The sequence below is a fragment of the Luteimonas terrae genome (assembly GCF_031457535.1).
GTDB classification, from domain to species: Bacteria; Pseudomonadota; Gammaproteobacteria; order Xanthomonadales; family Xanthomonadaceae; genus Luteimonas; species Luteimonas terrae_A.
Map to the genome: position 1 here is coordinate 114,647 of NZ_JAVDWO010000008.1, position 57,671 is coordinate 172,317.

At 68.5% G+C, this 57,671-nt stretch carries 40 protein-coding genes (2 of these 40 running past the window's edge); 26 read left to right on the forward strand and 14 right to left on the reverse strand.

Going from position 1 to position 57,671, the window contains the following annotated elements:
• Positions 1-2,440 carry the 5' portion of a DNA polymerase I gene (gene polA / locus J2W68_RS11090; RefSeq protein ID WP_310235790.1) on the reverse strand. The gene continues 305 nt to the left of window position 1, outside the view, so the window shows 2,440 of its 2,745 coding nt (coding positions 1-2,440); the start codon lies at positions 2,438-2,440; its stop codon lies beyond the left edge, outside the window.
• Between the two features lie 220 nt (positions 2,441-2,660).
• On the opposite strand from polA, the gene J2W68_RS11095 reads away from it, so the two are divergent.
• The 4 genes from J2W68_RS11095 to J2W68_RS11110 all read left to right on the forward strand — a co-directional run bounded on the left by J2W68_RS11095 (position 2,661) and on the right by J2W68_RS11110 (position 6,554).
• Positions 2,661-3,443, forward strand: coding sequence for a DUF3667 domain-containing protein (locus J2W68_RS11095; protein WP_310235793.1), 783 nt, complete (start codon positions 2,661-2,663; stop codon positions 3,441-3,443).
• 24 nt (positions 3,444-3,467) lie between these two features.
• Positions 3,468-5,132, forward strand: a complete 1,665-nt coding sequence (locus tag J2W68_RS11100; RefSeq protein WP_310235796.1) for a TPM domain-containing protein — start codon at positions 3,468-3,470, stop codon at positions 5,130-5,132.
• Positions 5,133-5,203: 71 nt separating this feature from the next.
• Complete coding sequence (locus J2W68_RS11105; protein ID WP_310235798.1) at positions 5,204-5,500, forward strand: DUF2782 domain-containing protein; 297 nt, start codon at positions 5,204-5,206, stop codon at positions 5,498-5,500.
• Between the two features lie 4 nt (positions 5,501-5,504).
• Positions 5,505-6,554: an oxidoreductase gene (locus J2W68_RS11110; protein WP_310235800.1), complete on the forward strand. Its 1,050-nt coding sequence runs from the start codon at positions 5,505-5,507 to the stop codon at positions 6,552-6,554.
• A 241-nt stretch (positions 6,555-6,795) separates the two neighbouring features.
• On the opposite strand, the gene J2W68_RS11115 is transcribed toward J2W68_RS11110, so the two are convergent.
• The gene (locus J2W68_RS11115) at positions 6,796-8,883 is read right to left on the reverse strand and encodes a S46 family peptidase (protein WP_310235803.1); all 2,088 of its coding nucleotides are present in this window, start codon (positions 8,881-8,883) and stop codon (positions 6,796-6,798) included.
• Between the two features lie 181 nt (positions 8,884-9,064).
• Between J2W68_RS11115 and J2W68_RS11120 the strand changes: the two genes are divergently transcribed.
• Positions 9,065-9,310, forward strand: a complete 246-nt coding sequence (locus J2W68_RS11120) for a hypothetical protein (protein ID WP_310235805.1) — start codon at positions 9,065-9,067, stop codon at positions 9,308-9,310.
• A gap of 99 nt (positions 9,311-9,409) precedes the next feature.
• On the forward strand, positions 9,410-9,589 hold the full coding sequence (locus tag J2W68_RS11125; protein WP_310148588.1) for a hypothetical protein: 180 nt from the start codon (positions 9,410-9,412) through the stop codon (positions 9,587-9,589).
• A 16-nt stretch (positions 9,590-9,605) separates the two neighbouring features.
• On the opposite strand, the gene uvrD is transcribed toward J2W68_RS11125, so the two are convergent.
• The 4 genes from uvrD to J2W68_RS11145 all read right to left on the reverse strand — a co-directional run bounded on the left by uvrD (position 9,606) and on the right by J2W68_RS11145 (position 18,250).
• Complete coding sequence (gene uvrD, locus J2W68_RS11130; RefSeq protein ID WP_310235808.1) at positions 9,606-11,783, reverse strand: DNA helicase II; 2,178 nt, start codon at positions 11,781-11,783, stop codon at positions 9,606-9,608.
• 42 nt (positions 11,784-11,825) lie between these two features.
• The gene (locus tag J2W68_RS11135; RefSeq protein ID WP_310235810.1) at positions 11,826-15,110 is read right to left on the reverse strand and encodes an EAL domain-containing protein; all 3,285 of its coding nucleotides are present in this window, start codon (positions 15,108-15,110) and stop codon (positions 11,826-11,828) included.
• A 187-nt stretch (positions 15,111-15,297) separates the two neighbouring features.
• A complete protein-coding gene (locus J2W68_RS11140) occupies positions 15,298-15,495 on the reverse strand; it encodes a hypothetical protein (RefSeq protein ID WP_310235812.1) in 198 nt (65 codons plus the stop codon).
• 397 nt (positions 15,496-15,892) lie between these two features.
• The gene (locus tag J2W68_RS11145) at positions 15,893-18,250 is read right to left on the reverse strand and encodes a GH92 family glycosyl hydrolase (RefSeq protein ID WP_310235814.1); all 2,358 of its coding nucleotides are present in this window, start codon (positions 18,248-18,250) and stop codon (positions 15,893-15,895) included.
• Between the two features lie 102 nt (positions 18,251-18,352).
• Between J2W68_RS11145 and J2W68_RS11150 the strand changes: the two genes are divergently transcribed.
• The 9 genes from J2W68_RS11150 to J2W68_RS11190 all read left to right on the forward strand — a co-directional run bounded on the left by J2W68_RS11150 (position 18,353) and on the right by J2W68_RS11190 (position 31,084).
• A complete protein-coding gene (locus tag J2W68_RS11150) occupies positions 18,353-19,465 on the forward strand; it encodes a LacI family DNA-binding transcriptional regulator (RefSeq protein ID WP_430539713.1) in 1,113 nt (370 codons plus the stop codon).
• Entirely contained in the window at positions 19,462-20,772 is a 1,311-nt protein-coding gene (locus J2W68_RS11155; protein ID WP_310235819.1) for a sugar MFS transporter, read from the forward strand. Before J2W68_RS11150 ends, J2W68_RS11155 begins: the two co-directional genes overlap by 4 nt.
• The gene (locus tag J2W68_RS11160) at positions 20,772-21,770 is read left to right on the forward strand and encodes a carbohydrate kinase family protein (protein WP_310235821.1); all 999 of its coding nucleotides are present in this window, start codon (positions 20,772-20,774) and stop codon (positions 21,768-21,770) included. Before J2W68_RS11155 ends, J2W68_RS11160 begins: the two co-directional genes overlap by 1 nt.
• Positions 21,767-23,065: an AGE family epimerase/isomerase gene (locus tag J2W68_RS11165; protein WP_310235823.1), complete on the forward strand. Its 1,299-nt coding sequence runs from the start codon at positions 21,767-21,769 to the stop codon at positions 23,063-23,065. The genes J2W68_RS11160 and J2W68_RS11165 overlap by 4 nt, the downstream gene beginning before the upstream one ends.
• Positions 23,062-24,516, forward strand: a complete 1,455-nt coding sequence (locus J2W68_RS11170) for a glycoside hydrolase family 47 protein (RefSeq protein WP_310235827.1) — start codon at positions 23,062-23,064, stop codon at positions 24,514-24,516. Before J2W68_RS11165 ends, J2W68_RS11170 begins: the two co-directional genes overlap by 4 nt.
• A gap of 198 nt (positions 24,517-24,714) precedes the next feature.
• The gene (locus tag J2W68_RS11175) at positions 24,715-27,753 is read left to right on the forward strand and encodes a TonB-dependent receptor (protein WP_310235830.1); all 3,039 of its coding nucleotides are present in this window, start codon (positions 24,715-24,717) and stop codon (positions 27,751-27,753) included.
• A 101-nt stretch (positions 27,754-27,854) separates the two neighbouring features.
• A complete protein-coding gene (locus J2W68_RS11180; RefSeq protein WP_310235833.1) occupies positions 27,855-28,556 on the forward strand; it encodes a SapC family protein in 702 nt (233 codons plus the stop codon).
• Complete coding sequence (locus J2W68_RS11185; RefSeq protein ID WP_310235835.1) at positions 28,543-29,562, forward strand: cupin-like domain-containing protein; 1,020 nt, start codon at positions 28,543-28,545, stop codon at positions 29,560-29,562. The genes J2W68_RS11180 and J2W68_RS11185 overlap by 14 nt, the downstream gene beginning before the upstream one ends.
• A gap of 10 nt (positions 29,563-29,572) precedes the next feature.
• On the forward strand, positions 29,573-31,084 hold the full coding sequence (locus J2W68_RS11190; RefSeq protein WP_430539714.1) for a tryptophan halogenase family protein: 1,512 nt from the start codon (positions 29,573-29,575) through the stop codon (positions 31,082-31,084).
• A gap of 30 nt (positions 31,085-31,114) precedes the next feature.
• On the opposite strand, the gene J2W68_RS11195 is transcribed toward J2W68_RS11190, so the two are convergent.
• A complete protein-coding gene (locus J2W68_RS11195) occupies positions 31,115-32,122 on the reverse strand; it encodes a LacI family DNA-binding transcriptional regulator (protein ID WP_310235839.1) in 1,008 nt (335 codons plus the stop codon).
• Between the two features lie 215 nt (positions 32,123-32,337).
• Between J2W68_RS11195 and J2W68_RS11200 the strand changes: the two genes are divergently transcribed.
• The 6 genes from J2W68_RS11200 (at position 32,338) to J2W68_RS11225 (ending at position 41,152) form a co-directional block, all read left to right on the forward strand.
• A complete protein-coding gene (locus J2W68_RS11200) occupies positions 32,338-34,935 on the forward strand; it encodes a glycoside hydrolase family 3 protein (protein ID WP_310235841.1) in 2,598 nt (865 codons plus the stop codon).
• Between the two features lie 377 nt (positions 34,936-35,312).
• A complete protein-coding gene (locus J2W68_RS11205) occupies positions 35,313-36,008 on the forward strand; it encodes a glutathione binding-like protein (RefSeq protein WP_310235843.1) in 696 nt (231 codons plus the stop codon).
• Positions 36,009-36,090: 82 nt separating this feature from the next.
• A complete protein-coding gene (locus tag J2W68_RS11210; protein WP_310235845.1) occupies positions 36,091-36,435 on the forward strand; it encodes a hypothetical protein in 345 nt (114 codons plus the stop codon).
• Positions 36,436-36,498: 63 nt separating this feature from the next.
• Positions 36,499-38,766, forward strand: a complete 2,268-nt coding sequence (locus tag J2W68_RS11215) for a S9 family peptidase (protein ID WP_310235848.1) — start codon at positions 36,499-36,501, stop codon at positions 38,764-38,766.
• A 23-nt stretch (positions 38,767-38,789) separates the two neighbouring features.
• A complete protein-coding gene (locus tag J2W68_RS11220) occupies positions 38,790-39,287 on the forward strand; it encodes a cytochrome c oxidase assembly factor Coa1 family protein (protein WP_310235850.1) in 498 nt (165 codons plus the stop codon).
• Positions 39,288-39,355: 68 nt separating this feature from the next.
• Positions 39,356-41,152: a DUF885 domain-containing protein gene (locus J2W68_RS11225; RefSeq protein WP_310235853.1), complete on the forward strand. Its 1,797-nt coding sequence runs from the start codon at positions 39,356-39,358 to the stop codon at positions 41,150-41,152.
• A 21-nt stretch (positions 41,153-41,173) separates the two neighbouring features.
• On the opposite strand, the gene J2W68_RS11230 is transcribed toward J2W68_RS11225, so the two are convergent.
• Both J2W68_RS11230 and J2W68_RS11235 read right to left on the reverse strand, forming a co-directional pair.
• Positions 41,174-46,894 (reverse strand): alpha-2-macroglobulin family protein, encoded by a 5,721-nt coding sequence (locus tag J2W68_RS11230; RefSeq protein ID WP_310235855.1) that lies wholly within the window; start codon positions 46,892-46,894, stop codon positions 41,174-41,176.
• A gap of 74 nt (positions 46,895-46,968) precedes the next feature.
• On the reverse strand, positions 46,969-47,673 hold the full coding sequence (locus tag J2W68_RS11235; RefSeq protein WP_310235857.1) for a YdcF family protein: 705 nt from the start codon (positions 47,671-47,673) through the stop codon (positions 46,969-46,971).
• A 131-nt stretch (positions 47,674-47,804) separates the two neighbouring features.
• Here J2W68_RS11235 and J2W68_RS11240 point away from each other — a divergent pair, with 131 nt between their 5' ends.
• From J2W68_RS11240 to J2W68_RS11255, 4 genes are read left to right on the forward strand one after another with little or no spacing between them, the layout of a single operon-like run.
• The gene (locus J2W68_RS11240) at positions 47,805-49,004 is read left to right on the forward strand and encodes a beta-ketoacyl-[acyl-carrier-protein] synthase family protein (protein WP_310236012.1); all 1,200 of its coding nucleotides are present in this window, start codon (positions 47,805-47,807) and stop codon (positions 49,002-49,004) included.
• The gene (locus J2W68_RS11245) at positions 49,001-49,813 is read left to right on the forward strand and encodes a beta-ketoacyl synthase chain length factor (protein ID WP_310235859.1); all 813 of its coding nucleotides are present in this window, start codon (positions 49,001-49,003) and stop codon (positions 49,811-49,813) included. Before J2W68_RS11240 ends, J2W68_RS11245 begins: the two co-directional genes overlap by 4 nt.
• Positions 49,806-50,633: a glycosyltransferase family 2 protein gene (locus J2W68_RS11250; RefSeq protein WP_310235861.1), complete on the forward strand. Its 828-nt coding sequence runs from the start codon at positions 49,806-49,808 to the stop codon at positions 50,631-50,633. Before J2W68_RS11245 ends, J2W68_RS11250 begins: the two co-directional genes overlap by 8 nt.
• Positions 50,633-52,288, forward strand: a complete 1,656-nt coding sequence (locus J2W68_RS11255; protein ID WP_310235864.1) for an NAD(P)/FAD-dependent oxidoreductase — start codon at positions 50,633-50,635, stop codon at positions 52,286-52,288. Before J2W68_RS11250 ends, J2W68_RS11255 begins: the two co-directional genes overlap by 1 nt.
• Before the next feature lie 70 nt (positions 52,289-52,358).
• On the opposite strand, the gene J2W68_RS11260 is transcribed toward J2W68_RS11255, so the two are convergent.
• From J2W68_RS11260 to fabG, 3 genes are all read right to left on the reverse strand, one after another.
• Complete coding sequence (locus J2W68_RS11260) at positions 52,359-52,841, reverse strand: hypothetical protein (protein ID WP_310235865.1); 483 nt, start codon at positions 52,839-52,841, stop codon at positions 52,359-52,361.
• A gap of 129 nt (positions 52,842-52,970) precedes the next feature.
• The gene (locus J2W68_RS11265) at positions 52,971-53,465 is read right to left on the reverse strand and encodes a hypothetical protein (protein WP_310235867.1); all 495 of its coding nucleotides are present in this window, start codon (positions 53,463-53,465) and stop codon (positions 52,971-52,973) included.
• 33 nt (positions 53,466-53,498) lie between these two features.
• Positions 53,499-54,245, reverse strand: coding sequence for a 3-oxoacyl-ACP reductase FabG (gene fabG / locus J2W68_RS11270; protein WP_310235870.1), 747 nt, complete (start codon positions 54,243-54,245; stop codon positions 53,499-53,501).
• Between the two features lie 121 nt (positions 54,246-54,366).
• On the opposite strand from fabG, the gene J2W68_RS11275 reads away from it, so the two are divergent.
• On the forward strand, positions 54,367-54,882 hold the full coding sequence (locus tag J2W68_RS11275; protein ID WP_310235873.1) for a GNAT family N-acetyltransferase: 516 nt from the start codon (positions 54,367-54,369) through the stop codon (positions 54,880-54,882).
• On the opposite strand, the gene J2W68_RS11280 is transcribed toward J2W68_RS11275, so the two are convergent.
• Together J2W68_RS11280 and J2W68_RS11285 are read right to left on the reverse strand one after the other, a co-directional pair.
• A complete protein-coding gene (locus J2W68_RS11280) occupies positions 54,845-55,321 on the reverse strand; it encodes a phosphotransferase (RefSeq protein ID WP_310235876.1) in 477 nt (158 codons plus the stop codon). The two genes, J2W68_RS11275 and J2W68_RS11280, sit on opposite strands and share 38 nt — an antisense overlap.
• Positions 55,318-57,671, reverse strand: partial view of an MMPL family transporter gene (locus tag J2W68_RS11285; protein WP_310235879.1) — the 3' portion only. The gene runs 52 nt beyond the window's last position; only the last 2,354 of its 2,406 coding nucleotides appear in the window; its start codon lies beyond the right edge, outside the window; its stop codon occupies positions 55,318-55,320. Before J2W68_RS11285 ends, J2W68_RS11280 begins: the two co-directional genes overlap by 4 nt.

The window sequence follows — 57,671 nt, forward strand, 5'->3', positions numbered from 1 at the left end:
TGAAGTCCAGGGTCAGGCGCCGGCCGAAGACCGTCTCGACATGGCCCGTCGCCCGCGCCTGCTCGCGCGTGCGGTCCATGAAGTCGCGCACGCCCGGATACCGCGAGAAGTACAGCGCGATGTAGTCCTGCGCTTCGCCGCGACCGATGCCGAGGTTGCGCGCCAGACCGAAGGCGCTCATGCCGTACATCAGGCCGAAGTTGATCGCCTTCGCCGCACGGCGCTCGTTGCCGCTGACCTCGTCCAGCGGCCGACCGAAGACTTCGGCGGCGGTCGCCCGGTGGATGTCGACGCCAGATTCGAACGCACGTACCAGGCCCGGATCCCCGGACAGGTGGGCCATGATCCGCAGCTCGATCTGCGAATAGTCGCAGGCGATCAACTTACGGCCCGGCGGCGCGACGAAGGCGCGACGGATGCGGCGGCCGTCGTCGGTGCGGATCGGAATGTTCTGCAGGTTGGGATCGGACGACGACAGACGCCCGGTCGCCGCGCCCGCCTGGTGGTAGCTGGTGTGCACCCGGCCGGTGTCGGCGTTGATCATTTCCGGCAGCTTGTCGGTATAGGTGCTGCGCAGCTTGTTCAGCCCGCGGTATTCGAGGATCACGCGCGGGAGTTCGTGCTGGTCGGCGATGGCTTCCAGCGCCTCTTCGTTGGTGCTGGGCTGGCCCTTGGGCGTCTTGACCAGCGCCGGCAACTTCAATTCGTCGAACAGCAGCGCGCACAACTGCTTGGGCGAATCGAGATTGAACGTGCGTCCGGCGAGCTCGGTTGCTTTCTGCTGCGCGGCGAGCATGCGCTTCGACAGATCCGCGCTCTGCCGGCGCAGTTCGTCGGCATCGACACGTACGCCATTGGCCTCGATGCGCGCGAGCACCGGCACCAGCGGCATCTCGATGTCGGTGTAGACCCGCGCCAAGCCTGCATCTGCCTCGATCCGCGGCTTCATGACCCGATGCAGCCGCAGGGTGATGTCCGCATCTTCTGCCGCGTACTTCGACGCATCGTCGATGGCGACCTGCGAGAACGAGATCTGCTTGGCGCCCTTGCCGGCGACATCCTCGAACTTGATCGTGTCCATGCCCAGATGGCGTTTGGCCAGCGAGTCGAGATCATGGCGGGCGATGCCGGCATCGAGCACGAAGCTTTCCAGCAGCGTGTCGTCGGCGTAGCCGCGGACCTCGATGCCGTGCCGGCGCAACACGTGGATGTCGTACTTGCCGTGCTGGCCGAGCTTGCGCTTGGCCGGGTCCTCCAGCACGCCACGCAATGCATCGAGCACCTGCGCGCGGTCGAGCTGCGCTGGCGCGCCGGGATAGTCGTGGCCGACGGGAATGTAGGCTGCGCGGCCGGGCTCGATCGCGAAGCTCAGGCCCACAAGGCCTGAACGCATCGCATCGAGGGCATCGGTTTCGGTGTCGAAGGCGAATTCCTCGGCCGCCTGCAGCTGCGAGACCCAGGCGTCGAGCCGCTCGCGGGTCAGCACGGTTTCGTACTCGCCGGGCACCGACAACGCAGGATCCAGCGTCGATGGCGGCGCAGGGATCGCGATCGCGGCAGCGGTGGCCGGCGCCGTGCCCGCATCACCGGCGGCGGCGTCGAGATCCTTCAGCGCCTGGCCGAAGCCGTAACGCGTGTACAGCACGCGCAGGGCGTCGACCGCACGCGGCCGCAGGATCAGCGTTTCCGGCCCGCCATCGAGCGCGACATCGGTCTTGATCGTCGCCAGGTCGCGGCTGAGCGGCAGCTGGTGCAGCGCCTCGCGCAGGTTCTCGCCGATCTTGCCCTTGATGTTGCCGGCGTTCGCGATCACGCCGTCGAGCGATTCGTACTCCGTCAGCCATTTGGCCGCGGTCTTGGGTCCGCACTTGGGCACGCCGGGAATGTTGTCGATGCTGTCGCCCATCAGCGCGAGCAGGTCGACGATCTGGTCGGCGCGCACGCCGAACTTGTCGCGCACGGCGTCGTCGCTGTCCATGCGGCTGCCGCTCATCGTGTTGACCAGGGTCACGCGCGGGCGCACCAGCTGGGCGAAATCCTTGTCGCCGGTGGAGATCGTCACCTCGATACCGGCGTCGGCCGCCTGCAGCGCCAGCGTGCCGATGACGTCGTCGGCCTCGACCCCGGCCACGCGCAGGATCGGGAAGCCCAGCGCCTCGACGATCGTGCACATCGGCTCGACCTGCGCACGCAGTTCGTCGGGCATCGGCGGGCGATTGGCCTTGTACTGGTCGTAGAGATCGTCGCGGAAGGTCCTGCCAGGTGCATCGACGACGAACGCGGCGAAGTCCGGCGCCTCCTTTAGCGTCGCGCGCAGCATGTTGACGATGCCGAACAGCGCGCCGGTGGGTTCACCGTCGGCATTGGTCAGCGGCGGCAGCGCGTGGAACGCGCGATACAGGTACGAGGACCCGTCGATCAGGATGAGGCGTTTCGTCATCCGGGAATTCTAAGGGGTCCATCGTTCGGGCCGCGTGCGAGCCGGGCCGCCTCGGATGCGGTTGCGCGGCGCGACGGGCCGCGTCCGACCGCACTGACAGAATCCGAACACTGCGTCGCGATAATCCGCCCATACGGGGAGTCTGTATGCGCATGTCCTGCCAGGGCTGGTCGAATCGCCGGTGTCACGCCATCCGCGGCTTTGCTGCGGGGTCTGGCCGATGACGCGTCCGGATGGCGACCCGCCCGCGACCGACTGGACTGCAAGCGCCGTCTGTCGCAACTGCGGCGCAGCGTGGCGCGAGGGGCCCTACTGCAGCCAGTGCGGCCAGAAGGCAGCGCAACGCCTGCAACTGGGCGACCTGCGCCGGGAGACCTGGGAGAAATGGCGGCTGTTCGAACTCTCGGTCGCGCGCACCGCAGGCCGTCTGCTGCTGCGGCCGGGCACCGTAGCCCGCGAGTACGTCGCAGGCGCCCGCGTGCGCCACGTGCATCCGCTCAAGCTGCTGCTGGTCTGCGTTGCCCTGCTGGTGCTGGTACTCAATGCGACCGGTTTTCTGCGGGTGGGCGGCGCCGACTATCGCGATGCGATGGCGATGATGCAGCGCTACGCGAACTGGAGCTTCACCCTGGGCTTCTTCGCAGTGGTCGCCAGCACGGTGCTGGTGTTCGGGCGCCGCCGTTACAACCTCGTCGAGCACATGGTGCTGGCCGCCTACGCTTCGGCGGTAATCATCATCCTGAATCTGTTGAACCAGCTGCCGCTGCTGGCGATGCGCGACCCCGCGCTGGTACTGCCCTGGCGCGAGGCCGCCAAGTGGTACATGTACGCGGTCAAGGCCGTGGTGCTGGCCTTGGCCTTCCGGCAGTTCTTCGAACTCGATCTGCGCCGCGACGGGTGGCGCCTGGCGCTCGCGCTGGTGGTGTTCATTGCGATCGACTGGCTGCTGCGACGCGCCTACGCCCATCTCATCGTTGCGATCGTGCTCGCGCGAACGCCCTGACTCCACGCTGCCAAAGGAATGCCCATGTCCCGACGTCTGCTGCCCCGTTCGCTCCGTCCGTTGCCGGCGGTGTTGCCGCTGGCCCTGCTGCTGGCCGCCTGTGGCGATCATGACGTCACGCAAGCTGCATCTGCCGCCTCCGGGAGCGCCGACACGCCCAATCGCGCGGAACTGGTCGAGCAGCTCGCCTCGACGCTGCAGGCCTGCTCCTACGACGGCCGTCCGGAACTGCTCGATCCGGCGACGTTGACCGGGGCCGCGCCGGCCGACTGTCGCTCGATGGTCGAACAGGTGATGGGCTTCACCGGCCTGCCGCAGAACTTCGTCGTGACCGAAGGCCCGGTTGCGAATGCGGCGGCGGTGATCCTGTTCGACGAACAGAAGATTCCGCAGCGCGTGATCGCGTTCAACCGCAACTTCCTCGGCGAGGTGCGCGCGGCAACGAACGACAATCCCTGGGCGCCGGTGAGCATCATGGCGCACGAGATCGGCCACCACCTGTCGGGCCACACGATCACCGGGACCGGCAGCCAGCCGCCGATCGAACTCGAAGCCGACAAGTTCAGCGGCTTCGTGCTGCAGCGCATGGGCGCAAGCCTCGCCGATGCGCGAAGCGCGATGACGTCGCTGGGCGCCGATCACGTGACCGCGACCCACCCGGCGCGCAACGACCGCCTGGCGGCGATCGGCGACGGCTGGATGGAAGCCTGCAGCCAGGCAGGCCGTGCGGATTGCCAGGGCGGCACCGGCACCGGCACCGCGCCGCCGCAGGCACCGCCCGCGACACGCAACGTCGCCGTCAGGCTGCCTACGCCGTCGGCGCAGACGATTCCCTTCAAGTACGGGCGTTTCGTCGTTGACGAAACCGGCCGGCTCGATCCGGAGCTGCTGAAGACGCTCGAGAGCGCGTTGTACGCGCTCGCCCAGAAACAGGGCATCGAACTGGCCCTGCTGGTCGTCGACGATCTCCACGGCATGAGCGTCCAGGACTACGCGTGGGCGATGCTGCGGCAATTGCGGATCGGCAAACTCGACCTCGGCAACGGCGGCATCTTCGTCGTCGCACCCAACCAGGGCACCTCCGCGGTGGCCTATGCGCCAGGCGTCGCGAAGCAATTGGAATTCGGCGATCCACCGAAGCAGTTCGACAGCTGGATCGCCGATGTGTGGCAGCGCGACTGCCAGGACGCCGACGGCTGCGGCATCTTCACCCGCAGCCTGCTCAACATCGTCGAGTCGCAGGTGCGGGTGCTGACCAGCAGCGGACGCACCTTCCAGATCCGGTTCAACAATATCCAGGAGATTCTCGACTTCACCGCCGCGCGCCAGGCCGAGCGTACGGCCGGCCGCCCCTGGGACGATGCGCGCGACCAGACGATCGGTTCGCTGGTGCGCTTCAGCGCGACGGTCAAGGATCTTCAGCCCGCGCCGGCGCAGTTCAAGGTCAACGAGGCCATCGTCAAGGACGATCGCTGGCGGGCGATTACCGTGGAGACCGAGGACGGCAACGAGGTCACGCTGTACATGCAGCCGCAGACCGAACAGCTGATGCCCGGTGGCCGGCTCGAATCGGGCAAGCGCTACACCTTCGTCGGCGAACTCACGACCGCAGGGCAGTTCCACAGTGGCGCCGGGGTGCAGCAGGGCAACGCGCAGCTGTGGCTCTTCAGCTACGACCCCCTGCAGTAGATCGCCTGTCGCGCGCACGGCGGCTCCACGCCGCGCGCGCATACTGGGCCTCCATCTGCAGGAGAACCGCCATGTCCGCCTTCCGCCACACCGCGCTTGCGCTCGCATTGATCGGTCTGTCCGCCTGCGCGAGCACCGGCACCTCCGGCATGCCGGACGGCATCCCCGCCGATGCCGAGCAGGTGACCCGCACCGAGTCCAACGGCGACCAGATCACCGAGTACCGCATCGCCGGCCAGCTGCGCGCGGTGCAGGTGGTGCCCTCGCGCGGTCCGGCGTATTTCCTCTACGACCGCGACGGCGACGGCAGCATCGATGGCGACCGCGACAACGTGCCGCAGACCTACTTCAAGCTGTTCGGCTGGTAAGTCCGTGGGTGAGGGCTTGCGGGTCGCGGTGGTCGGCTACGGCCTCGCCGGCCGCGTATTCCACGCGCCACTGATCAAAGCGACGCCGGGACTGACGCTGCACACGGTGGTGTCGAGCGATGCGGGCAAGGTCCATGCGGATCTGCCCGATGTGCGCGTGCTGGCCGATCCGCGGACCGCGTTCGATGATCCGGTGATCGATCTGGTCGTCATCGCCACGCCCAATGACACGCATGCAGCGCTCGCCATCGCGGCGCTGCAAGCCGGGCACCATGTCGTGGTCGACAAGCCGTTCGCGATCGATCTCGCCGAAGCCCAGGCCGTCGCGGTGGCGGCCCATGCGTGCGGCCGCTTGCTCAGCGTGTTCCACAACCGTCGCTGGGATGCCGATTTTCTGGCGCTTCGTACGTTGATCGAGGCCGGCACGCTTGGCGAGATCGCCGAGGTCCATTCGCATTTCGACCGGTTCCGTCCGAGCGTGCCCGACCGCTGGCGTGAACGCGCGGGGACAGGCGCCGGGCTGTGGCTGGACTTGGGCCCGCATCTGGTCGACCAGGCCCTGCAGTTGTTCGGGCTGCCGGATGCGGTGCAGGCCGATATCGCGATCCAGCGCGCCAGCGCCGAGGTCGACGATTTCTTCCACGTCGTGTTGCGCTACCCGCGGCTGCGCGTCGTGCTGCATGCCGGCGCGCTGGTACCGGGCGCGGGTTTGCGGTTCGCCGTGCACGGCGCGCGTGGCAGCTGGTTCAAGCATGGCCTGGATCCGCAGGAAGCTGCGTTGCGTGCGGGCGGGATTCCGGGGGCGGCAGGTTGGGGCGTGGATCCCGCGCCCGGCCAGCTGCTGCGTGTGGCGGCAGACGGCACGGTGCGCGATGCGCCTCCACCGTCGCCTGCCGGCGATTACCGCGCGTTCTATGCCGGCATGCGCGATGCAATCCGCGACGTCGCGCCGCTGCCCGTGACGGCCGATGAGGCACTCGATGTGATGCGCGTGCTGCAGGCCGGGATCGACAGCGCCGCGAGTGGCAGCGTGGTGGTGCCGCACCGTTCGTAGGCGGCTGGCTGCGCGCGACACGTCATCGCCCACAGGCTGCTCTCGTCCAGCATCCCGGGGGCACGGTTGATTGATCAACGACGCACGACCAACTGCGTAGGCGCGCGCTTGCGCGCGATCGGGTCTAGTCGGTAGCGCCACATCGCGCGCGAGCGCGCTCCTACAGAAGTCATTGGACGGCACATAGGAAAGGCGCCCCGAATCCGGGGCGCCGTTCGTGTGACGCATCCACCAAACGCGTTTACTTCTGCAGCAGCTCGCCCACCAGCGCATCCGCGTCGTAGACCGACTTCAGCGATTCGATGATTGCCGCGCTGTGCACCGACACCGTGCGGTTGAGCGTCGGGTCGTACCAGAAGCTGCCGCCCAGCGAATGGATGTTGCCATCGAACGCGAGACCGATCACCTGCGCGTCGCGGTTGATCACCGGGCTGCCGGAATTGCCGCCGATGATGTCGTTGGTGCTGACGAAGTTGAAGCGCGTGTCCTGTGCGATGCGGCCTTCCGCATCCAGCCAGCGCTTGGGCAAGTCATACGGCTCGGCGCCGGTGTTGCGTGCGAACACACCACCCATCGTCGTGAACGGTTCGATCGCCTTGCCGTTCTCCTCCCAGCCGGCGACATCGCCGTAGGACAGGCGCAGGGTGAACGTGGCATCGGGATACACCGTGGTGCCGAGCTTTTCGAAGCGCACCCTGGCGATCTGTGTGGCTGCACGCGATTCGATCGACGCCACTTCCGACTCCTGCCGCTGACGTACCGCGCGCGCCGGCGCATCGATCGCGCGTGCCAGTCGGATGAAGGGATCGTCCGAGGCCTCGATGGCCGCAGCGCCGCCGTTCCACAGACGTTCGCGTTCGGCCACGTCGGCGAGCGTCGAGCCCTCGACCAGGGCCTTGGCGACCTGCGCCGGCGACTGCGCGCCGAGTACGGACTTCACCAGCGGATCGTCGGTGCCCAGCAGTTCGCGGAACTTGGTCAGCGACCAGGTCAGCTTGGCAATCTCGAACTCCGGATACACCGGCGCGGTGCTCAGCAACGTCTGGCGCAGGCGGCCCTGGCCTGCCTCCTGGAACTCGGGCAGGCGCGCGTCGTTCGCTTTCGCGCGCTCGGTACCGCCCCGCACCAGCGTGCGGGCGATGCCGAACAGGCGCGAGTCGAAGCCACGGCCCTGCTCGAGCAGCATGTAGGGCACGGCGAGCTGACGCGCGACGACCTGCGCGGCTTCGACCTCGTTCCACGGCGCGGCGTCCACGCCGTCGCGCAGACGGGCTTCCTCGGCGCGCTTGCCGGCGAACACCTGCGGGTCGAGCAGCGCCTGCAACTGGCCGCGGAACACCTTGTAGCTGTTGTCGGTGAACGTGAGATCCGACTGCGCCTGACGCGCGGCTTCCTCGTTGCTGCGGCCGTACTGGCCGAGCATCGCGCGGCGCTCCGCCAGCCACAGCAGGTTGTTGATCAGATTCACGTCACGCACGGTTTCCAGCTGCGCGACCGTGAGCTGGCGCTGGGTCCGGCCCGGGTGGCCGGTGACCATCACCAGTTCGCCCGCTTCCGCGCCTTCGGGCTTGAGTGTGAAGTGGTGCGCGACGTTCGCCGGCTTGCCGTCCTCGTAGGCGCGCAGCAGCGCGGCGTCGAGGTTGTAGCGCGGGAAATTGAAATTGTCGGGATCGCCGCCGAAGAAGCCGACCGAATATTCGGGCGTGAACACCAGGCGGACATCGGAATAGCGGTGGTAGCGGTAGAGGTGCTGCTGGCCGCCGTTGTAGAGCTCGACGACATCGCAACGCGTCTTTGCCTCGTCGTCGCCGACGCATTCGGATTCGATGCGGCTCTTTTCGGCATTGCGCGCATCCACATAGGCCTGACCCTGCTTGCCGTCAGCCGCGCTGGCCAGTCGGCCGCTGACATCGGTGATCTCCCGCAGCACGTTGAGTTCTTCGGCCGGGCACTGCAGCTCCTCACCCCGCGCATCGGCGACGAAGCCGTCGTTCTGCAGATCGCGCTGCGGCGAGGACAGGCCCTGCACGCAACCGACCACGCAGTGCGCATTGGTCAGCACCAGACCATCGGGGGAGACGAACGAACCCGAGCAGCCACCGGCGAGGCGCACCGAGGACTGCATCGCGTGATCCACCCAGGCCTGGTCCGGCGAGAACTGGTACTGCGCCTGCAGCTGGGCCTTGGGCAGATTGTCGAGCGTCCACATGCCTTCGGCGGCGAATGCGGCGGGCGCGACGGCAACGGCGAGCAGCCCGCCGACAGACGCGGCGAGGCGGGTGCGTGTCCGGGAATGCGATGGAACGGGCGTGGAAGCGGCGGACGCCATGGGATCTCCAGTCGAGGCGGCCGGGTCACGGCCGAAGGCCGCCCAGCGTACGCCGCCGCGTCGCCGCAGGCGTGGCCGGAAGGTCATGGTCGCGGCGCCCGGTTTGGCCCATGCAGTGCATTCACGTAGGATTGTCCCGTGCGCGACACAGGACAGGCTGTCGCCAGTCTTCGAGAAGCCGATGCATCCCAACGACCGCCGCAAGCCGGATCACCCGGACGCCGTCGCCCTCCGCGCCGGGCTCACGCCCGCGCAAATCAGTGCGATCACCACCCTCGAACAGTTCGGCTGGACGCTCCGCTTCGTTCGGCGTCCGCTGTTTCGTGATCCGGTGCCGGTGCTGTTCGACAAGACCGGCAGCCGCTGGATCGTGGTCGACGGGGATGGCGGACTCGACGAGAATCCGGGCTTCGAAATCCGCGATTGAGCCCGGCGCAGGGGCAGTGCCCCACGGTTCAGCTGAATGCGGATGATCCTCACAGGCGCACCGTTAGCATCCGGCCGTCTTCCGCCACAGGAATCGCCGATGTCTTCCTTCTCCATCTACCTTGTAGGCATGGTCGTGCTGATCGGCGGTCTCGCCTACGGCGCACACCTGGCCGGCCTCGCGCCGCAGTGGATCGCCGTCGGCGTCGTCGTGCTGCTGGGCCTGGGGATCGTGAAAGCGGTCTCGCGGACGCGGCGCCCGGATCCGCCGTCGGCCTGATCGCCGACCGGCGGAATCATGCCGGCTGCAGGTTCGCGTAGGCCAGCACCAGCCATTTGCTGCCGGCGTCGTCGAAATTGACCTGCACGCGCGCATGCGCGCCGTCGCCCTCGATATCTGTCACGGTGCCGGTGCCGAATTTCACGTGGCTCACGTTCTGCCCCAGTCGCACGCCGACTGACGGCGACAGACTCGCGTGACCGAGGTCGCGCTGGCGCTGCGGGAACGAGGCGCGCGAGGCCTGCGCCTTCGGCCGCACTTCGTGCAGCAGCACCGGCGGAATCTCGCGCAGGAAGCGCGAGGGCACGCCGAACATGTCCTGGCCGTGCAGGCGCCGCGCTTCGGCGTAGGTCAGCACCAGCTTCTGCCGCGCGCGGGTGATGCCCACGTACGCAAGCCGGCGCTCTTCCTCCAGGCGCCCGCTTTCCTCGGCGGTGCGCGCGCTCGGGAACAGGCCTTCTTCCAGACCGACCAGGAACACCAGCGGGAATTCGAGCCCCTTGGCGCTGTGCAGGGTCATCAGTTGGACGCCGTCCTCGCCGGCCTGCGCCTGGCTTTCGCCGGCTTCCAGCGAGGCGTAGGCGAGGAAGGCGACCATCTCGGTCAGCTGCGCGCTTTCTTCGTCGTCGCCGCGCACGAAGCGCGAGGCCACCGACACCAGTTCGTCCAGATTCTCGACCCGCGAATCCGCGCTGCCCTTCGATTCGTTGGCGTAGTGCACGCGCAGGTTCGAGCGCGCCAGCACGTGGTCGATCTTGTCCTTCAATGACAGCTCGGCCAGTTCGGCCGACAGCTGGTCGATCAACTGCGCGAAACCGGCCAGCGCATTGCGCGCGCGGCCGGCCAACACGTTGCCCTGCGCGCAGCGCAGCGCGGACTCCCACAACGGAATGCCCTGCATGCGCGCCTGCTGGCGCACTTCATCGAGCGTGCGCTCACCGATGCCGCGCGGCGGCGTGTTGACCGCGCGTTCGAACGCCGCGTCGTCGTCGCGGTTGGCGACCAGGCGCAGATAGGCCAGCGTGTCCTTGATCTCGGCACGTTCGAAGAAACGCACGCCGCCGTAGACGCGGTACGGCACCTGCTCGGCGACGAGCTGTTCTTCCATCGCGCGCGATTGCGCATTGCTGCGGTAGAGGATCGCGATGTCGCCGTGCGAGCCGCCATCGCGCACCCACTGCAGCGCGCGCTCGACGACGTAACGCGCTTCGTCGATCTCGTTGTAGGCCGAGTACAGATCGATCGGGTCGCCCTCGCCGCTGTCGGTCCACAGCTGCTTGCCGAGGCGCTCGGGGTTGTGCGCGATCACCGCATTGGCAGCGCCCAGGATGTTCGCGCTCGAGCGGTAGTTCTGCTCGAGCCGGATCGTCTCCGCCCCCGGATAATCGCGCAGGAAGCGCTGCACGTTCTCGACCTGCGCGCCGCGCCAGCCGTAGATGGCCTGGTCGTCGTCGCCGACCACGAACACCTTGCCGGTCTCGCCCGCGAGCACGCGCACGAAGGCGTACTGGATCGCATTGGTGTCCTGGAATTCGTCGACCAGCAGATGGCCGAAGCGCTGGCGGTAATGCGCGAGCAGCGCCGGCGTGTCGCGCAGCAGTTCGTGCGCGCGCAGCAGGATTTCGGCGAAGTCGACCAGGCCCGCGCGGTCGCAGCGCTCCTGATACAGCGCGTAGGCCTTGCGCATGACGTCCGACCATTCGTCGGCGCCGTCCTGGATGTGCTGTGGGCGCCGGCCTTCGTCCTTCTGCGCGTTGATCCACCAGGCGATCTGCCGCGGCGGGAACCGCGCATCGTCGAGTTCGAGCTGCTGCACCACGCGCTTGACCAGACGCAGCTGGTCGTCGCTGTCGAGGATCTGGAAGCTCTCGGGCAGCTTCGCGTCCTGCCAATGCAGGCGCAGAAGCCGATGGGCCAGCCCGTGGAAGGTACCGATCCACATGCCACGTGCGCCGCTGCGCAGCTGCGCGTCGACGCGGTGGCGCATCTCGGCCGCGGCCTTGTTGGTGAAGGTGACGGCGAAGATCCCGTGCGCGGGAACGCCGACGACCTCGTTCAGCCACGCGATGCGGTGCGTGAGCACGCGGGTCTTGCCGCTGCCGGCGCCGGCGAGTACGAGATAGTGGGCGTCGGGCGCGGAAACCGCCTGACGCTGGGCGGCATTGAGGCCGTCGATAAGGTGTGACACATCCATCGCCGCATTCTACGCGGTCGCTGTCGCCTGCCCTGCGACGGATCACACCCCGCCAGGGCGTTCGAGCAGCGCCAGCACGTCTTCGAACGGCGCCGGGCGCGCGAACAGGTAGCCCTGAAGTTCCTCGCACCCATGCGCGACCAGCCAGCGCCATTGCAGATCCGTTTCCACGCCCTCGGCTGTCGTGCACAAACCCAGGCGCTGCGCCATGCGGATGATCGCGTCGCAGATCGCCTCGTCGTCGGGATCGCGGCCGAGATCCTGCACGAAGGAGCGGTCGAGCTTTACACGGTGCAGTGGCAGGCGCTTGAGGTAGGCGAGGCTGGAGTAGCCGGTGCCGAAGTCGTCGATCGCGATGCATACGCCGGCATCGCGCAGCTTGGCCATGTCGCGGATCACATTGTCCGGGCTCGCCATGACCACACTTTCGGTGAGCTCGAGCTCCAGCACGCCGGCCGGCAGCTGGAACGCCTCAATCGCGGACAGCACGTCATCCACCAGCCCCTGCTGAAACTGCGCTGCCGACACGTTGACCGCGAGCCGCAAGTGCCCCCAGCCGTGCGCGGCAAGGATCTGGTGATGCCGCGCGGCCTCGCGCAGGACCCAACGTCCGATCGGCACGATCAGGCCGCTGTCCTCGCAGACACCGATGAATGCATCCGGCGCCAGCAGGCCGCGTTCGGGATGCTGCCAACGCAGCAACGCCTCCATGCCGACCGGCTGCCGCTGCTGGTCGAACTGCAGCTGGAACACGAGCACGAACTGCCCGGCCTGCAAGGCATCGCGCAGTTGCGAGACCAGCGCGAGGCGTTCGCTGGCCTGCGCACCGAACGCCTCGCGATACGCGACGACGCAGTTCCGGCCCTGCTGCTTGGCCTGGTACATCGCCTGGTCGGCATGACGCAGCAGCATTGCGGGATCGTCGCCGTCCCCCGGGTGGCGGCAGTAGCCGATACTGGGCGTGATCTGCAGCGAGGCCGCGCCGATCTCCATCGGCTGCGACAGCGCCTCGAACACGCCAGCGGTCGCGCGTGCGACGGCGTCCCGGTCGGCCGCATTCACCACCAGCACGAATTCGTCGCCACCGAAGCGGCCGACCGTGTCACCCGGCTGCAACGCGGCACGCAGGCGGCGGCCGACCGTGCGCAGCACTTCGTCGCCGCTGGCATGGCCGAGGCTGTCGTTGATGAGCTTGAAATCGTCGAGATCGACGAATACCAGTCCGACACAGCTGTCGCCCGCATCGGCGCGGCCCACGGCTTCGGCCAGACGCTCCATCACCAGCTCGCGGTTCGGCAGGCCGGTGAGCTCGTCGTGGGTCGCACGGTGCGCGAGCGCGTCCTCCGCTCGCCTGCGCTCCGTCACGTCGTTGAGAATGCCGACGAAATGGGTGAGCTCGCCGTCCTGGTCGCGCACCGGCGCCATGCGCAACTCGTTCCAGAACAGCGAACCGTCGCGGCGGTAATTGCGCAGGTGTACGCGGACTTCGCGCGCCTGCGTGATCGCGTTCCGGATCGCCGGCAGCGCCGCCTGGTCGTACTCCGCCCCCTGCAGGAACCGGCAGTTGCGGCCCACGCTGTCCTCGGCGGCATACCCGGTGATGCGCGAGAACGCCGGGTTGACGTACACGATCGGGTGATCGGCCGCGCGTGCATCCGTGATGATGATGCCGTTCTCGGTGGCCTCCACCGCCCGCCTCAGCAGACGCAGATCGGCTTCATCGCGGCGTCGGCGCGTGATGTCGAGCATGCCGCCGACCGCGCGCACGCCCAGGCCGTCCGCATCGCGCAAAATCATGCCGCGGTCGTCGACGAAGGCGTACGCGCCGTTCTCGCATCGCAGGCGGTACTGGGCGTGCCACTCGGTCGCGCCGCTTGCGACCGCGCGCTCGAGATTGCCGGCAACGCGCGTCGCGTCATCGGGATGCAGCAGTGCCGACCACTGCTCGATCGTGGATGCGTGCGTGCGCCAGTCCCAGCCGTACTGGGTGGTAAACCCCTCGCTCCACCACAAGCGCCCGGTGGCGATGTCCCAGTCCCAGATCGCATCGCTGGTGGCGCGCGCAACCATCTGGAAGCGCGCCTCGCTACGCTCCCGTTCGGCCTCGACGCGCTCGCGGTCGCTGGTGTCCAGCACCAGCACCAGCCGCGCGGGACGTCCGAAGAAATCGAGATTGCTCGAATACACGGTGACCGCGAACGTGCTGCCGTCACGACGTCGGTGGCGGAAGCGCCGGCCGATGTGCGGCGGGGGCGCCCGGGCGACTTCCTGGTGGATGTCGTCGCCATCCATGTCGACGACGAGCGCATCGGCGGCGAGCTCGACGAATGCCTCGCGCGGATAGCCGTACTCGGCGATGGCGGCGTCGTTGACGGCGAGTATCTGCAGAGAATCCCGGTCATAGACCAGCGCGGGCAGCGGATGGCCTTCGTAGAGATACCGGTAGTGCGCCTCGACATCGCGCACACGCGTGGTCAGATCGACGATGGCGCCTTCCGAACGCGCGATGTCGGCGCTCAGCGCGCGCTCGCGACGCGCCCCGACCACCAGCATGCGTACCCCCGCAAGCCAGGCCAGCAACAACAGCAGGGCACCGGTGGCGAGCACGGCGACAAACGCCCACCAGCCCGCGAGCAGGTCGTCGCGCCCGAGGCCGACGGTCGCGATCAGCGGGTAGCGTTCGAGCGCGTGGAATCCCGTCAGCCTTCGGGTCTGGTCGAGATCACTGGGCCCTTCGACCAGGCCGGATTGGGCCAGGCGGAGACCTTCGGTGAACAGCATCGACCGGCTGACGTCGATGCCGGCGTAGCGGTCATCTGCATCAGCACGCGTGATGACCCGCCCGTCGCGATGCACAAAGCTGGCTGTCCCGTGACGCCCGAGATCGAGTTCGCGCAACAGGTCATGCAGCGACCCCACCCGCAGATGCCCGACCAGCCACCGCGGCGCTTTGCCCGACGCGCGGGGAACTGCCAGCGCGAGCGGCAGGACCCAGCCGTCATGGTCATGCGCCGGCTGCGGACTACCGGCCTGCAGACGGGCACCGGCCGGCCCCGTCGCCGTCGCGAAGACGGGGCGCGTGTCGGTGAGCGCGAGGTCCTGCAACTCCGCATGCCGGGACAGCACGCCCTCGATCGCCGCGCCGGCAAGCGCGTCGCTCGTCTCTGGCGATCGCCGTCGGGCGGTGCGCAGGTCCGCCCCGACCCCGCTGAGGGCGCGCTCCAGGTTGGCCAGATTGAGCTCGAGATTGCGTGCGAGGCCGGCCGACATCTCCCGCACGTAACGTTCGCCTGCGGCCTGCCGCACACGCAGGTCGTTCCAGGCCACGACCGCAGCGGCGGTGCAGACGCTCGCCACCAGCAACCCACCGATCAGCAAAACGCGGTTGCGCCGGCGGCGCGCAGATGCGCCGTGGGATCGATCCGCTTCGCCTGGCGCCTCATCCCGCATCGCAGCCCGACCCCCCTGTCACGGCCCGCCGATGCTGCCACAGATAACGGCGTCGGCGCGGGGTTCAGTGCGCAGCGTGCTCGCGCTTGGCGGTGCCGTGGGTCATCAGCCGGTCGGTGCAGGCGATGCCGATCGCCGAGAGAATGAAACCGCCATAGATGATCGACTGCCACATCAGACGCACTGCGCGACGATCAGGCCCCAGATACAGCGGCAACGGCAGCCAGCGCGATCCGAAGATGATGTAGGTCAGCGGAATCATGCGCGGCGGCGCAGCGGGCGAGATCGACTTGGGGGCGTAGGGCTGGGAGAGGGAGCGCGGAGCGTCGCGACCACCCGTGACTTTGCCAATCGCAGTATCGGCGGGGCCACCAAGGTCCAATCGCGCAGCGACCACAACGCACGCCAAAAAATGCTGCAGCGCAGCGCCTCGGCGCGTGACCGGCTGCAAACGCCTGCATTGCAGCCGCCATCACCACCCGGCAATCGGCGCCGGATTGACAGCGTTGTCATGCGCTGGGTACAACGCACGGCGCGATGCCAGTCCGGCATCGCATCCGGGATCTGGGAGGGTCAAGGATGTCGTCTACGCAGCTGCCGCGTCCGGCATGCGGGGCATGCGCCGCGTCGCCCGTTGACCCGCGGACTGCCCTGCGTGCTCAGCGCGCGGCGGCAGGCGTCATCGAATACGGCGCTTCGGCATCCGCGCCCGGCCATGCCTGCGACGGTGAGGCCTGCATCGTGAAGCGCAATTCGCCACCGGCGAGGATCTCGGCGTGACGCAGAAACGCACGGTCAAGCGGCTTGCCGTCGAGCGTGGCGCTGCCGATGTAGCCGTGTCCCTGTTCGAGTCCGTCGGCGATGACGGTGAACTGCTTGCCGTTCGGCAGGCGCAGGGTCGCGCGCGGCAGGAACGGGCGGCCGATCACATACTCGCCGCTGCCCGGCGCGACCGGATAGAACCCCAGCGCGGTGAACAGATACCAGGCCGACATCTGGCCGAGATCGTCATTGCCGGCCAGGCCGTCGGGCCGGTCGGCGTACTGCGTTTCCATGATCGTCTTCAGCCGCGCCTGCGTGCGCCAGGGCTGGCCGGCGTAGGCGTAGAGATACGCGACGTGGTGGCTGGGCTCATTGCCGTGCGCGTACCAGCCGATCAGGCCGGTGATGTCTTCCATGTGTTCGAAGATCGACGGGTCCACGTCGGCCTCGAAGGCCGAATCAAGCTTGCCCAGCAGCGCGTCGGCGCCGCCGTGCGCCGCGGCCAGGCCGGCGACGTCGTGCGGCACGTACCACGAGTACTGCCAGGCGTTGCCCTCGGTGTAGTCGGTGCCGTAGCCGCTGGCGGTCGGATCGAACGGCGTACGGAAACTGCCGTCGCGGTTCTTCGCCCGCATGAAAGCGGTGCCGGGATCGAAGACGTTGCGCCAGTTCGCGGCGCGCGCGTCGAACCGGCGCGCGATGTCGGTGCGGCCCATCGCCTGCGCCATGCGCGCGATCGTCCAGTCACCGTAGGCGTACTCGAGTGTCTTCGACGCGGCCTCGCCTTCTTCGTCGATCGGCACCCAGCCCAGCTCCATGTACTGGCGCAGCCCGTCGTAGGGCCCGTAGGACGCGCTGGCGACCATCGCGTCGAGCGCCGCATCGGCGTCGAAACCGCGAATGCCTTTCAGATACGCATCCGCGATCACCGGCACCGCGTGGTAGCCGATCATCGTCCACGTCTCCTGCCCGTGGAACGACCACACCGGCAGGATGCCGTAAGGGCTGTGGCGGCGGTGCGCGAGCAGCGAGTCGACGAAGTCGGCGTTGCGCTTTTCCGGCTGCACGATCGTCAGCAGCGGATGCAGCGCGCGATAGGTGTCCCACAGCGAGAACGTCGAGTAGTGGGCGAAGCCTTCGGCCGTGTGCACGGCCTGGTCCGGGCCGCGGTAGCGCCCGTCGACGTCCATGAAGAGCGTGGGGCCGAGCAGCGTGTGGTACAGCGCGGTGTAGGCGCTGCGGCGGTCCGGCTCGGGCGCGTCGATGTCGAGTACCGACAGCGCTTCGGTCCACTCGGCCTTTGCCGCGCTGCGCACGCGGTCGAAATCGAAGTCCGGCACTTCGGCGTCGAGATTGGCGATGGCGCCGGCCTCGTCGACCGACGAGATCGCCACCTTGACCACCAGCGGTGCATCGAGCGGGCCGAAATCGAACGTACCGACCAGTTGCCGCCCCTCGATCTGCGCCCGTTCGCCCGGGCTGCGGTCGGCCGGCGGCGCGAAGCCCTTGTAGGCGATGTCGGTTTCGGTGTTGTGGAAAGCGTGCCCGGTCACTGGGCGCGAGAAGCGCATCGCGAAATACAGCTGGCGGCCGGGCGCCCAGCCGCGCGTCTCGCGAAAGCCGGTGACCGTACCGTCGGGCATCTGCCGCAACCGCGACCACAGGATCTTGCCGGGGTAGTCGTACATAGACGTGCGCAGGTCGAGCAGCACGCGTGCATCGGTGCCCTCGGGGAAGGTGTAGCGGTGCACGCCGGCGCGCGCGCTCGCAGTGAGCTCGGCGCGCACCTGCGAATCGTCGAGGGTGACGGCGTAGTAGCCGGGCTGCGCGATCTCGTCGTCGTGGCAGAAGCGCGAGGCGTAACCGCTGCCGGGCACTTCGGGATCACCGCGCTCGAGCTTTTCGGGGCCGGTCACCGGCATCAGCAGCACGTCGCCGAGATCGGAATGACCGGTCCCGGAGAAGTGCGTGTGCGAGAAGCCGACGATGCTGGTGTCGTCGTAGCGATAGCCCGCCGCCCAGTCATAGGCCTGGGCGCGCGGCTGGATGCGCGTATCCGGGCTCAACTGGACCATGCCGAACGGCACCGTCGCGCCGGGATAGGTATGTCCCTCGCCGCCGGTGCCGATGAAGGGATCGACCGACGCGTAAGCCTTCTCCCCGATGTCGCGGGTCTCCGCCAGCGCCGTGCCCGCGCCCAGCAGCGCGCCCACCGCAAATACAGCCTGTGCCATCGCCGTCCCCAGCTTCGCCATTGCACCCTCGATTGGATCGGTTCAATGGTCGCGAACCTAGCATCGGGCCGACGGCACCGCATGCTGCGCCGCAGGATGCCGTGGACGCCGTCGCCGGTCACCATGCGCGCGTCTGAACCGGTTCAATTCCCTCGCATGACGCCGACCCGCCGCGTGACCCTGGCTGATATCGCCGCCGCCTGCGGGCTGTCGAAAGCGACGGTCTCGATGGTGTTGCGCGACAACCCGCGGGTGCATCCCGACACGCGCGCGCGTGTCCGCGCCGAGCTCGAACGCCAGGGCTACGTCTATCACCGCGGCGCCGCCAGCCTGCGCCACGGCGGCGCGTCGAATGCGGTGGCACTGGTCGTCAACGATCTGGCGAATCCGTTCTTCGCCGAGTTCGCCGCGGGCGTCGACGCGGCGCTGGCCGAAGCCGGCCACGTGCTGCTGCTCGGCAGCACCGGCGAATCGGTCGAGCGCCAGCAGGCGGTGCTGGCCTCGCTGGTCGAGCACGACCCGGCCGCATTGATCCTCTCGCCCGCCGAGCACAGCACTGCCACGCGCCTGCGCCGCATCTGCGGGCCGCGCCTGCCGGTACTGCTGTTCAACCGCACACTCGACGACGGCGGCACCGGCGACTGGGACTACCTCGCGCTCGACAACCGCGCCGGCGCGCGCCTTGCCACGGAACATCTGCTGGCGCAGGGGCATCGCGCGATCGCGTTCTTCGGCGGCCATCGCGATTCGAGTTCCTGCGGCGAGCGGCGCGCCGGTTATCGCGAGGCGCTGGCCGACGCCGGCATCGCGCCCGATCCCGGCTGGTTGATCGAATGCGCACCCACGCGCCTCGAAGCCGCGCGGCAGACGCCGGCGCTGTTCGCGCGCGATCCCGCGCCGACTGCGGCGGTCTGCTACAACGACGCCGTCGCGCTGGGCCTGCTCGCCGGTCTCGCGCGCTGCGGCCGACGCGCCGGCCATGATTTCGCCGTCACCGGTTTCGACGACATCGCCGAAGCCGCGTTCGCCTCGCCGCCGTTGACCACCATCACCACCGACCCACGCGCCCGTGGCCTGCAGGCCGCGCGGCTCGTGCTCGCGCGATTGCGCGGCGAGTTGCCTGATTCGCCCCACACCACCGTCGCGTCCGTTTCGCTGCAGATCCGTGCCAGCACGTCCGCCGCGTCCGACACCACATTCCAATCGCCCGCCCGGGCCCGAGGTAGTGCCGCATGAATCCGCAGACCCGCACCATGTCCAATCCCGCCGCGATCGCGGTGGTCAGCCTGATCTTCTTTACCTGGGGCGGCCTGACCAGCCTCAACGACGTGCTGATTCCGCATCTCAAAGCCGTGTTCTCGATGAACTACACGCAGACGATGCTGATCCAGTTCACGTTCTTCGGCGCGTACTTCCTGATGTCGATGCCGGCCGGCGCCGTCGTCGCACGCGTGGGCTACAAGGCAGGCATCATCATCGGTCTGGTGATCGCGGCGATCGGCGCGGCGCTGTTCTATCCGGCCGCGCGCCTGCCCTCGTACCCCGTGTTCCTGACCGCGCTGTTCGTGCTCGCCAGCGGCATCACGCTGCTGCAGGTCGCGGCCAATCCGTATATCAGCCTGCTTGGCCGGCCGGAAACCTCGCACAGCCGCCTCAATCTCGCGCAGGCGCTGAACTCGCTGGGCACGACGGTCTTTCCGCTGCTGATCGGCCCGCTGATCCTGGTCGGTGCGGTCCTCGGCGCCGACGAGATCGCGGCGATGGGCGCGGCGGAACAGGTCGCCTACCGCGCCGCCGAAGCGCGGTCGGTCGAGATGCCGTATCTGCTGCTCGCGGGCGGCCTGCTGCTGATGGCGGTGTTCGTGCTGCTGATGCGCATCCCGAGCCTGCGTGACGCCACCGAGGCCGGCCCGGCCGTGCACCACACCTATCTCGAAGCGCTGCGCACGCCGCATCTGCGCTGGGGCGTGCTGGGCATCTTCTGCTACGTGGGCGCGGAGGTCGCGATCGGCAGCTTCCTGATCAACTACATGGCCGAGCCCGAAATCGGTGGACTGACCGAAGCGCGCGCCTCGCAGTTCCTCGCGTTCTACTGGGGCGGCGCGATGGTCGGCCGCTTCCTCGGCGCGGCGCTGATGACCTTCATCGACGCGCGCAAGCTGCTCGGCTTCGCTGCCGGCATGGTCTGCGTGCTGCTGGTCGTGACGATGAGCACCACCGGTCACGTGGCGATGTGGAGTGCGCTGGCGATCGGTCTGTTCAACTCGATCATGTTCCCGACCATCTTCACCACCGCGATCGAGCGCCTCGGCACGCTGACCAGCAAGGCATCGAGCCTGCTGGTGATGGCGATCGTCGGCGGCGCGCTGATTCCGCTCGCGCAGGGCGCGCTGGCCGATCGTATCGGCATCCAGCATGCCTTCGTCGTACCGCTGATCTGCTACGTCTACATCATCTGGTACGGCCTGCGCGGCTCACGCCTGACTGGCGCCGCGCTGACCGCGGCCGATGTGCCGGCACCGCGTCCCGGTGCGATGCATTGATGGCGCAGGCAACCGCCGCGTCCACACGCGGCGTCGTCGCCTGCTTCGGTGAGGCGCTGATCGATTTCCGCGCCGAACAGGCGAGTGACGGCACACGCCGCTTCGTCGAACAGCCCGGCGGGGCGCCAGCCAACGTCGCGGTCGGCGTGGCGGCGCTCGGCGGCCGCGCGCGCTTCATCGGCATGCTCGCCCAGGACATGTTCGGCGACGCACTGCACGCCGCGCTCGCCACGCGTGGCGTCGATGTTTCGCAGGTCAAGCGCACCGGAGAGGCGCCGACCGCACTGGCGTTCGTGGCGCTGGCCGAAGACGGCGAACGCAGTTTCAGCTTCTATCGCCCGCCGGCTGCGGACCTGCTGTTCCAGGCCAGCGATTTCCTCGCGGACACATTCGACGATGTCGCCGTGCTGCACGTCTGTTCGAACAGCATGACCGCGCCCGCGATCGCGGCGACCACGCTGCAGGCGATGACGCGTGCGGCGCAGGCCGGCGCGCTGGTGAGCCTGGACCTCAATCTGCGTCCGGCCTTGTGGCCGCGCGATGTCGACCCCTTGCCGACGCTGTGGCAGGCACTGGCCGCGGCGCGGCTGGTCAAGCTCAGCGCCGAGGAATTCGCATTCCTGACCGGCGATGGCGACAGCGTCAGCACGGTCGCGCGCCTGTTCGCCGGCGATGCTGAAGTGCTGCTGGTCACCGACGGCGCGGCGCAGATGCACTGGTGGACGCGCACGCGCGCCGGCACTGCCCGCACATTCGTGGTCGATGCGATCGACACCACCGCTGCCGGCGATGCCTGCGTCGCCGGCCTGCTGCAGCAACTGGTCGCGCGCGGCATCAACGGCGACGGACTGGTCGCCGCGTTCAAGAGCGACGCGGTGCGCGAAGACCTGCTGCGTCACGCTGCGGCCGCGGGCGCCCTCGCGACCACGCGTCACGGCGCCTTCGATGCGATGCCCGATGCGGCCGCCGTGCGCGCGTTGCTGGAGACCATGCCATGAACCTGCCCGCCTCGCCGCTGCCGGACTTCACCGCGCAGGCCACGCTGCGCGCCCACATTGCCGACACGATGACGTTCTATCACCCGCGTGCGATCGATCCTGATGGGGGCTTCTTCCACTATTTCCGCGACGATGGCAGCGTCTACGACCGCGGCCATCGCCATCTCGTCAGCAGCACGCGGTTCGTCTACGACTACGCAATGGCGGCAGTCGAGTTCGCCGATTCGCGTCACGCCAATGCCTGGCGCGACGCCGCGATGCACGGCCTGCGCTTCCTGCGCGAGGTGCATCGCGACAGCGAACGCGGTGGCTACGCCTGGACACTGCAGAACGGCGTAGTCGAAGACGAAACCCGCCACAGCTACGGTCTGGCGTTCGTGCTGCTGGCCTGCGCCAGCGCGCACAAGGCGGGTCTGCCGACGCAGCCGTGGATGGACGAGACCTGGGCTCTGCTCGAGCGCCACGCCTGGGACGCGGATGCGGGCCTGTACCGCGACGAAGCCGATGCGCAGTGGCGCTACACCGGCTATCGCGGGCAGAACGCGAACATGCACCTGTGCGAGGCGCTGATCGCCGCGCACGAGGCCGGCGGCGATGCGCACTATCTGCAGCGCGCGCTTCTGGTGGCCGATCACATGACGCGCCGCCAGGCGGCGCTGTCGGGCGGTCTGGTCTGGGAGCACTGGCAGGCGGACTGGTCGGTCGACTGGGACTACCACCGCGACGACCCCAGGCACCTGTTCCGGCCCTGGGGCTTCCAGCCCGGTCACCAGATCGAATGGGCCAAGCTGCTGCTGTCGCTGCGCGCGCACCTGCGCGACGCGGCGCCGGACTGGCTACTGCCGACCGCGCGCCATCTCTACGACACCGCGCTCGCACAGGGTTGGGATGCCGAACACGGCGGCATCGTCTACGGCTTCGCGCCGGAATCGCTGCGTGACGTTTCGCCCGCGCCCGGCGCGCCACCACCTGACCTCGCACACGCGCCGATGTTCTGGTGCGACGACGACAAGTATTTCTGGGTGCAGGCCGAGGCGATCGCCACCGCCTGGCGCCTGTTCGATGCCACCGGTGAAACGCGTTACCGCGACGACTACCTGCGCCTGTGGGACTACGTGTGGCGGCACTTCGTCGACCACACCCATGGCGCATGGTTCCGCATCCTGGACCGGCAGAACCGAAAGTACGACGACCTCAAGAGCCCCGCCGGCAAGACCGACTACCACACGATGGGCGCCTGCCACGACGTGCTCGCGGTGATGCGCGGCACGCACACCCGGAGCATCGACGCATGAGCATCTCCCGATACCGCATTCGTCAGCAGTCGACCGTCCTCGCACTCGTCGCCTGCGCCGTGCTGCTCGCGGGTTGCGCGTCGACAGCACCGACCGCGCAGACAGCCGCCACCCACACCGTCGTGCATGTCACGCCCGAGGCGCAACGCCGCCTGGATGCCAACGGTGCGGACGCAGTGATGGCCGAACACGTCAAGGCCGAGTTCCTACACGGTTGGCGCGGCTACCGCCAGTACGCCTGGGGCCGTGATGCGCTCAAACCGTTGTCGAATACCGGCAGCGATTGGTACGCAGAGTCGCTGCTGATGACACCGGTCGACGCGCTCGACACGCTGCTGGTCATGGGCCTCACCGACGAGGCCGACGCCGCGCGCGAGCTGATCGCGACGCAGCTGTCGTTCGACAAGGATCTCGACGTCAAGCATTTCGAAATCGTGATCCGCCTGCTCGGCGGCCTGTTGTCCGGCTATCAGATGACCGGCGACGCGCGGCTGCTCGCACTGGCCGACGATCTCGGCACGCGCCTGTTGCCGGCCTTCGATTCGCCGACCGGCCTGCCCTACGTGACTGTCAACCTGCGCACCGGCAAGGCCAGTGGCACCGAGAGCAACCCGGCGGAGTCCGGCACGCTGCTGCTCGAATACGGCACGCTCGCGCGGCTGACCGGCAAGCAGGTGTACTGGGACAAGGCCTGGCGCGCGCTCGAAGCGACCTATGCGATGCGCTCACCGATCGGCCTGGTCGGCGAGCGTTTCGATGTCACGACCGGCCGATGGACGCAGACGCGCACCCATGTGGGCGCGCGCATCGATTCCTACTACGAATACCTGTGGAAGTGCTGGCAGCTGTTCGCCGAGCCGCGCTGCAAGACGATGTGGGACACGCACATCGCGGCGATCAACACCCATGTCGCCGACGAGGTCGATGGCGCGCTGTGGTACGGCCACGTCGACATGGCGACCGGCGCACGCATCGCGCCACGCTTCGGCGCACTGGATGCGTTCTACTCCGGCCTGCTCGCGGTGTCCGGGGATCTCGACCGCGCGGCCCGCCTGCAGCACTCGGCGTTCTCGATGTGGCAGGCGCACGGCATCGAACCGGAAGTCTGGGACTACCGCGCCCATGCAGTCGTCTCGCCCGGTTACCCGCTGCGGCCGGAGATCATCGAGTCTGCCTGGTACCTGTATCGCCTGACCGGCGACAGCGCCTGGCGCGACATGGGCCGCACCATGTTCGACGACTTCATCCGCCACACGCGCACCCCGTCCGGCTTCGCTGGACTTGCCGATGTGGTGACCAAAGAGAAGAAGGACGAGATGGAGAGCTTCGTGCTCGCCGAGACCTTCAAGTACTTCTATCTGCTCTACGCCGACCCGGCGACGCTCGATCCCGCGACCACGGTCCTGACCACCGAGGCGCACCCGCTCCGGGCCGTCGCACCATCGCGCTGATATCGCAGCCCACTGCTGCGCCGCAGCACGAATCAGGCACTTTTCCGCGTTACGCATCCGTTTTCAGCCGCTCCGGCAGTTCCCGTTGACAACGCTGTCAACCTGGCATCCAATCCGCGCTGACGTTCACCGCCCGCATTCCCCTGGAGGCGCGGGCACACAACCAGATCGCATGCGAATCCTTGGGAGGGGAGAACCATGAAGCAATTGCACGCTGCACCGAAGAAGCGGCTTCTCACGTCCGCATTGCTGTTCGCGCTCGCGCCGCCACTGGCCGCGCAGGTGGCCGACCAGAACCAGACCCAGACGCCCTACACCGCCGCCAACACCGACGAGGCCACCGAACTCGACGCGATCACCGTGACCGGTATCCGCGGCAGCCTCACCTCGTCGATGAACCTCAAGCGCGACTCGCAGGGCATCGTCGACGGCATCGTCGCCGAAGACATCGGCAAGTTCCCCGACACCAATCTCGCCGAATCGCTGCAGCGCATCTCGGGCGTGTCGATCGACCGCACCGCCAGCGGCGAAGGCTCCAAGGTCACCGTCCGCGGCGTCGGTCCCGACTTCAATCTCGTGTTGCTCAACGGCCGCCAGATGCCGGCCTCCAACCTTGGCCCGGGCGGCGGCGGCACGTCCAACTCGCGTGCGTTCGATTTCGCCAACCTGGCATCGGAATCGGTCTCGGAAATCGAGGTGTTCAAGAGCAGCCGGGCGTCCACCCCGACCGGCGGCATCGGCGCGACGATCAACGTCAAGACCGCGCGCCCGCTCGACAATCCCGGTTTCCATGCCAACGTCGGCATTAAGGGCGTGCACGATACGTCGGTCGACAACCTGCCCGACACCTACCCGGGAGATTCGATCACCGGCGAGCTGTCGGGCATCTTCAGCAACACCTCCGCCGACGGTCGCTTCGGTGTCGCCCTGAGCGGCAGCTACCAGGAGCGCGATTCGGGTTACAGCCAGGCCTCCGTGGCCGATGGCTGGGCGATGTTCCAGGGTGACGACACCAACTCGTGGAACCGTCTGCCACTGCCCGGCGAGACCGGCTACGACCGCATCACCAACCGGCCTGGGCCGGATACGATCTACGGCCGTCCGCAGAACACCGGTTACAGCGTCAACGGCGTGCAGCGTCAGCGCACCAATGGCCAGGCGACGTTCCAGTGGCAGCCGATCGACTCCGTGCGCACAACGCTCGACTACACCTATGCCGAGAACAAGGTGCAGCAGCAGCGCAACGAACTGTCGGTGTGGTTCAACTACGGCCCCGGCGACAGCTCGTGGACCGATGGCCCGATTGCCGGCCCGATCGAATACGGCGAAGACAACGTGTCCTTCGACGAGAACGGCAACCCGGTTTACGCCGACATCGCGATGGGCGGCATGGAGCTCGCCACGCGCAACGTGCTGGAGTCGACCGGCTTCAATGTCGAGTGGGATGCCACCGATTCGCTGAAGCTGCATCTCGACTATCACAACTCCACTGCTGAATCGAGTCCTGACAGTCCGTACGGCTCGGCCGGCGTGCTCGGCACCGCGGCATTCCGTCGCGCTTCCACATCGGTCGACTACAGCGGCGACTTCCCGATCCTGACGATCGGCCTGCCGCCGGGCGTGGATCAGATCGAGGCGTCCGACGTCGTGGTCACCGGTTCGGTGTTCCAGAACAGTTACAACAAGTCGGAGGTCGAGCAGATCCAGGCCGGCGGCCGCTTCACGTTCGAGAATTATTCCAACCTGGATTTCGGTGTGTCGATGACCGAGGTCAACAACCGCACCGCCTCCGCGGTCATGCAGCGTGACACCTGGGGCGGCGTGGGCAGCCCGGGTGACTACGACGACAGCATCTTCTACGCCGACGACATGGCGCACTATTTCGATGCGTTCCGTGGCCACAATGATCCGCGCTTCACCGGCCGTTTCATGATGTTCGACTTCGACCGGCTACGGGCACGCGCCGGTGAGATCGCCGGTGACGACTCGCTGTACCGCGCGCCGACGGAATTCACCGAGGACCTGCGCACCGAGGAGAAATCCAAGGCCGCCTACGTGCAGTGGAGCACCGAGTTCGACTGGTCGATGCCGCTCCGCGTCGCAGCCGGCGTGCGCTACGAGGAAACCGACGTCACCTCCGAAGCACTCGCGCGCGTGGCCAACGGCATCAGCTGGGATTCGGCCAACGAGCTGTACGTGGTCTACGACGGCGAACGCGATTTCATCAGCCAGACCGGCAAATACGACCATTTCCTGCCGAGCATCGACCTGAGCCTGAACGTTGCCGAGAACATGGTGCTGCGCGGCAGCTACAGCCAGACGATCGGCCGGCCGGGTTGGCAGCAGATCCAGGGCGGCCTGAGCCTTGCCAACATCGTGCGTATCGACGGTGGCGACGGCTCCCAGGGCAACCCGGGGCTCGAACCGCTGAAGTCGACCAACTTCGACCTGTCGTTCGAGTGGTACTACGGCGAAGCGAGCTATGTGTCGGTGGGCTGGTTCCGCAAGAACATCGACAATTTCATCAGCGACACCATCGTCCGCGACACGCCGTTCGACCTGCACACCCCCGTGGGCGGCACGTACTGGAACAACGCGATCGCCAATGGCTGCGGGACGTCGGACGCGGTCTGCATCCGCAACTACATCTTCCTCAACCACGCGGGCGATCCGGGTGTCACCTACACCGGCATCAACGCCAATGGGGAGCGGACGGGCAGCATCGTCGGCCTGGAAACGGATCCGATCGCCGGCTTCGACATCAACACGCCGGCCAACCAGCGCTCCGATTCGCTCGATGGCTGGGAGTTCAACGTCCAGCACATGTTCGGACAGAGCGGCTTCGGCGTCGCAGCGAACTACACGATGGTCGATTCCGGCCTGACGTTCGACAACAACAGCCTGGGCGACCAGTACCCGATGATCGGCCTCAGCGACTCGGCCAACGTCGTTGCGTTCTACGACAAGAACCAGTGGCAGGTGCGTGCGGCGTACAACTGGCGCGACGAGTTCCTGTCGGGCATCGGTGGCCAGGGTCCGAATCCGAACTACACCGAAGCCTACGGCCAGCTGGATCTCAATATCAGCTACCAGGTCACGCCGCAGTTCTCGCTGCATGCCGAGGCCATCAACCTGACCGACGAGACCTACCGCGTGCATGCGCGGCACACCAATCAGCTGCGCTTCGCCACGCAGACCGGTCCGCGCTACATGTTCGGCGCGCGCTACCGCTTCTGATGCACCGCCGGGCCGCGCATCCTCGAAGGATGCGCGGTCTCCGCCCGCGCGCAGCGCTATGCTGCGTGCTCTCTTCAGCGACCGCTGCCGGCCGGCCCACGATGACCCGCCACGTCCAGCTCGACCCCGTCGCGCATCGCGATCTGCGCATCGACACCACCCGCAGTGCGGCGTCGGGCGATGCGGTGATGGTTGCGCCGACATTTCCAGATGAATTCCGCGAACTGCACGCGCACTATCCCGTCCTCTTCCATGTCGACGGCGACCGCGTGCAACCGCTGGCTCTGCTCGGACTGCAACACGGCCAGAACCTGTTTCTCGATGCGGATGGCTGGCAGGCGCACTACGTGCCGCTGGCGATCGAGCGCGGGCCGTTCCTGATCGGCAACGCCGGCGACCGTCCCATGGTCCATGTCGACCTGGACCATCCACGCCTGCGATCCGGAACCGGCGAAGCGCTTTTCCTAGCCCATGGCGGCTTCACGCCGTATTTCCAGCGCGTGCAATCTGTACTGCAACGCCTGCACGACGGCATCGCGCGGACACCGGCATTCGTAGACGCCCTGCAGGCGCACGCGCTGCTGGAACCCTTCACGCTCGACATCACGCTCGACGACGGCCGCACGCATCGCCTCTCGGGTTTCCACATCATCGACGAGACGCGTCTGCGCACGCTTGCGCCTGAGGCGATCGGCGCGCTGCATGCAGCAGGGCATCTGGAGGCGATCTACATGGCAATCGCGTCCGCCTCGCGGTTCCGCGATCTGATCGAACGCATGCGAGGCCGGCTTGCAACGGCCTGAGCCGATCGCCGAGCGGCACGACGTCCGCGGCGACGCGCCGGTACCGGACGACATCCTGCTCGGTGGGCGACCGGTCGTGCTGCGCGGGCTGGTCCGCGACTGGCCGATGGTGCGTGCCGCGCAGGCGGGTGCGAATGCCGCAGTCGCCTACCTCAGCGGCGTCGTGCGGCCCGGCGCGCCGCCGGCGGCGGTGACCGTGGGTCCACCGGAGATCGACGGGCGTTTCTTCTACGACGACGCGATGCGCGGCTTCAACTTCCGCCGCGAACAGGTGCCGCTCGATGTCGTGCTGCGCACGCTGCTCAACTACGCGCAGACCGATGCACCGCCTGCGATCTACGTTGCATCGACGACGATCGACACCTGGCTGCCGGGCTTCAACGCGGCCAACGCAGTCGACCTGGGAAGCCGCGCGCCGCTGGCCAGCATCTGGATCGGCAACCGCACCCGCATCGCCGCGCACCAGGATCTGCCCGACAACCTCGCCTGCGTCGCCGCGGGCCGCCGCCGCGTCACGCTGTTTCCGCCCGAACAGTTGGCCAACCTCTACATCGGCCCGCTGGATCTGACCCCGGCCGGCCAACCGATCAGCCTGGTGGACTTTGCCGCGCCCGACCTCGCCCGTTTCCCGAAGTTCGCTGAAGCGATGCGCCACGCACAGGGCGCCGAACTCGAGCCCGGCGATGCGGTGTTCATCCCGTCGCTGTGGTGGCACCACATGGAAGGTCTCGAACCCTTCAACGTGCTGGTGAACTACTGGTGGCGACAGTCACCGGCATGGATGGACACGCCGATGAACGCCCTGATGCTCGCGTTGATGTCGATCCGCGACCTGCCGGATGGCGAGCGTGCGCACTGGCGCGAGATCTTCCGCCATTACGTGTTCGATGCCGACGACGCGACGGCCGGCCATATTCCCGAGCACGCGCGCCGGGTGCTCGCGCCGCTGGACGAAACCCTTGCCCGCGATCTGCGGGCCAAGCTGCTGCAGCGCCTCAACCGATGACGGGGACACCATGACCATGCGCGATGTCGAAGCTTCCTCACGAGCACCCGTGCGGCGCGTGGTCATCGCCGGCGGCGGCACTGCGGGCTGGATGGCCGCGGCGGCCCTGTCCAAGGTGCTCGGTCGCGCCATCGAGGTCACCCTGGTCGAATCCGAAGAGATCGGAACGGTCGGCGTCGGCGAGGCGACCATTCCCACGCTGGTGACGTTCCATCGCCTGCTCGAGATCGACGAACAGGCCTTCATGTCCGCCGTGCAGGGCACGATCAAGCTCGGCATCTCGTTCGAGAACTGGCTCGAGCCCGGCCATCGCTACATCCATTCCTTCGGCACCTCGGGCCGCGACCACTGGTCGGCGGGATTCCAGCATTTCTGGCTGCGCGGTCGCGAGCTGGGCATCGCCAGCGGCTACGAGGACTATTGCGTCGAGCTGCTGGCCGGGCTGGAGGACCGCTTCGCGCACCTGCCGCGGAACGGCATCAACTATGCGTACCACATGGACGCCGCCCACTACGCGCGGTTCCTGCGTGAGTTCAGTGCGCGCCATGGCGCGCGGCGCGTCGAGGGCAAGATCGTGGAGGTCCGCACCGATGCAGCGTCGGGTGACATCACCGCGCTCCGCCTGGAAAACGGCGACGAGATCGAAGGCGATCTGTTCATCGATTGCACCGGCTTCCGCGCGCTGCTGATCGGACGCACGCTCAACGTCGGTTACGACGATTGGTCGCACTGGCTGTTCAACGACAGCGCATTGGCCACCCAGACCACCGCTGTGCGCGACGCGGTGCCCTATACGCGGGCGATCGCCGGCGGCGCGGGCTGGCAGTGGCGGATTCCGCTCCAGCACCGCGTGGGCAACGGAATCGTCTATTCCAGCCGGTACATGGCCGACGACGAGGCCAAGCACGCGTTCCTGTCCAGCCTCGAGGGCGAGGTGATGCGCGATCCGTGGCCGATCCGCTTCCGCCCGGGGCAGCGGCAGAAAGCCTGGCACAAGAACTGCGTCGCGCTGGGCCTGGCCGGCAGCTTCGTGGAGCCGCTCGAATCGACCACCATCCATCTGATCCAGCGCGGCATCCTGCATCTGGTGAAGGCGTTCCCGCAGACGATCACCGCGGTCGCGGTCGACGAGTACAACGCGCGCCTGGCCGAAGAGCTGCAGCACGTCCGCGACTTTGTGGTGATGCACTATCACCTTACCCGGCGCGACGACACGCCGTACTGGCGTGCGATCACGCAGATGGAGATTCCACCGACGCTGCGGCATCGCATCGAACTTTTCCGCGAGACCGGCAGTGTTTTCCACGTGCCCGGCGAGCTGTTCGGCGAGAACTCGTGGATCCAGGTGATGATGGGGCAAGGCGTGGTGCCGAAGCGCTACCACCCGACTGCCGACGTCATGGCCCCCGAAGATCTGACCCGGTTCCTCGACGACATCCGCACGTATGTGCGCACAACGGCGGACCAGTTGCCTGCGCACATGGATTACATGCGCCGTTACGCGCCCGCGCCGAAACCCTGATCGCCCGATCGGACCGCCAAGTCTGCGGGTTCAGCCCCGCACAGGCCCCGTCGACTTGCGCACCTGCAGCGCGTACGGCAATTCCAGTGTCTCGCCCGCGCTGCTGTCGCGGATCGCCTTGAGCAGTTCGAGCCCGGCCAGCCGGCCCATCTCGCGGCTGGGCTGGCGCACGGTGGTCAGCGAGGGATAAATGTGGCGCGCGATCGGCATATCGTCGAAACCGCACACGGACACGTCTTTCGGCACGGACAGGCCGCGCTCGCAGATCGCGCAGATCGCACCGGCCGCCATGTCGTCGTTGGCGGCGAAGACCGCGGTCGGCGGATCGGGCAGGTCGAGCAGCGTATTGGTCGCGTCGAAGCCGGATTCGTAGAAGAACTTGCCGGCCACGACCAGTGCGGCGTCGTAGGTAAGACCGGCCTGCTTGAGGCCATCGCGATACCCGGCCAGACGCCAGCGGCTGGCGCCGTGCGCAGGATGGCCCTTGATGTGGGCGATGCGGCGGTGGCCGAGCCCGGCGAGATGCAGCACGACGTCGCGCGCAGCGCTGCGCTCGTCGACGACCGCACCGATACGCCGGTTCTGTTCCTGCGCCGACACGCTTGCGAACGGGATGCCCATCTCGTCGAGCCGGGCGATCAGTTTGGCGTCATCGGTGATCGGCGGTGTCAGCACCACGCCATCGAGTTGCGACTGCACGATCATCGACTCGACCTTGGCGACGATGTCCTTGGCGGTGTAGTCGACCGGGGCGAGCATCAGGTTGTAGTGCTGCGACTGGCAGGCGTCGAGCACGCCGAGTTCGACCTCCATGAGGTAGTTGCTCGACGGATTGTCGTAGAGCATCGCCACGAGATACGAGCGGCGACCGGCGAGCAGACGCGCCGAGGCCAGCGGCCGGTATTGCAGCTTCTCCACCGCCGCCTCGACGGCCAGACGCGTGCGTTCCGACACATTCGGCTCGTGGTTGAGCACGCGCGAGACGGTCTTCATCGACACGCCCGCCGCTTCGGCGACATCCTCGATCCGCACACGCATGCTGTTCAATCCGACCATGGTCGTCCCGGTGGCGCATTCTGCCAGAGCCACAGTGCACTAGGCGCCGTGCATGTCGATGATGCTGTGCAGCAAGCCTGCGCGCCCGCTCGCGGCTATGCTAGCGGCCGTCTGACAACGCTGTCATCGCTGTTTCGCAGCATGGCGTCCGTCCCATCCGCGGCCCAGGTCGCATTCTCCTGATCCGGAGCCCTTCGATGATCCAGTCGCATCGCCCCGCACACCGTCCCTTCCGCCGCGCACTGCTGCCCGCGATGCTCGCGGTCCTCGTCCTCGGTGCCTGCGCGCGCGACGACGCGCCCGCTGCTGCCGCCACGCCCGAACCTGCGGCAACGAACGCGGCCGACGCCGGCGCGATCGACGCCGCCAACTGGCCCGAGACCGCGTGGCCCCTGGCCGATGACGCTGCGCTCGAGCAGCGCATCACCGATCTGATGGCGACGATGACCGTCGAGGAGAAGGTCGGCCAGATCGTGCAGGGCGACATCGCCGACATCACGCCCGAGGACCTGCGCAAGTACCGCCTGGGCTCGATTCTGGCCGGCGGCAACTCCGATCCGGGCGGCCGCTACGACGCGACGCCCGCCGAGTGGCTGGCGCTGGCCGACGCCTACTGGGAAGCGTCGATGGACACCGCCGGTGGCGGCAAGGCGATTCCGGTGATCTTCGGCATCGATGCCGTGCACGGCCAGAGCAACATCGTCGGCGCGACGCTGTTCCCGCACAACATCGGCCTGGGCGCCACGCGCAATGCCGAACTGATGCGCGAGATCGGCCGCGTCACCGCGATCGAAACCCGCACCACCGGCATGGAATGGGCGTTCGCGCCGACCGTCGCCGTGCCGCAGGACGACCGCTGGGGCCGCACCTACGAGGGTTATTCCGAATCGCCCGACATCGTCGCCGCGTTCGCGCCGGCCGTCGTCGAAGGCATGCAGGGCAAGGCCGGTTCGCCGGACTTCCTCGACGATCACCACGTCATGGTCTCGGTGAAGCACTACCTGGGCGACGGCGGCACCGCCGGCGGCAAGGACCAGGGCGAAACCGCAGTGACCGAAGCGCAGTTGCGCGACATCCACGGCGCGGGCTACCCGCCGGCGATCGCGGCCGGTGCGCAGGCGGTCATGGCCTCGTTCAACAGCGTGCACGGCCAGCGCATGCATGGGCACAAGGCGCTGCTGACCGACGTGCTCAAGGACCGCATGAACTTCGGTGGCTTCATCGTCGGCGACTGGAACGGCCACGGCCAGTTGCCGGGTTGCACCACCACAGACTGCGCGGCGACGTTCAACGCCGGCCTCGACATGGCGATGGCGCCCGACAGCTGGCGCGGCCTCTACGACAGCACGGTCAAGCACGTGCAGTCGGGCGAGATTCCGATGGAACGCCTCGACGACGCGGTGCGCCGCATCCTGCGGGTCAAATTCCGCATGGGCCTGTTCGACGCGCCCAAGCCGTCGGAACGTGCACTCGGCGGCAAGTTCGAACTGCTCGGCGCGCCGGAACACCGTGAGGTCGCACGCCGCGCGGTGCGCGAATCGCTGGTGCTGCTGAAGAACCAGGATGGCATCCTGCCGCTCGCCGCGGACCAGAACGTGCTGGTGGCCGGCGACGGCGCAGACGACATGGGCAAGCAGTCCGGCGGCTGGACGCTCAACTGGCAGGGCACCGGCACCAAGCGCGCTGACTATCCCAACGGCGACACCATCTGGGACGGCATCCGCACGCAGGTCACGGCCGCCGGCGGTACCGCGCAGCTCGCGGTCGACGGCGCGTACCGGCAGAAGCCGGACGTGGCGATCGTCGTGTTCGGCGAGGACCCGTATGCCGAGTTCCTCGGCGACCTGCCGAACCTGCTGTACAAGCCCGGCGATGATGCCGACCTCGAACTGGTCAAGCGCCTGCGGGCCGATGGCATTCCGGTGATCTCGGTGTTCCTCAGCGGCCGGCCGTTGTGGATGAACCGCGAGATCAACGCGTCCAACGCCTTCGTCGCCGCCTGGCTGCCGGGCTCGGAAGGTGCGGGCATCGCCGACGTGCTGTTGCGCGGCGCCGATGGCCAGCCGCAGCACGACTTCAAGGGCAAGCTGAGCTTCTCGTGGCCGCGCCGCGCCGACCAGTACCTCAACAACGTCGGCATGGAAGGCTACGACCCGCTGTTCGCATTTGGTCACGGCCTGACCTACGCCGATGCCGGCAACCTCGACGCATTGTCGGAAGACGCCGGCGTCAGTGCCGAAGACGGCAAGGACGCGGGCTATTTCGCCAAGGGCGTGCCCGGCCCCGGCATCCGCCTGGTGGTCACCGGCGCGGACGGCCGCGGCGCCGATGTCCTGCACCCGCGCGTCGCCACGCCGGACGGCACGCTCACCCTCGCCGCGGTCGATTACCAGACCCAGGAAGGCGCGCGCCTGCTGACATGGACCGGCAATGCGACCGCCGAGCTGCTGTCGCACTCGCCATTCGACCTGAGCCGCGAGACCAATGGCGATTCCCTGCTGCTGGTGACGTTGCGCGTCGATGCCCTGCCGGCCTCTGGCGATACCGTGCTGTACGCGAGCTGCGGCGACGACTGCAAGGCCGAACTGCCGATCGGTCCTTGGCTTGGCACCGTGCCGCGCGGCGAATGGATCACCGCCGGCGTGCCGCTCAAGTGCCTGACCACGGCCGACCTCGACGCCGCCCGCGTCAGCACGCCGTTCGCAATCCGCGCACCCGCTGGACTGACGCTGGGCCTGGCCGACATCCGCGTCGGCACCGAAGCGACGCATAGGCTCGACTGCAAGACGCAGTAATCACTCGTGGCAATCCGCTCCTTCCCCCGTTCGCGGGGGAAGGCCGGGATGGGGGCGAACGTTCCGGACGCCGGAAGCATGGCTTCCCAGGCAGACGGCGAGGCGGCGGAATCTGGTGACCAGGTTCTGCGGCAACGGGCTGCCCCCACCCAACCCTCCCCCGCTGGCGGGGGAGGGCTTCGCTTCCTGCTGGCCGAGTAGGCTTTGCTTCCCCTGCCGGTCGGACTTCGCGTTCCATCCGACGCCGCCCGCCACGCGGCCGCGTCCTGTCCGCACCCAAATCGCCACCACCGCAACGCAGCGTGCGTCCAACATCCACGCCGCCCTACGACCGCGCGCCTAGACTCGACACACCTGTCCCGCGGAGCGTCGCCCCCATGATCGACCTGCACTACTGGCCCACCCCCAACGGCCACAAGATCACGCTGTTTCTCGAAGAAGCCGGCCTCGATTACACGATCCACCCGGTCAACATCGGCAAGGGCGACCAGTTCAAGCCGGAGTACCTCGCGTTCTCGCCGAACAACAAGATGCCGGCGATCGTCGACCATGCCCCGGCCGACGGCGGCGATCCGCAGACCGTATTCGAATCCGGCGCGATCCTGCTGTATCTGGCGGAGAAGTCCGGCCAGTTCCTGTCGACCGATCCGCGCGTGCGCATCGAAACGCTGGAATGGCTGTTCTGGCAGATGGCCGGTCTCGGCCCGATGACCGGCCAGTACGGCCACTTCAACGTCTACGCGCCCGAGAAGATTCCGTACGCGATCGAGCGCTACACCAACGAAGCCAACCGCCTGCTGCAGGTGCTCGACACACATCTGAAGGGCCGCGCCTTCATCGCCGGCGACGCGTATTCGATCGCCGACATGGCGACGTACCCGTGGATCGGTGTCTACGACAAGGCGCCGATCGACATGACGCCCTACCCGGAAGTCCAGCGCTGGCATGCCGCGATCCAGGCACGCCCCGCCACCGCGCGCGCGTATGCGAAGGCAAAAGAGGTCAATCCCGATGCGGGCAAGACCATGAGCGACGAGGAAAAGAAGCTGCTGTTCGGGCAGGGGCGTCGCTGACGGCTCATCGCGCGTGGCGGTCTACACCGCCGCGCGCGGTTGCGTAGGATCGGAGGCCTCCCGGAATCACGGACGACCTCGGATGCGAAAGTTCGCCACTATGACCGCCGCCTGCCTGCTCACCGCCTGCGCGTCGATCCCTGCGCCCATGATTGCCGATCCGGCCCGCTGCGATGCACTGGCCGGCGAAGACTGGCGACGCACCGCGGCACTCGACGTGGCTGCAGAACTGCTCACGCTGGCCCATGTCGAAACGCCGCCCGATCGCGCGGTGTGGTACGTCGCCGCCGACGGCGCGCATGCCGCGTGCCTGCCTTCAACGACGCGTAACACCTGCGGCCAAGTGCTGCACACCTTCCAGCCGCAGGTGCATCGCATGTGGGGCTGGTCCGACAGCACGGTGCGCCGCGAAGTCTGCGCAGACTGAGGCCTGAGCGGGGCATCCTGCCCCCACCCGATACACTGGGCGTCTCGCTCCGCTGGACCCGCCATGCGCTCCGTACTTGCCGCTGCCGCCCTGATGATCGCCACCACGTCCACCCTTGCCGCCACGCCGCCCAACGGCGGCCTCACGCTCGAAGCCATCACCGGCGATGCGCCGCTGTCGGGGCCGACGCTGATGAAACCGCAGGTCGCGCCGGACGGCTCGCGTGTGACCTTCCTGCGCGGCAAGGACGAGAACCGCAACCAGCTCGACCTGTGGGAATACGACATCGCCAGTGGGCAGACACAGATGCTGGTCGATTCGAAGGTCGTGCTGCCGGGCGAGGAGACGCTCAGCGATGCAGAGAAGGCGCGCCGCGAGCGGCAGCGCATCGCAGGGCAGTCCGGCATCGTCGATTACCAGTGGGCGCCGGATGCGCAGCGGCTGCTGTTTCCGCTCGGTGGCGAGCTGTATCTCTACGACCTGTCGAAGTCCGGTTCCGGGGCGGTGCGCCAGCTCACTGACGGCGGTGGCTTCGCGACCGATCCCAAGGTCTCGCCGCGCGGCGGCTTCGTCAGTTTCGTGCGCGCGCGCAATCTGTGGGTCATCGATCTGGCGACCGGCGCCGAGCGCCAGCTGACGACCGACGGCAGCGACGTGATCGGCAACGGTGTCGCCGAATTCGTCGCCGACGAGGAAATGAACCGCCACACCGGTTACTGGTGGGCCCCGGACGACAGCGGTATCGCCTACGCGCGTATCGATGAATCGCCGGTACCGGTGCAGAAGCGCTACGAGGTCTATCCCGATCGCACCGAAGTCGTCGAGCAGCGCTACCCGGCTGCCGGCGACGACAACGTGCGCGTGACCCTGCATGTCGTCGCGCCCCAGGGCGGTGCGGTCACCGATGTCGATCTGGGCGCCAACCCCGATATCTATCTCGCCCGCGTGCACTGGCGCGACCCGCAACGCCTGACCTTCCAGCGCCAGTCGCGCGACCAGCAGACGCTCGAACTCGTCGAGACCACGCTCGCCACCGGCGCGCAGCGCACGCTGGTTACCGAGCGCGGCCGCACCTGGGTGCCACTGCACGACAGCCTGCGCTTCCTCGATGACGGCCGCTTCGTGTGGTCGTCGGAACGCGACGGATTCGAGCATCTGTATCTCGCGTCCGAGGACGGCCGCCGCATGACCCAGCTCACCCGGGGCGACTGGCCGGTCGACGAGTTGCTGGCCGTCGATGCGTCCGCGGGCTTGGCCTACTTCCGCGCCGGCATGGCGCTCGAAGACGGCAAGGCGCTGCCGCGCGCGACCGAATCGCGGATCTACAGCGTCGGCCTCGACGGCACGCGCGCCTACACCGCGCTGTCGACCGAACCCGGCATGCATGGCGCGAGTTTCGCGCGTAATGCCTCGGTCTATGTCGACAGCTGGTCGAACACCACCACGCCGCCGCAGATCGCGCTGCACCGCGCCGACGGCACGCGGCTCGCGACGCTGGTCGAGAACAATCTCGCCGCGGCTGATCATCCCTACGCGCCGTTCCTCGCCGCGCATCGTCCGACCGAATTCGGCACTCTGACCGCCGCCGACGGCCGCACGCCGCTGCACTACTCGCTGATCAAGCCGGCGGATTTCGACGAGACCAAGCCGCACCCCGTGGTCGTGTTCGTCTACGGCGGCCCCGCCGCGCAGACCGTGCTCGATACCTGGCCCGGCCGCGCCGACGCCAGCTTCCACCAGTACCTGGCGCAGCAGGGCTATGTGGTGTTCTCGCTGGACAACCGCGGCACGCCGCGGCGCGGCCGCGACTTCGTCGGCGCGCTGTACGAGCGCCAGGGCACGGTCGAGGTCGAGGACCAGCTGCGCGGCGTCGAGTGGTTGAAATCACAGCCCTGGGTCGACGGCAAGCGCATCGCGGTCAACGGCTGGTCTAACGGCGGTTACATGACGCTGATGCTGCTGGCCAAGGCGCCGGACGCCTACGCCTGTGGCATCGCCGGCGCGCCGGTCGCCGACTGGGCGCTCTACGACACGCACTACACCGAGCGCTACATGAACCTGCCGAAGGCCAATGTCGACGGCTACCGCGAGGCCAGCGTGTTCACCCACGCGAACAACATCCGGCCGAACGCGCTCTTGCTGATCCACGGCATGGCCGACGACAACGTGCTGTTCACCAACGCAACGCAGCTGATGAGCCAGTTGCAGCAGGCCGGCACGCCGTTCGAGCTGATGACGTATCCCGGTGCCAAGCATGGCCTGCGCGGCAAGGACGCGCTGCATCGTTACCGCACCAGCGAGGCGTTCCTCGCGCGTTGCCTGACACCCTGACCGCACACAACGACACCTCACGCATGTCCACGATCCCGCCTCCACTGCCGCCGCACCCCGCGTCCATGCCACCACTGCCGCGCGGCTGGTGGCAACGCAACTGGAAGTGGGCGGTGCCGCTTGCGGTACTCGCACTCCTGTCGGTGGCACTCGTCTTCGTCGCGCTGGTGCTGTTTGCAGTCCGTGGCTCGATGCAGTCCTCCGATGTCTATGCGGATGCACTGGCCCGCGCCCGGGCGCATCCCGACCTCGTTGTACGTCTTGGCGAACCGATGACCCCCGGCTTCATGCCGATGGGGCGTATCGATACGTCGACAGAAGGCGGCGGCTCGGGATATGCGGACCTGACGTTCACGCTCTCCGGCCCGCATGGCAGCGGGCGCATCACCGCGACCGCTGAGCGCATGCGCGGGGTCTGGCTCTACGAGCAGCTTGTCTTCATGCCGCCGCGAGGCATTGACGGCAGAATCGATCTGGTCGAACGTGGCACGCCGGTGGGCCCCGCAGACGCGCTGCCCTGACGATCGGCCATTGCCGCGCGGCGCATGGGGGCATAGGGTCGGGGGTTTCCCTTGCCGCTGGTACCGCCATGAAGCCGCTTGTCCTCGCGATTGCCCTATCCCTTGCCGTGCCGCTCACGGCCCTCGCCCACACCGATGACGCCAAGGCCGCCGTCGCCGCATCGCAGACCGCATCGCCAGCCTGGGTCACGCGCAGCAACGAACTGTCGCAGATCCTGATCGACGCCCAGGCGCCGTTCCAGCCCGAATCCGCAGGCTTCTTCGGCGTGCCCGGCTACGACGACCAGGTCGCGGACTTCGGCCCGGACAACGCCCGCCGCTACCGCGACGCGATGACCGCGGCGCGCGCCCAGCTGCAAACGCAGCTCGAACTCGAGCGCGATGCCAACGTGCGCCAGGACCTGCAGATCCTGCTGACCAGCATCGACCAGGGCATCGAGGGCAGCACGCTCGGCGAGCGCTACCTGCTGCCGTGGACCGACGCACCGCAGTTGATCTTCGGCGGCATCAACGGCCTGCTGTCGACGCAGACGCCACCCGAGCGCCGCGTGCATGCACTCGCCCGCCTGCAACGTTACGCCGGCCTCGCCGAAGGCAGCACACCGATCACCACCCTCGCCCGCCAGCGTTATGAAGAGCGCCTGTCGAATCCCGAATTGCTGCAGCCGACGAAGCTCGAGGTGCAGCGCGCGCTCGACAGCGCCGACACCTACATCGCCGGCATCCGCAAACTGTTCGAGGAATACGAAGTCGAGAACGCGGAGCCCGCGCTCGAGGCGATCGCGAAGGAGATCACCGCCTACGCCGACTGGACCCGCAGCACCGTGCTGCCGCAGGCGCGCGACGATACGCGCCTGCCGCCCGAGTTGTATGCGTTCGGGCTCAAGCAGTACGGCACCGATGTCGACCCGCAGCTGCTGATGCAGCGCGCGCAGCTGGCCTTCATGGAAATCCGCGCGCAGATGCAGCAGATTGCGCCTCTGGTCGCGAAGGAAAAGGGCATCGCGGCGACCGACTACCGCGAGGTCATCGCCGCGCTCAAGCGCGACACGATTCCCAACGACAGGCTCGAAGCGAGCTACCGCGAGGTCATCGACGCGATCGATCCGATCATCGAGCGCGAGAACATCGTCGACGTGCCGCAGCGCGAGATGCAGATGCGCCTGGGCTCGGATGCCGAATCGGCCGCGCAGCCCGCGCCGCATTTCCGCCCGGCGCCGCTGGTCGGCAACACCGGACAGCAGGGCACGTTCGTGCTGCCGGTCGGCAACCCTGGCGGCGAAGGCGATGACGCCGCCTATGACGACTTCAACTTCGATGCCGTGCGCTGGACGCTGTCGGCGCACGAAGGTCGCCCGGGCCACGAGCTGCAGTTCACCGCGATGGTCGAGCGCGGCGTATCGCTGGCCCGCTCGATGTTCGCGTTCAACTCGGTCAACGTCGAAGGCTGGGCGCTGTACGCCGAAGCAGAACTGGTGCCGTACGAACCGCTCGACGGCCAGCTGATCGCGCTGCAGTTCCGCCTGCTGCGCGCCGCCCGCGCGATGCTCGACCCGATGCTCAACCTTGGCATGATCGACCGCGAACGCGCCGGCCGCGTGCTGACCGAGGAAGTGATGCTCTCACCCGCGATGGCGCGCCAGGAACTGGACCGCTACACCTTCAACGCACCGGGCCAGGCGACCAGCTACTTCTACGGCTACACGCGGATCCTCGAACTGCGCATGCGCACCGAGCTCGCGCTGGGCGCCAAGTTCGACCGGCGCGCGTTCAACAACTTCCTGCTCGACCAGGGCCTGCTGCCGCCCGACCAGCTGGCCGAAGCGGTGGAAACGGTGTTCATCCCGGCGCAGCAGCGCCGCTGATGTGATGACGGGATGCGGGGCTCACGGCCCCGCGTCCACGACCACGCGCTGCGCCGCCGTGCGTGCATTGCTGGCGCCGCCGTACATCAGTTCAGCAGTGGCCGGCGCGGCGAGGTAGTCACCGCCGTTGCCCGCGCGCAGGAAGTAGTGCAGTGCATGCGTCCCCGCTGGCAGACGCTCGGCATAGAAGCGGGGCGACCGCGGATCGAGCCGGCGTGTGGCAAACCAGCTGCTGCCCTCGTCCGATACCTGCTCCAGATCCAGACCCGCGATTGCGCCCAGCGCCAGATCGGTCGGCCGCAGGCCGCCCGGCACCGCATCGGTGACCGCGACGAAGTAGCGCGTCGCGCTGGTGCGCACGCGCAGGGTGACGCGCAGCCAATCGCCTTCGCGCACGTTCGCGCCATCGATCGACGTCCATGCGCCATCGCGCAACACCGCGTACTGGCGCTCGATCGAAAAGCCGACGGCCGACGCGCGGGCCTGCCGGGCGTCCTCGTCGAACGCGATCTCGGCGATATAGCCGGCCGGCGCATCGCCCGAGGAGCGGTTGGCGATCGCGAGCCGTCCGTCGGTGGGCAACGCGCCCTGCCAGTCCGTCTGCACGTCACCGGGCGCGACGCTCAAGGTCTGCTCGGCCGCGGTGCCGGGCTGCAATGCGGCCGACACCGTTCCGGTACCCGGACGCGCGACATCGCGCAGGGCCAGCAGACACATCGCGCCGCTCTGCGTGTCCACCGCCGGCGTGCCGCCCGCGTAGAGATCGCCGAGGCCGGCGATCAGGGCACGACGTTCGGTCGCATGCGTCGTGTCGCCATGCAGCAGATCAATCAGCGCACATTGCTCGCGCAGCGGCGAACCCATCCAGCGCGTCGCATCGCCGGCTGCACGCAGCGTGCGCACCGGCCCTTGCGCCGGGGCCTGTTGCAACAGACGCGCGAGCGCCTCGTCGGCAGACGGATGGTTCGCGTGCCGCAGGCCCGAGGTCAGCGCGATGCGTGCGGGCATCGCGAGCTGCGCCCAGCGCGCGAAGCTGTCGTCGAGCGAGGCGGCCGGCGCATCACGGAAGGCACTGAGCGCGAACGCACGTTCATTGGCGGCGACCGCATCTGCGGCTACCGGCAAGGGCTCGCGTGCGCGGCTCGCCAAGAAATCGCGGGCACGCTGGTCGATGCCGGCATCGACCGGATACCCCAGCCCGCGCAGTTCATTGAACGCACGCACCGTCCAGGCGGTCAGCGCGAACTGCGTCCGCGCACCGGCGTACGCCGCGTCGACGCCATCGGCAAAGAACCTGAAATCGCCGCCGCCGTTCTGGAACACCGCGGCGTTGTCGAGCGCTTCGCGCACAGCGGCTTCGGCGCCCGGCCAGTCGGCGACGTCTCCGCGTTCGATTGCGAGCGCGGCCGCAACGGCGCGGCTGAGGATCTGCTCCCAGCAGCGGTGGCGGTGGTCGCGCATGTCCCCGGTCCAGCGCGACACCAGCCCCGCAACGCCGTGCTGCAGGGTGACGTGCAGATGTGGGCTGCTGGCGCTGTCCGGCAACTGCGGCAGGGCCAGCGACACGGGCGTCTCGCCGAGCCATCCGGCCTGCAGGCGGCGGCCGCGGATCGTTGGCGGCGCGACCTCGATCGTCGCGGCGACGGCGTCGCGACCGGCGTCTGCCTCCGCACTCGCGAGCACCTGCAGCGCGCCGGGCGCGACAGGTTCGATGGAGGTCGCGATGCTCGCCTGACCGCGCGCAGCCAGAGTGACCGCTTGTGTGTCGCGCACCGGCGGATCTAGGCCTTCGACCTGCAGGCTGCCCCGCACCGCCGCTGGCACGTCGCCGGTCTGGCGCAGGTTTGCGGCCAGACGTGAGCGGTCGCCGGGATACAGGCGCACCGGTGTCTGCAGGCGCACCTCAAGGGGCAGGCCGGTTTCAAGCGTCGCTTCGGCAACCTGGAAGTCGTCATCGGCATCGCTGCTCCATGCGATCGCGCGCCAGCGGGTGAGATTGTCGGGCAGCGTCAGCGCCACCTCGCGGGTTTCCCCTGGCGCGAGCCGCACGCGCGGCAGCCACAGCGCCGTATCGGCGAAATGCGAACGGACGCGCGCGCTTGCCTGCAGTGCGCGATCCATGTCGCTGCCCCGCGTCTCGTCGATATCGAGATCGCGCCGGCCGCTGCCGGCGTCGGCAACGGCATCGGCGAGGCGGCTGCCGGTCACCACGATCTGGTCGAGGCTCGTGTAATCAGGATCGACACTGGCGCCGATGTCCATGGCAGGAGCCGGCGGCGCGGGGGGTGCTGGCGGCGGCGCGGGCGCATCCATTGGACTGGGGTCATCGAACACCACCGGCGCCTCGGGATACGCTGGCACCGGCGGTTCCAAAGCGGCGTCCGCAGTCGTCGGCCACGGCAAACGCACTGCCCATGGCGGCGAACGCTGCCACAGCGAAAACCCGGCCGTCGCCGGCGTCGCGTGGGGTGCCCGCATACCCAGCCAGGCATTGCCGGCAGGATCCGAATAGGCCAGGAACGGCCCGGCGAGTGCGCGCAGCGCATCGTCGACGACGGCCAGCGTGACCTCGCGCGGCTGATCGCCGGGGTTGTGCAGGCGCACCATGTGGCGTCCGCCGGGCGCCGCCTGGGGGGCGTCGAATGCGACCGTTACCGCCACGTCCGCTTCGGACGTCGACGGCATCGGCACTTCGGCGCGAAGCGTCGTCAGCGTCGGCACCTCGCGGATGCCGCCCACGACCGAACCCGGCGACGCGTCGCGCACGAAGGCATGCAGCACCGGCGTGCCACGCCAGTCGCGGTCGGTCGGCACGGTGAGCTGCGCGACGCTGCGGTCGAGGGTCTCGACCTGATGGGCGAGCAGCGTGTCGTTGCCGGCCACGAACACCAGTAGAGCGCGGGTGCGCGCATGCGGCTGGGTCAGCGCAAACCGGGCCGGATCTCCGTTGGTTTCCACCGGACCCAGCAGTTCGAGCGTCGCACGCTGGCGCGTTGCGGGCGCCGTCCAGCCGTCCCAGACATGGCGCACGAGGGTGGCCGGTGCGGCGTCGCCACTGCGCGCGGTGAAGCGGTAACGGCCTGGGGCCTTGCGCGGGACATCGCAGGTCACCGCTTCGCGCGTTGGCACGCTGCAGCGCGCGACCACGTTGGATGCCGCGTCCGCCGCGGCATCGTGCGGCTGGTATTCCACCACCACCTCCACCGGCGCATCGACCACGGCGCCTTCGGCATCGATGACCAGCCCCTGCAGCGTCACCGGTGTGCGAGCGTCGAACGCGCGCGGCTCGACCTGCAGCCCGGTGAAGCGTGCATAACGGCTGTAGCGCGCACTCGCCGCATTGCTCGCGGTGGCCTCGCGATCGCCCGGGCGCAGTTCGGCGATGACCCGCAGGTCGCCGAACGCAACCGGCGTCGCCTCGGGCGCGCGCATCGTCACCGGCTGGGCGATTCGGGCGCGGCCATCGGGTCCGGTCACCGGCGCGGGATCGACGGCGTCGACCAGCCGCACCGGGCCATGGCCGGCGAAGGATTCGATGAAGGTGTAGGCCGCGTGCTGCGGATACGCCGATCCGATGCCCCGCGGCGTCACTGTGGCCGTCACCCGCGACAGGGCGATGCCCGCCGCCGGCCCGCCCGAGTAATAGCCGGCCGACAGGTCGACATCGAAGCGTTCCCCGTCGCGCAGCACGCGCGGCGCATCGCCCGTCGCCTCGACCCAGAGATCCTGCGCACGATGGGTGCCGACGAAGAAACACGTGCCGCGCACCGCGTAGCGCTCGCCGGTGCCGATGCAGTAGGTGCCGTCGGTCAGGTGCACCGGCAGCGCAAGCTCGCCGTCGATGCCGCCGTCGGCATCGGGCGTCGCATCCCAGCGCAGGATCGTCCGTCTCTGGTCACGATCGAACAGCTGCAGCGCATGCGCGGGCGGCGTTTCGATGCGCAGCAATCTGCCGCCGCTGCGCTGGCGCTGCCACAGCCGGTAACGCACGGTGTCGCCGCTGCGGTACATCGGCCGGTCCGACACACCCCAGGTCTGCAGCGGCGCGGCTTGGCCGAGGTGCAGGTTGTAGGCGGCCGGCTGCCAGGCCGGCAACACCGCCCGACGCGCGCGATCGCCGCGGCCCTGGCTCGCGCGCAGCAGCCACCTCGGAAAGCCGGCCTCGCCCTGCACGTCGTCGGCGATGGCGTCGGGCACGCGCAGCCGGGCGACACCATCGCGACCGGTCTTCGCCGTGGCGACCACGCGCGGCGGCGCGTCGGCACGGTCCATCCACAGCAGTTCAACCTGCGCACCGGTCACCGGGGCATCCGTGTCCCAGGCATTCGCCCAGGCCAGCACCTCGCGACGCCCGGCGACCGCGAACAGATCGAAGTCCGGCGCGGCGAACTCGAGCATCGATGGATTCGCGCCGACATCCGGACGCCAGCGCGCCCAGCCGCCTTCTGCCAGCACGCGCGTGGTGACCGTCGAGTCGATCGGCAGCGCCGGGGCGAGCGCAGGCGCTGCCGCGACGGTGCGCCCGGTGTGCAGCGTGCGACCGACGCCGGTCACGTCGATGTCGACACCTGCGGTGTTGACCGCTTCGGCGAGCATGGCCGGCAGCCGGTCGCCGTCCGCGATCAGGCGGCGTTGCCCGGGCGCGCGCAACGCCGGGCGGAATGGCCCGATCCGCAGATCGATCCGCGCCGGTTCGATCTCGGTCGATGTGCCCGACGCGCGCAGCCCGGCATCCACGTTGATCGTCACGGCATCACCAGGCGTCTCGAAGACGATCCGCGCCGAGCGGCCCGGTGCCGCCGCGATCGATCGGTCATCGTCGGCGTACACGCCGGACTGGTCGGACCAGCTGAGGACCCGCGCGCTTTCCGGCAGCGACGCGGCCCATTGCGCCTCGTCGGCCGGATCAAGCGGTCGCGAAAACCAGATTTCGACCGGTTCACCGGCCACGCAGCGCAGGTCGACCACGCCATCGCGATTGCGCGCATAGGCCGTCCGCGCCGGCGCCGCGCACTGGCCGCCGCGAATGCGGAAGGACTCGCGCGCGAGCACACGCACCAGCGACGCGTCCTGTGTGCCGGGCAGTGGACCGGCGGTGCTGCGCAGGCCGGGCACGACCGACAACTCGACGATCCGGTCCGGCCCATCCGGCAGTTCCAGCGCGTCGGCGTCGAGATCGAAGGAGACAGCGTTGTGCCGGCCCGGGCTGGAGACGGGTATCAGCGCCGCGACCGGCAGCGTCATCGCGCTGCCATCGACACGTACGCGCAAGGCCGCAGCAACGGCCTCGCGTGCCGCCGGCAGCGACGACGTGACCCGGATCGTCGGCAGGCCATCGCGCCAGCGGCCGGCGAACGCCGAGAGCATGGGGCGTTGCGTTTCCGCATGCAGCACGCGCGGCGCCACCGTCACGCCCTGCTGGGTGGTCAGGCCTGCGTTGACCTGAATGCGATAGCGCGTGGCGGGTGCCGGCTGCAGATCGCCGAAATCGCAGTGCAAGAGCATGTCGCTGCTCCAGCTGCAGGTCGCAGGTAAATCGGGTTGCAGGCGGACGAGCCCGTCGCTGCGCGGGTTGTCCCAGACCTGCATCGGCTCGGAGAAGCGCAACTGCAGGCCGCCGCCCTCGAAGCCGGCATCGATGCGCGTCGCTTGCGCCGCAACCGGTGCAAGCCCGCAGGCCAGTGCCATCGCCATCCCGCCCAGACGGCGCGTCCACGCGCCTGCCACATCTGCTGTCCGCATCGCGTCCTGCACTCCTTTGCCGAAGACAGGACCAGCCTACACGGCGCGCGCGGGGCGCACGTGTGCCGGGAATCTCAACTGATCCGCTCGATTAGCCGTCGGTGCCCGATCAGACGCGCCCAGCGCACGCCGATATCCAGCCAGCAGACATAGGCCGCCTCGCCGGCAATGCGCCACAGGGTGATGGGGCGCCAGGACAGCGCCGGCTCGGCCGCGCACAGCTCCCAGTGCAAGCCGAGGCCGCGTGCGAACAGCGCGCAGCGTGCGAGGTGATAGCGGCTGCTGAGCAGGGTGACCCGGCGCGTCGGCGCGTCAGGATCGACAACCACGGCCGCCAGCAGACTGCGTGCATTGCGCAGGTTCTGCAGGGTGTCGCGCGACGCGTCTTCGAGCACCAGCGGGGCGTCTTCGGGCACACCGAGTGCGTGCAGCGCATCGCGGGCCAGCGCGGCTTCGGTCGGCCTGCCCGCCGGCCCGCCGCCGAGCAGCAGCACGCTGCCCGGCGCATGTGAGGTCCATAACGTCGCCGCGCGCGACAGCCGGGCCTGGAAATCCGCATCCAGCCGGCCCTGCGGCGAGTGCTTGCCGAACACCAGAACGCACTCGCCGTTGACCGGCACGCAGGGCGCGTTGCGCGCCACCCGCAGCACGTGCACCAGATACCCTACGTAGACCAGTCCGAAACTCAGCACGCACACCGCCGCAGCGACCCCGAGCGTGTGCAGCGCATCGCGGTCGGCCAGGCGTTTGAGGTGGTGCAACAGGCGGGTACGGGCCATCGGACGCGGCTTTGCGGACACTCGGAAACTGGGGCTGACCCGGAGTCTAGCCTCACGATGCTGTGGCTATACTCGGCCGCCTGATTGTCCCCCGGATCCGTTGCGTGCCTGAACCGCTGTCCCTGCCGCCGATGCCGGCACTCGCCATCCGTGCGTTCACCGCGACCACTGCGCTCGGGCGCGGCAATGCCGCCCAGGCCGCGGCGTTGCGCGAACGACGTGGCGGACTGCGTCGCAACGATTTCGGCCCGACCCCGCTGCCAACCTGGATCGGCCGCGTCGAGGGCGTGGAAGACGCACCGCTGCCGTCCGCGCTGTCGCGCTGGGAATGCCGCAACAACCGTCTTGCGTGGCTGGCGCTGCAGCAGGACGGCGTGCGCACCGCGCTCGACACGATGGTCGCCAAACATGGCGCGGACCGCGTTGCGCTGGTCGTTGGCACCTCGACTTCGAGCATCGGCGCGAGCGAGGAGGCCTATGCGCGCGCAGAAACCGGCGACGATGGCGTGCGTCGGTTCCCCGACGATCTGGCGCGGCCGATCGTGCACACCCCGCATTCGCTGGGCGATTTCCTGCAGCACGCCACCGGCCTGCGCGGGCCGTGCATCACCGTCGCCACCGCCTGCTCGTCGAGCGCGAAGGTGTTTGCGCAGGCGGCGCGGATGATCGAGGCGGGCCTGGTCGATGCGGCCCTGGTTGGCGGCGTCGACACGCTATGCGGCAGCGTGCTGTTCGGCTTCAACGCCCTGGGGCTGGTGTCGACCGAACGCTGCCGCCCGTTCGACGCCACGCGCGACGGTCTGTCGCTGGGGGAGGCCGGCGGATTTGCGGTGCTCGAGCGTGCTGCCACCGGCGATTCCGGTCTTCAGCTGTGCGGTTACGGCGAATCTAGCGATGCACACCACATGTCGGCGCCGCATCCCGAAGGTCTCGGCGCGACGCTGGTGATGCGCGGTGCGCTCGATCGCGCCGGCATCGCGTCGGCCGATGTCGGCTATCTCAATCTGCATGGCACCTCGACGCCGGCCAACGACTCGGTCGAGGCGCGCGCGGTCGATGCGCTGTTCCCGGCCACGCTGCACGCCAGCTCGACCAAGGGCTGGACCGGTCACACGCTGGGCGCGGCCGGCATCGTCGAGTCGGTGTTCGCCCTGCTCGCGCTGGAGAACGGCCTGTTGCCGGGCATCCTCGACAGCGCCGTGCGCGATCCCGCCTGCGGCCCGCAGATCCGCTTCGACAACGCCGAGGCAGACATCCGCTTCGCGATGAACAATTCCTTCGGCTTCGGCGGCAACAACTGCTCGCTGGTGTTCGGAAAGGTGGCGGCATGAGCACGTCGAGCGCGCTGACCGCGACGATCGCCGGCATCGGCTTCTGGACCGATGGACTGCCCGACTGGGACGCCGCACGGGCGTTCGCGCGCGAGGGCACGCGACCCGAATCCGCACCGGCGCGGCCGTCGCCGCAATTGCTGGCGCCGAACGAGCGCCGTCGCGCGCCGGGCTCGGTCGCGGTCGCACTCGAGGTCGCGATGGCCGCCTGCCGGGATGCCGGCATCGCGCCGGAAACGCTGCCGTCGGTGTTTGCTTCGACGCACGGCGATCTGGGCATCACTGATTACATGTGCGACACGCTGGCGGCCGATCCCACCGCGATTTCGCCGACGAAGTTCCACAACTCCGTCCACAACGCCGCGGCCGGCTACTGGACCATCGGTGCCAACTGCACCGAAGCGACGACCGCGCTCAGTGCCTACGACGCGACGTTCGCCCAGGGCCTGATGGAAGCGATGATGCAGCTGGCCACCGGCAGTCCCGCGGTGCTGCTGGTCGCCTACGACACCGCGTCCGCCGGCCTGCTCGGCACCGTGACCCACAGCGAGGGCCTGCTCGGCGCCGCCCTGGTGCTGGTGCGCGATGGCGATGGTCCGCGGATCAGTGCGAGCCTGCGCGACGGCGCCGATCTCGAATCGCCCGGGCCGCTCGGCACGCACGCGCAACACAACGCGATGGCGCAGATGTTGCCGCTGTTCGACGCGCTCGCCAGCGGCGGAGTACGCGCATTGCTGCGCGCCGGCCCGCACCGGTCGCTGGCGCTGGAGATCGCGCACGCGCCGCAGCCGGAGCCGACAGATGGCTGAGCATCCGCACCTGCACCGCGGCAATGTCGCGGTGGTGATCCCGGCACTCAACGAAGCCTTGCGCATCGAGGAAGTGATCGGCGAAGCACTGGCGTACTGCGAACACGTGATCGTCGTCGACGATGGTTCAGACGATGCGACGCCCGACATCGTCGCCGCCCTGCCCGTGACCCTGCTGCGCCACCCACGGCGCATGGGCAAGGGCCAAGCGCTGCGCGACGGCTTTGCCGAAGCGCGGCGACGCGGCTTCGCTGGGGTGGTCACGATGGACGGCGATGGTCAGCACCGGGCGAGCGACATTCCGCGCATGATCGAAGCGGCGAACCGTTACCCGGACTGCATCGTCAACGGCGCCCGGCTGAAGAAGCGCGGCACCCAGCCCTGGTACCGGCGGATCGGCAACGATTTCGGTGATTGGGGTATCGCCTGGGGTTGCGGCTTCCGCATGGTCGATACGCAAAGCGGACAGCGGCTGTACCCGGCCCCGGTGCTCGCGCTCGGAGACGTGCCGGGCGAAGGCTTCGTGTTCGAGGCGCAGATCCTGATCAGCGCCGCGCGCCGGCTCGGCTGTGGCGTGGTGTCGGTACCGGTGGAAACGCGTTACCACTGCGCGGACTCCGACGAACAGTTCCGCAAGAGCCACTTCCGGCTCTACCGTGATCTGAAACTGATCACCCTGCACGTGCTGCGGCAGGTGCTCGCGCACGGCGACCTGCTGCGCACCTGGCGCGACACCCGCGCCCATCCGCCGGTGATCTTCGACCCCGGCGCCGCGCACGATGCCATGCTCGCTGACGAACCCATGCAAGGTGCCCGATGATGTCCGACCAGGTCCGCGTCCATTCGTCCGACAGCAGTCCACACACCGATGTCGCGATTCTCGGCGGCGGACTCGCCGGGCTCACGCTCGCACTGCAGCTGCGCCAGCGCGATCCCACGTGCGCGGTCACCGTCATCGAGCGGCGCGCGCATCCGGTGCGCGAAGCCGCGCACAAGGTCGGCGAGTCCACGGTCGAGATCGGTGCGCACTACCTCGCCAAGGTGCTGGGCCTGGAAGCGCATTTGGAAGCCGAACAGATCCGCAAGTTCGGCTTCCGCTTCTTCTTTTCCGACCGGCGTTCGGACATCGACCAGTGCACCGAGCTCGGCGTCAGCCAGCTGTTGCCGACGCCGTCCTGGCAGATCGACCGCGGCCGCTTCGAGAACTTCCTCGGTGAGCGCGCACGCGCGGCCGGCGTGCGGTTCGAGGATGCCGCCGTGGTGCGCGAGCTGACGATGGCCGGCGACACCGACGGCGACCATCTCGTCGCGTTCGAACGCAACGGCGCGACGCACACCCTGCGCAGCCGCTGGCTCGTCGATGCCAGCGGGCGCGCCGGCCTGCTCAAGCGCAAGCTCGATCTGGCGCAGCCCAACGACCACGATGCCAACGCAGTGTGGTGGCGGGTGGACGGCATCGTCGATCCCAACGTCTGGTCGCAGGACGCCGGCTGGCTGCAGCGCTGCGATCCACCCGACCGCTGGCGTTCGACCAACCACATGTGCGGGCCGGGTTACTGGTTCTGGCTGATTCCACTGGCCTCGGGTGCGCACTCGCTGGGCATTGTCTGCGACGCGAAGATGCATCCGCTCGAGACGATGAACACCCATGCCAAGGCGATGGACTGGCTGCGCACGCACCAGCCACAGGTCGCTGCCACGCTCGACCGCAGCGAGCACACGCTGCAGGACTTCCTGTTCCTGCGGCACTTCTCCTACGGCTGCAAACAGGTGTTCTCGCGCGAGCGCTGGGCGCTGACCGGTGAGGCGGGCCTGTTCCTCGACCCGTTCTATTCGCCGGGCACCGACTTCATCGCGATCTCCAACACCTACATCTGCGACCTGATCGGCAAGGACCGCGCGGGCACCGATTTCCGCGCGTATGTCGCGCTGTATCAGCAACTCTACGTCTCGTTCTACGAGAACACGCTCACTCTCTATCAGGACCAGTACCCGCTGTTCGGCGACGAGCAGGTCATGCCGATCAAGGTGATCTGGGACTACACCTACTACTGGTCGCTGCTGGCGCCGCTGTTCTTCGCCGACCGCCTGACCAGCATGACGGTCCTGGGTCGCCTGCGCCCGGCGTTCGCCACGGCCGGCGGGCTCAACCTCGCCATGCAGCGGCTGCTGCGCGACTGGGGACGCCGCAACCTGGAGGCCGCGGTTCCCGACGCGCGGATGCTCGACCAGTCGGGTATCGACTGGTTCCGCGAGATGAACGGTGCGCTCAACGATCCGCTCGACGACGATGCGCTGGTCGCCCGGATCGGCGAGAACATCGCGCGGATGCAGTGGCTGGCCGCGGAGATCCTGCAGCATGCGCGCACAGCGCACCCGGAGATCGACGACATGGGGCTGGGCGCGCTGCTGGCCAGCGCCGACACTGGCAAGTTCACTTCACTGTCGGACACCTGGTACGCCGACGCGGCGTGACTTGCCGGGTGGCACCACGCCGCGCGGGTCCGCGCTGCGTGTGGTCAGCCTGCAGCGCGGACCCGCGGGATTACTCGGTTGAGCCCGGCAGCACCGGTGGGGTCTGCGGCGCATCGGCCGGCGGCGGATTCGCCACCCAGATCGCAACGCCGCTGGCGTACTTCTGCTGCGGGCTGATGTCGACGCCGACGCCGGCCGACGAGAACGAGCGTCCGCCGCCGCGTCCCACGCCACCGCCGACACTGACGCCACCGCTGCGGTAACCGTCGGCGGTGCCCTGGAACAGGACCCCGTTGGCACCGAGTTTCGCGGCCTCGTTGCGCAGCTTCTGCAGCACCGAGTCGACCTTGTTCTGCTCGCCGTAGGTCAGCGCGCCGCTGCTGGTGTTCAGGATCGCAATCTCTTCGTACTGGCCCGGCGGCGGGCCGTGGTAGATGCGCACCTGCGCCGGATCGATCGGCGCGCGGGGGGTACCGGTCAGGACATGGGAACTGGCGCAGCCGGCAAGCAGGCCGACGCCGAGCAACAACGGAAGCAGACGGGAAACGCGCATCGGTGAATCCTCGTGGCGGGTGCAGCGATCATGCGACTGTCGGCGTGAATCGGGATTCATGGCACTGAAGCCGGAGCCACTGGAACCCGCCAGACGTTCAGGTCAGCGCGGATCCGGGCCGGGCCGACATCAGCCGCCCTGCCCGATCCGCGCGCCGTCGACCGGATTCCGCAGCCAGCGCTTGATGTGCCAGGTCAGGGCACGGAAGTTCGAATTCATCTGGAAGCAGCCGCTGGTCAGTCCGCCGCCGCGGCCCTGCATGACGCCGTTGAAACCAGCGACACGCGTGCCGTCCTCGTACAGCGCGCCGCGCACGCGCAGCGTCTGGGTGTGCTCGATGAACCAGTTGCCGCCCCAGATCGCATCAACGATCTCCACCTTGAGCACGCGGCCGTGCATGTCGGCCAGCGGCGCCTGCGCCGGCTCGGCGACCTTGCGCAGTTCGCGGATCAGCGCGGTGTTGAAGTTGCCGGCGACATCGCAGGTGTCGAGGATCTCGGCATCGATGTCGGCGCCTTCGACGACGGTGACCGGCACCTGCAGCCGGATCTTGTCGGCGGCCAGCGCATCGCTGGTGAGCGTGCAACCTGCCGCGAGCAGGCAAGTCAGCGCGAATATCCGCATCGAAAAACTCCTTCTCTCGAGATGAGGCGGTGGTCAGCCCATGCCGCCATTGATGCCGATGACCTGGCCGTTGATGTAGCCGGCAGGCTCCGAACACAGGAACGCGACCAGGGCCGCCACCTCATCCGGCGTGCCCGCGCGCGCAGCCGGCACGATCTGCTTGATCATCTCGTCCGGGAAGGCGTCGTCGGCCATGCTGCCGGCGATCACACCGGGCGCCACCACGTTGACGCTGATGCCGCGACTGGCCATCTCGCGCGCCAGCGATTTCGAGGCGCCATGCAGCGCCGCCTTCGCCGCGGCGTAATTGGTCTGGCCGCGGTTGCCGGTCACGGCAGCCACCGACGACACGCTGACGATGCGGCCCCAGCGTTTGCGCGCCATCGGCAGCAGCAGCGGCTGGGTCACGTGGAAGAAGCCGTGCAGCGACACGTCGATGACGCGCTTCCACTGCGCCTCCGACATGCCGGCCATCGGTGCATCGTCGTGGATGCCGGCGTTGTTGACGATGACCTGGATCGGCCCAGCCTCGAGCAGCCCGTCGAGCGCGCGGCGCGTGACCGCACCGTCGGCGACATCGAACGCCACCGCCTCGGCGTTGCCGCCATTGCCCACGATGTCGGCGACCACGGCTTCGGCACGCACGAGGTTGCCGTTGGCGTGGACGATCACATGCAGGCCGTCGGCTGCGAGACGGCGACAGATCGCGCCGCCGATATCGCCGCTGCCACCGGTGACGAGCGCGCGGCGTAAGGGTGTGCTGGGTGCTGTGCTGGTCATGCCGCGATTGTAGCGGGCGGCCTAGAACCGCCGCAGGGTTGCGCGCCGATGGATCCCGACGCGCCGTCGGATTCACCTGCCGGGCGTCTGCGATCGAAGCAGAGCTGGGCGGTAGACAGGCATGCGGCGGCGCGCGATCGTGCTGCGGCCGGCCTCGATGCGGAGGTCATCAACGCAGGAGCCTCAAGTGTCGATCCGCCCGCTCGCCCTTGCCGACATTGAAGCCGTTAGCGCGCTCTGCCTCGACGCCTTCTCGCAGTCGATCGCACCCACGCTGAAAGCCGAGGGCGTTGCGACATTCGCAGCGATCGCCAGCGCCCCGGCGTTTGCCGCGCGCATGCAGGACGACAATCGAATGCTTGTGTTCGAAACGGATGCGACAGTCGTCGGCATGATCGAGCTCAAGCAGGGGCGGCACATCGCCATGCTGTTCGTCAGTCCGCATGCACAGCGTGCCGGGATCGGTCACCGCCTGATCGAAGCGGCACTCAGGCATGCCCGCACCGACCCGGTCACTGTCAGCGCCTCCTTGCCCTCGGTACCGGCCTATCTGCGATACGGCTTCGAGCGCGCTGGCGCGACTGCCGAGTCCGCCGGACTCATCTACCAGCCGATGACGTTGACGCGTCCGCCCTGAGCGGCGCCTCACCCAACATCACCGCCGCGCGCCCTTCGGCGAGCAGCACGCCGTCGCATGTGATCCGGAAGGCGTACTGCTGGCTGTCTTCGGATTCGACCAGCACCTCTGCGACACATTCGAGATCACCGGCGAGATCGTCGATGCGCGCGGTATGCAGCTGCACGCCGCGCAGCGCGACCAGCATGCCGGGACGCACCGGCGCGCCGCTCTCGCGGGCACGCAGGCCCCCATGCACTGCCATCGCCTGCGCGCCGTATTCGCACAGGTGCAGCGCGCGCAGCTGGCCGTCGCTGCGCAGCGGATTGGCCGGATCGCGATGGGCGGCGCTGCGCAGGGTCACCCGCGCGTCGTCCCAGGCGGTGACCGCATCCCACAGGCACATCGCGCCCTGGTGCGGAATCATCGAGAGGATCGTGTCGCGATCGACGTGGCTCATACGAGAGGTTCCGGTTCGGCGCGTGCCGCCTCGATCGCCGCACGTTGGCGCGCGACCAGCAGCGACAGCACGAAATTGAACACCACGCCGAGCGCCACCGTGCTGCCGATCGCGCGCAGCACCGGAATCGACGACAGCGCGAGCAGGCTGAACACCAGCAGCGTCATCAGGCTGCAGACGAGGATCGCGTGCAGGGTGCGGATCTGGTCCTGGCGGCTGTCGCCGGCATGTTCGAAGAACAGCGCGTAGTCGAGCCCGAGACCGGCGGCGAGGATCAGCGCGACCAGATGGAACAACGTCAGTTCGACGCCCATCAGGCGCAGCACCGCGACGACGACCAGCAGGGTCAGCAGCGTCGGCAGCAGTACGCGCCAGACCCGGCGTGGACTACGCAGCGCGATCCACACCGTGGCGATCAGCAGCACCAGCGCAACCGCCATCGCCGCGAGCACGCGGCCGCGGTACTCGATGACCAGCGATTCGGACGCGTCCTTCATGTCGAGCAGGCGTACGTCGACGCCGGGCGCACCCGCCTGCGACGCGAGCGCGATGACATCGGCCGGATCGTCGAGGCCGCTGAGCGACACGAGTGCGGTCGATCGGCCCTCGCCTTCGAGCAGCAGGCCGGACACCGCGGTCGCCAGCGGCGAGCCTTCGAGATCGGCGCGCGTCAAAGGCGCAGCGGCCTTGGCGCGTGCGACGTCCTCGACGAAGGGCTCGAACACGTCGTCGTTGAACGCGGAGTCCGTCAACGCATCGGCGAGCATCGCGCGCAGCGCATCACTGTCGGGCAGCGCGGCCTGACGCGCGCGTTGCGCATCGGCGCCGGGCAGATAACGCGCGGCCATGTCGTAGCCATCGAGCCGGCCGGCGGCGACCAGCGCGTCGAGCGCCGGCCGCAACGCGGCGGTCGCGCCGAGCGCGGCGTCGCTGTCGGCAGACTGCGCGACCAGCACGTAGCGCACGTCGGGCGCGCCGAGTTCTGCGCGCAGTTCGGTATCGCGCTGCATCGACTCGGGATCGACCGGCGTCAGCTTCGACAGATCGTTCTGCCAGAACGCGCCGGGACTGAAAGCGATCGCCGCCACTGCGCCAACGGCCAGCACCGCCAGTGTCCACTTCGGCCGCGGCAGCGCTTCGATGCGGTGCCACAACCGCTGCAGGTGCGGTGATTCGGCGAGGTCCGGCGGTGACGGATCGACCAGACCCGGCAGCAGATAGCGCGTGGTCAGCGCGGCGACGCCGAGCGCGAAAATCGTGAACACCGCGAGCTGGCGCAGGCCGTCGACGCCCGAGAACAGGAACGTCGCATAGGCGATGCAGGTTGCGACGACGCCGGTCGACAGCGCCGGCCACAGCCCGCGCACGTTCTTCCACGGCGACAGGCCGGCGCGCTGGTGACTGAAGAAGTGGATCGGATAGTCCTGCACCACGCCGATCAGGGTGAAGCCGAAGGCAATCGTGATGCCGTGCACGCCGCCGGGAAACAGCAGCGCGACCGCGGTGAGCCCGGCGATGCCCGCACTCGCGAGCGGCAGCACGCCGAGCAGCGGCATCTTCCAGCTGCGGTAGGCGATGAGCAGCAACAGGATCAGGCCGATGGTGTCGACCAGGCCGATGCGCTGCGCTTCGGCCTGGGTGCGCCCGCCGATGTCGACCGAGAACGCGCCCGGGCCGACGACTTCGAGCGTTGCCCCGCTCGCGCCCGCCTGCTGCGAGAAGGTGTCGCGGATCGTGCCGACCGCATCGAGCTGACCGGTCGGATCGAAGCCCGCGGCGCGTGTCTCGACCAGCAGCAGCGCCTGCGCGCCGGCCTGGTCGAACCACACGTCGTGCAGCCGCTGCGGCGCGCCGGCGGGCTGCCAGGCTTCGGCGAGCGCGAGGACTTCGAGCGTGGGATCGGATGGAATCAGCGGCTCGACGAGACCGGCGGCCGGCGAGCCGAGATCCTGCAGGCGCGCGTCGAGCGCATCGCGCAGGGTGTCGGCATCGAGCGGCGCGTCGTCGAACGTCGACGTCAGCAGATAGCGATAGGGCAGCAGGTCCTGCGGAAACGCATCGAGCCCGGCCTCGCCGCCGTTGGCGACCAGGGTATAGCGCGGATCGCTGGCCAGTGCGTCGTGCAGGTCGCGCGAACGTTCGGCGAGCACTTCGGGTGTATCGCCGGAGATCGCCAGCATCAGCAGGCGCGACCCCGGGCCGTCGCCGAGTTCCTCCATCAGCAGGCGCTGTTCGGGCGTGCGCGCATCCGGCAGGAAGCGCCGCAGGTCGCCGCTGAATTCCAGTTTCGCCGCGGCGATCCAGCCCAGCGCGAGCAGCGCCAGCAACCACGCGACCGCCAGCGTCAGCC

What these genes read in the sequence shown, in the direction of transcription:
- J2W68_RS11095 (WP_310235793.1), top strand. Translation starts at nt 2,661, where the DNA reads ATGACGCGTCCGGATGGCGACCCGCCCGCGACCGACTGGACTGCAAGC.
- J2W68_RS11100 (WP_310235796.1), top strand. Translation starts at nt 3,468, where the DNA reads ATGTCCCGACGTCTGCTGCCCCGTTCGCTCCGTCCGTTGCCGGCGGTG.
- J2W68_RS11105 (WP_310235798.1), top strand. Translation starts at nt 5,204, where the DNA reads ATGTCCGCCTTCCGCCACACCGCGCTTGCGCTCGCATTGATCGGTCTG.
- J2W68_RS11115 (WP_310235803.1), bottom strand. Translation starts at nt 8,883, where the DNA reads ATGGCGTCCGCCGCTTCCACGCCCGTTCCATCGCATTCCCGGACACGC.
- J2W68_RS11120 (WP_310235805.1), top strand. Translation starts at nt 9,065, where the DNA reads ATGCATCCCAACGACCGCCGCAAGCCGGATCACCCGGACGCCGTCGCC.
- J2W68_RS11125 (WP_310148588.1), top strand. Translation starts at nt 9,410, where the DNA reads ATGTCTTCCTTCTCCATCTACCTTGTAGGCATGGTCGTGCTGATCGGC.
- uvrD (WP_310235808.1), bottom strand. Translation starts at nt 11,783, where the DNA reads ATGGATGTGTCACACCTTATCGACGGCCTCAATGCCGCCCAGCGTCAG.
- J2W68_RS11140 (WP_310235812.1), bottom strand. Translation starts at nt 15,495, where the DNA reads ATGATTCCGCTGACCTACATCATCTTCGGATCGCGCTGGCTGCCGTTG.
- J2W68_RS11145 (WP_310235814.1), bottom strand. Translation starts at nt 18,250, where the DNA reads ATGGCGAAGCTGGGGACGGCGATGGCACAGGCTGTATTTGCGGTGGGC.
- J2W68_RS11150 (WP_430539713.1), top strand. Translation starts at nt 18,353, where the DNA reads ATGCGCGCGTCTGAACCGGTTCAATTCCCTCGCATGACGCCGACCCGC.
- J2W68_RS11155 (WP_310235819.1), top strand. Translation starts at nt 19,462, where the DNA reads ATGAATCCGCAGACCCGCACCATGTCCAATCCCGCCGCGATCGCGGTG.
- J2W68_RS11160 (WP_310235821.1), top strand. Translation starts at nt 20,772, where the DNA reads ATGGCGCAGGCAACCGCCGCGTCCACACGCGGCGTCGTCGCCTGCTTC.
- J2W68_RS11165 (WP_310235823.1), top strand. Translation starts at nt 21,767, where the DNA reads ATGAACCTGCCCGCCTCGCCGCTGCCGGACTTCACCGCGCAGGCCACG.
- J2W68_RS11170 (WP_310235827.1), top strand. Translation starts at nt 23,062, where the DNA reads ATGAGCATCTCCCGATACCGCATTCGTCAGCAGTCGACCGTCCTCGCA.
- J2W68_RS11175 (WP_310235830.1), top strand. Translation starts at nt 24,715, where the DNA reads ATGAAGCAATTGCACGCTGCACCGAAGAAGCGGCTTCTCACGTCCGCA.
- J2W68_RS11180 (WP_310235833.1), top strand. Translation starts at nt 27,855, where the DNA reads ATGACCCGCCACGTCCAGCTCGACCCCGTCGCGCATCGCGATCTGCGC.
- J2W68_RS11190 (WP_430539714.1), top strand. Translation starts at nt 29,573, where the DNA reads ATGACCATGCGCGATGTCGAAGCTTCCTCACGAGCACCCGTGCGGCGC.
- J2W68_RS11195 (WP_310235839.1), bottom strand. Translation starts at nt 32,122, where the DNA reads ATGCGTGTGCGGATCGAGGATGTCGCCGAAGCGGCGGGCGTGTCGATG.
- J2W68_RS11200 (WP_310235841.1), top strand. Translation starts at nt 32,338, where the DNA reads ATGATCCAGTCGCATCGCCCCGCACACCGTCCCTTCCGCCGCGCACTG.
- J2W68_RS11205 (WP_310235843.1), top strand. Translation starts at nt 35,313, where the DNA reads ATGATCGACCTGCACTACTGGCCCACCCCCAACGGCCACAAGATCACG.
- J2W68_RS11210 (WP_310235845.1), top strand. Translation starts at nt 36,091, where the DNA reads ATGCGAAAGTTCGCCACTATGACCGCCGCCTGCCTGCTCACCGCCTGC.
- J2W68_RS11215 (WP_310235848.1), top strand. Translation starts at nt 36,499, where the DNA reads ATGCGCTCCGTACTTGCCGCTGCCGCCCTGATGATCGCCACCACGTCC.
- J2W68_RS11220 (WP_310235850.1), top strand. Translation starts at nt 38,790, where the DNA reads ATGTCCACGATCCCGCCTCCACTGCCGCCGCACCCCGCGTCCATGCCA.
- J2W68_RS11225 (WP_310235853.1), top strand. Translation starts at nt 39,356, where the DNA reads ATGAAGCCGCTTGTCCTCGCGATTGCCCTATCCCTTGCCGTGCCGCTC.
- J2W68_RS11230 (WP_310235855.1), bottom strand. Translation starts at nt 46,894, where the DNA reads ATGCGGACAGCAGATGTGGCAGGCGCGTGGACGCGCCGTCTGGGCGGG.
- J2W68_RS11235 (WP_310235857.1), bottom strand. Translation starts at nt 47,673, where the DNA reads ATGGCCCGTACCCGCCTGTTGCACCACCTCAAACGCCTGGCCGACCGC.
- J2W68_RS11240 (WP_310236012.1), top strand. Translation starts at nt 47,805, where the DNA reads ATGCCGGCACTCGCCATCCGTGCGTTCACCGCGACCACTGCGCTCGGG.
- J2W68_RS11245 (WP_310235859.1), top strand. Translation starts at nt 49,001, where the DNA reads ATGAGCACGTCGAGCGCGCTGACCGCGACGATCGCCGGCATCGGCTTC.
- J2W68_RS11250 (WP_310235861.1), top strand. Translation starts at nt 49,806, where the DNA reads ATGGCTGAGCATCCGCACCTGCACCGCGGCAATGTCGCGGTGGTGATC.
- J2W68_RS11255 (WP_310235864.1), top strand. Translation starts at nt 50,633, where the DNA reads ATGTCCGACCAGGTCCGCGTCCATTCGTCCGACAGCAGTCCACACACC.
- J2W68_RS11260 (WP_310235865.1), bottom strand. Translation starts at nt 52,841, where the DNA reads ATGCGCGTTTCCCGTCTGCTTCCGTTGTTGCTCGGCGTCGGCCTGCTT.
- J2W68_RS11265 (WP_310235867.1), bottom strand. Translation starts at nt 53,465, where the DNA reads ATGCGGATATTCGCGCTGACTTGCCTGCTCGCGGCAGGTTGCACGCTC.
- fabG (WP_310235870.1), bottom strand. Translation starts at nt 54,245, where the DNA reads ATGACCAGCACAGCACCCAGCACACCCTTACGCCGCGCGCTCGTCACC.
- J2W68_RS11275 (WP_310235873.1), top strand. Translation starts at nt 54,367, where the DNA reads ATGCGGCGGCGCGCGATCGTGCTGCGGCCGGCCTCGATGCGGAGGTCA.
- J2W68_RS11280 (WP_310235876.1), bottom strand. Translation starts at nt 55,321, where the DNA reads ATGAGCCACGTCGATCGCGACACGATCCTCTCGATGATTCCGCACCAG.